The sequence below is a fragment of the Seohaeicola nanhaiensis genome (assembly GCF_042654245.1).
Classification (GTDB): domain Bacteria; phylum Pseudomonadota; class Alphaproteobacteria; order Rhodobacterales; family Rhodobacteraceae; genus Seohaeicola_A; species Seohaeicola_A nanhaiensis.
The window spans coordinates 1023533-1078545 of record NZ_JBHSGI010000002.1 but is presented as its reverse complement, the minus strand read 5'-3'; the positions used below and the strand labels follow the sequence as shown (position 1 = coordinate 1078545).

Annotated in this window: 55 protein-coding genes and 1 riboswitch (2 of these 56 running past the window's edge); of the genes, 24 read left to right on the top strand and 31 right to left on the bottom strand. The window is 65.7% G+C overall.

Going from position 1 to position 55013, the window contains the following annotated elements; translation table 11 throughout:
- The 13 genes from ACFO5X_RS05430 to atpD all read right to left on the bottom strand — a co-directional run.
- On the bottom strand, nt 1–839 hold the beginning of the coding sequence (locus tag ACFO5X_RS05430; RefSeq protein WP_380716222.1) for a hydantoinase B/oxoprolinase family protein. 1174 nt of this gene lie to the left of the window's left edge; only the first 839 of its 2013 coding nucleotides appear in the window; it begins with the start codon at nt 837–839; the stop codon falls past the left edge of the window.
- A complete protein-coding gene (locus tag ACFO5X_RS05425) occupies nt 829–2886 on the bottom strand; it encodes a hydantoinase/oxoprolinase family protein (protein ID WP_380716221.1) in 2058 nt (685 codons plus the stop codon). Before ACFO5X_RS05425 ends, ACFO5X_RS05430 begins: the two co-directional genes overlap by 11 nt.
- The gene (locus ACFO5X_RS05420; RefSeq protein WP_380716220.1) at nt 2886–3689 is read right to left on the bottom strand and encodes an IclR family transcriptional regulator; all 804 of its coding nucleotides are present in this window, start codon (nt 3687–3689) and stop codon (nt 2886–2888) included. The genes ACFO5X_RS05425 and ACFO5X_RS05420 overlap by 1 nt, the downstream gene beginning before the upstream one ends.
- Nucleotides 3690–4114: 425 nt before the next feature.
- Nucleotides 4115–5854, bottom strand: coding sequence for a PHA/PHB synthase family protein (locus tag ACFO5X_RS05415; RefSeq protein WP_417765075.1), 1740 nt, complete (start codon nt 5852–5854; stop codon nt 4115–4117).
- A 77-nt stretch (nt 5855–5931) separates the two neighbouring features.
- Nucleotides 5932–6765, bottom strand: a complete 834-nt coding sequence (locus ACFO5X_RS05410; RefSeq protein WP_380716218.1) for a F0F1 ATP synthase subunit gamma — start codon at nt 6763–6765, stop codon at nt 5932–5934.
- Complete coding sequence (locus ACFO5X_RS05405) at nt 6762–8270, bottom strand: F0F1 ATP synthase subunit alpha (RefSeq protein WP_380716217.1); 1509 nt, start codon at nt 8268–8270, stop codon at nt 6762–6764. The genes ACFO5X_RS05410 and ACFO5X_RS05405 overlap by 4 nt, the downstream gene beginning before the upstream one ends.
- On the bottom strand, nt 8260–8994 hold the full coding sequence (locus ACFO5X_RS05400) for a F0F1 ATP synthase subunit delta (protein ID WP_380716216.1): 735 nt from the start codon (nt 8992–8994) through the stop codon (nt 8260–8262). Before ACFO5X_RS05400 ends, ACFO5X_RS05405 begins: the two co-directional genes overlap by 11 nt.
- 4 nt (nt 8995–8998) lie before the next feature.
- On the bottom strand, nt 8999–9244 hold the full coding sequence (locus tag ACFO5X_RS05395) for a F0F1 ATP synthase subunit C (RefSeq protein ID WP_380716215.1): 246 nt from the start codon (nt 9242–9244) through the stop codon (nt 8999–9001).
- Between the two features lie 11 nt (nt 9245–9255).
- On the bottom strand, nt 9256–9951 hold the full coding sequence (locus ACFO5X_RS05390) for a F0F1 ATP synthase subunit A (RefSeq protein WP_380716214.1): 696 nt from the start codon (nt 9949–9951) through the stop codon (nt 9256–9258).
- Nucleotides 9948–10238, bottom strand: a complete 291-nt coding sequence (locus ACFO5X_RS05385) for an N-ATPase subunit AtpR (RefSeq protein ID WP_380716213.1) — start codon at nt 10236–10238, stop codon at nt 9948–9950. Before ACFO5X_RS05385 ends, ACFO5X_RS05390 begins: the two co-directional genes overlap by 4 nt.
- The gene (locus ACFO5X_RS05380; RefSeq protein WP_380716212.1) at nt 10235–10528 is read right to left on the bottom strand and encodes an AtpZ/AtpI family protein; all 294 of its coding nucleotides are present in this window, start codon (nt 10526–10528) and stop codon (nt 10235–10237) included. The genes ACFO5X_RS05385 and ACFO5X_RS05380 overlap by 4 nt, the downstream gene beginning before the upstream one ends.
- On the bottom strand, nt 10522–10941 hold the full coding sequence (locus ACFO5X_RS05375) for a F0F1 ATP synthase subunit epsilon (RefSeq protein WP_380716211.1): 420 nt from the start codon (nt 10939–10941) through the stop codon (nt 10522–10524). Before ACFO5X_RS05375 ends, ACFO5X_RS05380 begins: the two co-directional genes overlap by 7 nt.
- On the bottom strand, nt 10938–12317 hold the full coding sequence (gene atpD / locus ACFO5X_RS05370) for a F0F1 ATP synthase subunit beta (RefSeq protein WP_380716210.1): 1380 nt from the start codon (nt 12315–12317) through the stop codon (nt 10938–10940). Before atpD ends, ACFO5X_RS05375 begins: the two co-directional genes overlap by 4 nt.
- A gap of 289 nt (nt 12318–12606) precedes the next feature.
- On the opposite strand from atpD, the gene ACFO5X_RS05365 reads away from it, so the two are divergent.
- The 8 genes from ACFO5X_RS05365 (at nt 12607) to ACFO5X_RS05330 (ending at nt 20388) form a co-directional block, all read left to right on the top strand.
- Nucleotides 12607–13548: a DnaJ C-terminal domain-containing protein gene (locus ACFO5X_RS05365; protein ID WP_380716209.1), complete on the top strand. Its 942-nt coding sequence runs from the start codon at nt 12607–12609 to the stop codon at nt 13546–13548.
- Complete coding sequence (locus ACFO5X_RS05360) at nt 13545–13874, top strand: chaperone modulator CbpM (protein WP_380716208.1); 330 nt, start codon at nt 13545–13547, stop codon at nt 13872–13874. The genes ACFO5X_RS05365 and ACFO5X_RS05360 overlap by 4 nt, the downstream gene beginning before the upstream one ends.
- A 217-nt stretch (nt 13875–14091) precedes the next feature.
- On the top strand, nt 14092–14661 hold the full coding sequence (locus ACFO5X_RS05355) for a class I SAM-dependent methyltransferase (RefSeq protein WP_380716207.1): 570 nt from the start codon (nt 14092–14094) through the stop codon (nt 14659–14661).
- 109 nt (nt 14662–14770) lie between these two features.
- Nucleotides 14771–14961: riboswitch (cobalamin riboswitch) on the top strand.
- 102 nt (nt 14962–15063) lie between these two features.
- A complete protein-coding gene (nrdH, locus tag ACFO5X_RS05350) occupies nt 15064–15285 on the top strand; it encodes a glutaredoxin-like protein NrdH (RefSeq protein ID WP_380716206.1) in 222 nt (73 codons plus the stop codon).
- 5 nt (nt 15286–15290) lie between these two features.
- Nucleotides 15291–15707 (top strand): class Ib ribonucleoside-diphosphate reductase assembly flavoprotein NrdI, encoded by a 417-nt coding sequence (nrdI, locus tag ACFO5X_RS05345; RefSeq protein ID WP_380716205.1) that lies wholly within the window; start codon nt 15291–15293, stop codon nt 15705–15707.
- 68 nt (nt 15708–15775) lie between these two features.
- Complete coding sequence (nrdE, locus tag ACFO5X_RS05340; RefSeq protein WP_417765074.1) at nt 15776–17857, top strand: class 1b ribonucleoside-diphosphate reductase subunit alpha; 2082 nt, start codon at nt 15776–15778, stop codon at nt 17855–17857.
- 11 nt (nt 17858–17868) lie between these two features.
- Nucleotides 17869–18846 (top strand): class 1b ribonucleoside-diphosphate reductase subunit beta, encoded by a 978-nt coding sequence (nrdF, locus tag ACFO5X_RS05335; protein WP_380716204.1) that lies wholly within the window; start codon nt 17869–17871, stop codon nt 18844–18846.
- A gap of 108 nt (nt 18847–18954) precedes the next feature.
- Nucleotides 18955–20388, top strand: coding sequence for an MFS transporter (locus tag ACFO5X_RS05330; protein WP_380716203.1), 1434 nt, complete (start codon nt 18955–18957; stop codon nt 20386–20388).
- A 6-nt stretch (nt 20389–20394) separates the two neighbouring features.
- On the opposite strand, the gene ACFO5X_RS05325 is transcribed toward ACFO5X_RS05330, so the two are convergent.
- The 5 genes from ACFO5X_RS05325 to ACFO5X_RS05305 all read right to left on the bottom strand — a co-directional run bounded on the left by ACFO5X_RS05325 (nt 20395) and on the right by ACFO5X_RS05305 (nt 26079).
- Nucleotides 20395–21372, bottom strand: a complete 978-nt coding sequence (locus ACFO5X_RS05325) for an ABC transporter permease (RefSeq protein ID WP_380716201.1) — start codon at nt 21370–21372, stop codon at nt 20395–20397.
- Nucleotides 21373–21384: 12 nt separating this feature from the next.
- Nucleotides 21385–22887, bottom strand: coding sequence for a sugar ABC transporter ATP-binding protein (locus ACFO5X_RS05320; protein WP_380716200.1), 1503 nt, complete (start codon nt 22885–22887; stop codon nt 21385–21387).
- 90 nt (nt 22888–22977) lie between these two features.
- Nucleotides 22978–23922, bottom strand: coding sequence for a sugar-binding protein (locus ACFO5X_RS05315; RefSeq protein ID WP_380716199.1), 945 nt, complete (start codon nt 23920–23922; stop codon nt 22978–22980).
- A gap of 144 nt (nt 23923–24066) precedes the next feature.
- Nucleotides 24067–25053 (bottom strand): substrate-binding domain-containing protein, encoded by a 987-nt coding sequence (locus ACFO5X_RS05310; protein ID WP_380716198.1) that lies wholly within the window; start codon nt 25051–25053, stop codon nt 24067–24069.
- A 48-nt stretch (nt 25054–25101) separates the two neighbouring features.
- Complete coding sequence (locus tag ACFO5X_RS05305; RefSeq protein ID WP_380716197.1) at nt 25102–26079, bottom strand: NAD-dependent epimerase/dehydratase family protein; 978 nt, start codon at nt 26077–26079, stop codon at nt 25102–25104.
- A 144-nt stretch (nt 26080–26223) separates the two neighbouring features.
- Here ACFO5X_RS05305 and ACFO5X_RS05300 point away from each other — a divergent pair, with 144 nt between their 5' ends.
- The 3 genes from ACFO5X_RS05300 to ACFO5X_RS05290 are packed head-to-tail and all read left to right on the top strand — an operon-like array spanning nt 26224 to nt 29064.
- A complete protein-coding gene (locus tag ACFO5X_RS05300; protein WP_380716196.1) occupies nt 26224–26964 on the top strand; it encodes an ATP-binding cassette domain-containing protein in 741 nt (246 codons plus the stop codon).
- A gap of 12 nt (nt 26965–26976) precedes the next feature.
- Entirely contained in the window at nt 26977–27966 is a 990-nt protein-coding gene (locus ACFO5X_RS05295; protein WP_380716195.1) for an ABC transporter permease, read from the top strand.
- A 36-nt stretch (nt 27967–28002) separates the two neighbouring features.
- Complete coding sequence (locus tag ACFO5X_RS05290) at nt 28003–29064, top strand: LacI family DNA-binding transcriptional regulator (protein ID WP_380716194.1); 1062 nt, start codon at nt 28003–28005, stop codon at nt 29062–29064.
- Between the two features lie 326 nt (nt 29065–29390).
- On the opposite strand, the gene ACFO5X_RS05285 is transcribed toward ACFO5X_RS05290, so the two are convergent.
- Nucleotides 29391–30383 carry a PRC-barrel domain-containing protein gene (locus ACFO5X_RS05285; RefSeq protein ID WP_380716193.1) on the bottom strand — a complete coding sequence of 331 codons (993 nt, stop codon included), beginning with the start codon at nt 30381–30383 and terminating at the stop codon, nt 29391–29393.
- Between the two features lie 249 nt (nt 30384–30632).
- Nucleotides 30633–30806, bottom strand: coding sequence for a DUF1328 domain-containing protein (locus ACFO5X_RS05280; RefSeq protein ID WP_189680745.1), 174 nt, complete (start codon nt 30804–30806; stop codon nt 30633–30635).
- A 219-nt stretch (nt 30807–31025) separates the two neighbouring features.
- Here ACFO5X_RS05280 and ACFO5X_RS05275 point away from each other — a divergent pair, with 219 nt between their 5' ends.
- From ACFO5X_RS05275 to ACFO5X_RS05260, 4 genes are all read left to right on the top strand, one after another.
- Complete coding sequence (locus ACFO5X_RS05275; RefSeq protein ID WP_380716192.1) at nt 31026–31229, top strand: PLD nuclease N-terminal domain-containing protein; 204 nt, start codon at nt 31026–31028, stop codon at nt 31227–31229.
- 115 nt (nt 31230–31344) lie between these two features.
- Nucleotides 31345–31788, top strand: a complete 444-nt coding sequence (locus ACFO5X_RS05270) for a hypothetical protein (protein WP_380716191.1) — start codon at nt 31345–31347, stop codon at nt 31786–31788.
- On the top strand, nt 31788–32195 hold the full coding sequence (locus ACFO5X_RS05265; RefSeq protein ID WP_380716190.1) for a phage holin family protein: 408 nt from the start codon (nt 31788–31790) through the stop codon (nt 32193–32195). Before ACFO5X_RS05270 ends, ACFO5X_RS05265 begins: the two co-directional genes overlap by 1 nt.
- Complete coding sequence (locus ACFO5X_RS05260; RefSeq protein WP_380716189.1) at nt 32179–33150, top strand: DUF3618 domain-containing protein; 972 nt, start codon at nt 32179–32181, stop codon at nt 33148–33150. Before ACFO5X_RS05265 ends, ACFO5X_RS05260 begins: the two co-directional genes overlap by 17 nt.
- Nucleotides 33151–33330: 180 nt before the next feature.
- Here ACFO5X_RS05260 and ACFO5X_RS05255 read toward each other — a convergent pair whose 3' ends face one another.
- On the bottom strand, nt 33331–33528 hold the full coding sequence (locus ACFO5X_RS05255; protein WP_380716188.1) for a CsbD family protein: 198 nt from the start codon (nt 33526–33528) through the stop codon (nt 33331–33333).
- A gap of 175 nt (nt 33529–33703) precedes the next feature.
- On the opposite strand from ACFO5X_RS05255, the gene ACFO5X_RS05250 reads away from it, so the two are divergent.
- Nucleotides 33704–34756 (top strand): AI-2E family transporter, encoded by a 1053-nt coding sequence (locus tag ACFO5X_RS05250; RefSeq protein WP_380716187.1) that lies wholly within the window; start codon nt 33704–33706, stop codon nt 34754–34756.
- A gap of 18 nt (nt 34757–34774) precedes the next feature.
- Here the strand turns inward: ACFO5X_RS05250 and ACFO5X_RS05245 are convergent, their stop codons facing one another.
- The 4 genes from ACFO5X_RS05245 to ACFO5X_RS05230 form a co-directional block, all read right to left on the bottom strand.
- Entirely contained in the window at nt 34775–36295 is a 1521-nt protein-coding gene (locus ACFO5X_RS05245) for a phospholipase D-like domain-containing protein (protein WP_380716186.1), read from the bottom strand.
- A gap of 115 nt (nt 36296–36410) precedes the next feature.
- Nucleotides 36411–38201, bottom strand: coding sequence for a sensor histidine kinase (locus ACFO5X_RS05240; protein WP_380716185.1), 1791 nt, complete (start codon nt 38199–38201; stop codon nt 36411–36413).
- Nucleotides 38198–38761: an RNA polymerase sigma factor gene (locus ACFO5X_RS05235; RefSeq protein ID WP_380716184.1), complete on the bottom strand. Its 564-nt coding sequence runs from the start codon at nt 38759–38761 to the stop codon at nt 38198–38200. The genes ACFO5X_RS05240 and ACFO5X_RS05235 overlap by 4 nt, the downstream gene beginning before the upstream one ends.
- Nucleotides 38758–38904, bottom strand: coding sequence for a NepR family anti-sigma factor (locus tag ACFO5X_RS05230; RefSeq protein WP_380716183.1), 147 nt, complete (start codon nt 38902–38904; stop codon nt 38758–38760). The genes ACFO5X_RS05235 and ACFO5X_RS05230 overlap by 4 nt, the downstream gene beginning before the upstream one ends.
- Before the next feature lie 97 nt (nt 38905–39001).
- Here ACFO5X_RS05230 and ACFO5X_RS05225 point away from each other — a divergent pair, with 97 nt between their 5' ends.
- Nucleotides 39002–39811 (top strand): response regulator, encoded by an 810-nt coding sequence (locus tag ACFO5X_RS05225; protein ID WP_380716182.1) that lies wholly within the window; start codon nt 39002–39004, stop codon nt 39809–39811.
- A 56-nt stretch (nt 39812–39867) separates the two neighbouring features.
- Here the strand turns inward: ACFO5X_RS05225 and ACFO5X_RS05220 are convergent, their stop codons facing one another.
- Nucleotides 39868–40362: a Dps family protein gene (locus tag ACFO5X_RS05220; protein WP_380716181.1), complete on the bottom strand. Its 495-nt coding sequence runs from the start codon at nt 40360–40362 to the stop codon at nt 39868–39870.
- A gap of 323 nt (nt 40363–40685) precedes the next feature.
- Between ACFO5X_RS05220 and ACFO5X_RS05215 the strand changes: the two genes are divergently transcribed.
- From ACFO5X_RS05215 to ACFO5X_RS05205, 3 genes are read left to right on the top strand one after another with little or no spacing between them, the layout of a single operon-like run.
- The gene (locus ACFO5X_RS05215; protein WP_380716180.1) at nt 40686–41795 is read left to right on the top strand and encodes an efflux RND transporter periplasmic adaptor subunit; all 1110 of its coding nucleotides are present in this window, start codon (nt 40686–40688) and stop codon (nt 41793–41795) included.
- 2 nt (nt 41796–41797) lie between these two features.
- Nucleotides 41798–44950 (top strand): efflux RND transporter permease subunit, encoded by a 3153-nt coding sequence (locus tag ACFO5X_RS05210; protein ID WP_380716179.1) that lies wholly within the window; start codon nt 41798–41800, stop codon nt 44948–44950.
- A gap of 6 nt (nt 44951–44956) precedes the next feature.
- Entirely contained in the window at nt 44957–45430 is a 474-nt protein-coding gene (locus ACFO5X_RS05205; RefSeq protein ID WP_380716178.1) for a GNAT family N-acetyltransferase, read from the top strand.
- Between the two features lie 3 nt (nt 45431–45433).
- On the opposite strand, the gene ACFO5X_RS05200 is transcribed toward ACFO5X_RS05205, so the two are convergent.
- On the bottom strand, nt 45434–46585 hold the full coding sequence (locus tag ACFO5X_RS05200; protein WP_380716177.1) for a patatin-like phospholipase family protein: 1152 nt from the start codon (nt 46583–46585) through the stop codon (nt 45434–45436).
- 303 nt (nt 46586–46888) lie between these two features.
- Here ACFO5X_RS05200 and argE point away from each other — a divergent pair, with 303 nt between their 5' ends.
- Both argE and ACFO5X_RS05190 read left to right on the top strand, forming a co-directional pair.
- On the top strand, nt 46889–48016 hold the full coding sequence (argE, locus tag ACFO5X_RS05195; RefSeq protein WP_380716176.1) for an acetylornithine deacetylase: 1128 nt from the start codon (nt 46889–46891) through the stop codon (nt 48014–48016).
- Between the two features lie 87 nt (nt 48017–48103).
- On the top strand, nt 48104–49144 hold the full coding sequence (locus ACFO5X_RS05190) for a cation diffusion facilitator family transporter (protein ID WP_380716175.1): 1041 nt from the start codon (nt 48104–48106) through the stop codon (nt 49142–49144).
- Between the two features lie 15 nt (nt 49145–49159).
- Here the strand turns inward: ACFO5X_RS05190 and ACFO5X_RS05185 are convergent, their stop codons facing one another.
- Nucleotides 49160–49354 (bottom strand): heavy-metal-associated domain-containing protein, encoded by a 195-nt coding sequence (locus ACFO5X_RS05185; RefSeq protein ID WP_380716174.1) that lies wholly within the window; start codon nt 49352–49354, stop codon nt 49160–49162.
- Nucleotides 49355–49601: 247 nt separating this feature from the next.
- Here ACFO5X_RS05185 and ACFO5X_RS05180 point away from each other — a divergent pair, with 247 nt between their 5' ends.
- Nucleotides 49602–51146: an acetolactate synthase large subunit gene (locus ACFO5X_RS05180; protein WP_380716173.1), complete on the top strand. Its 1545-nt coding sequence runs from the start codon at nt 49602–49604 to the stop codon at nt 51144–51146.
- Nucleotides 51147–51195: 49 nt separating this feature from the next.
- Nucleotides 51196–51957 carry a RadC family protein gene (radC, locus tag ACFO5X_RS05175; protein WP_380716172.1) on the top strand — a complete coding sequence of 254 codons (762 nt, stop codon included), beginning with the start codon at nt 51196–51198 and terminating at the stop codon, nt 51955–51957.
- Between the two features lies 1 nt (nt 51958).
- Here the strand turns inward: radC and ACFO5X_RS05170 are convergent, their stop codons facing one another.
- The 3 genes in view from ACFO5X_RS05170 to pcaF are tightly spaced (at most 1 nt apart) and all read right to left on the bottom strand, a layout consistent with a single transcriptional unit that may run on beyond the window.
- Nucleotides 51959–52540 (bottom strand): TetR/AcrR family transcriptional regulator, encoded by a 582-nt coding sequence (locus tag ACFO5X_RS05170; RefSeq protein ID WP_380716171.1) that lies wholly within the window; start codon nt 52538–52540, stop codon nt 51959–51961.
- Entirely contained in the window at nt 52540–53850 is a 1311-nt protein-coding gene (gene paaK, locus ACFO5X_RS05165; RefSeq protein ID WP_380716170.1) for a phenylacetate--CoA ligase PaaK, read from the bottom strand. The genes ACFO5X_RS05170 and paaK overlap by 1 nt, the downstream gene beginning before the upstream one ends.
- 1 nt (nt 53851) lies before the next feature.
- Nucleotides 53852–55013, bottom strand: the 3' portion of a protein-coding gene (pcaF, locus tag ACFO5X_RS05160; protein WP_380716169.1) for a 3-oxoadipyl-CoA thiolase. It continues 32 nt past the right edge of the window; only the last 1162 of its 1194 coding nucleotides appear in the window; the start codon falls outside the window, past its right edge; it ends in the stop codon at nt 53852–53854.

Here is a 55013-nt window from a genome sequence, read left to right as displayed (position 1 = left end):
TTCAGCGCCGACTTCAGCTGCGGGTCCGAACCGGTGAAATCCAGGATTACCTCGTCGCCGCGCACCTTCAGCGTCAGGTCCAGCCGCACCGGCACCCCGTTCGGACCGTCCTCGTCGAGATAGTCGACAAAGCGGAAATCGCCATCCGGCAGCCCCGAGATCACCGCGCGGGCGCGGGCCTCGGCCACGTCGAGCAGATCCTCGATGCCGTTCTTCACCACCTCGACGCCGAACTTGCGGATCATTTCGTGCATCTTCGCCTCGCCAGTGTTCACGGCGGCGATCTGGGCGTTGAGGTCGCCCCGGTTCTGCTCGGGCATCCGGACGTTCAGCATCATCGTGTCGATCAGCTGCTCGTTCGTCACGCCCCGGCTGACCAGCTTGGTCGGACGGAATCGGATGCCTTCCTGATGCACTTCCGTATTGGCCCGAGACAGCGACGCCGGCACGGCGCCGCCCATGTCGGTGTTGTGGATATGGCCGACGGCAAAGGCGATGATCTCGCCCTCCCAGAAGATCGGCTTCCATATGTGCATGTCGGGCGTATGGGTGCAAACGAACCCCGAATAGGGGTCGTTGGTAACGCAGATGTCGCCCTCTTCGTAGTGGTCGATCATCTCGAGCGCGCCCTTGTAGTCGAGCCCGATGAACCAGGTGGCGCCCAGGTCGCGCGGGCTGGCGAAGGTCATGCCCGAGGGCGTGACGAGACCGGTGGTGAAATCCTCGGTCTCCTTCACGAAGGTCGAATGCGCGGTGCGGAACAGGGTGAAGGCCATGCTTTCGGCCACCGCCTGCGCGTGGTTCTCAAGCACCTTCAGGGTGACGGGATCAGTGCGCATGCGGGGCGTCCTCGATGGTCAGGATAAGATTGCCGTGGGCGTCCACGGTTCCGGCAAAGCCCGCGGGCACGATGGTCGTCGTGTCGTCCTGCGCGATCACACAGGGGCTGGTAAAATGCGCGCCCGGTGTCAGATCGCGGCGCGCGAACAGCGCCAGCTCGCGCCGCCCGCCGTCGATCCAGGCGGTCATCGTCTTCTGCGCAACTGCATCATGCGGGCGCGGCTCGCTGCGGGGCAGGGTCGGCTTGGCCGAATGGCCGGTGACCACCAGGTTGACGGCGATGATCTGGATCGGTGCCGCGGGGTCGGCGTGGCCATACAGGCGCCGGTGCTCGGCGTGGAACGCCCTCACGATCGGGCCGACATCGTTTGCCGCCAGCGCGGCCGGGTCGATCGGCACCTCGATCTCGAAGCTCTGGCCACGATAGCGCATCTCGCCCGAGGCGTGGAAGACCGGCGTGCCCTCGTAGTGCTGTTCCTCGACCATCCAGCGCCGTGCCTTCTCGGTCAGCCGCGTGACGGTCGCGGCCATCCGGCCGGTGTTCTCGGCCGCGAGGTCGTAATAGGCGGTTTCGGTGAAATCGTTGCGTACGTCTGCGGTCAGTCCGCCCAGGGCCGACAGCACACCGGGCGACGGCGGCACGATCACGCGCTTCATGCCCAGGTCGCGCGCCAGGAAACAGGCCATCATCGGCCCGCCACCGCCGAAGGCCAGCAGGCTGAATTCGCCCACGTCGATCCCCCGGCGCGAGCAGAGCTTGGACACTTCGCGGAACATGCCCGAAACGGCGACGCCGACGATGCCCTCGGCAGTTTCCTCAAGGCTGGTGCCCAGCTTCTCGGCCAGCGGTGCAATCACCTCCACGGCCTTGTCGCGGTCGACCGAGACCATGCCATAGCCCAGCGCCGACAGGTCGAGCAGGCCCAGAGTCACGAAGGCGTCGGTGATCGTCGCCTGGGTGCCGCCCCGGCCATAGGCGGCCGGACCGGGGGTTGATCCGGCGCTGTCGGGGCCGACGGTCAGCAGCCCCGCCGCGTCGATCCGGGCGATCGAGCCGCCGCCTTCGCCGATGGACGTCACCGAAACGGTCGGCACGAAGATCGGGAACTCGCCGACCACTTCGTTCATGCCATAGCCGGGCTGCCCGCCCTGGATGATCGCCACATCCGCAGAGGTGCCGCCGATGTCGAGGCTCAGCACCTTGTCCTCGCCGGCCTCGCGCGCCACGAAGGCCGCGCCCATCACGCCGGCGGCGGTGCCCGAGAGCAGCATCTCGACACAGGCGGTCTTGCCGACCTCCACCGACATGACCCCGCCGTTCGACTTGGTGATCATCGGCTCGGGCGTGACGCCGATATCGCTCAGCGCGCCCTGCAGCGCGCCCAGATACTGCGAGACGCGCGGCTGGACATAGCCATGGATCACGGCGGTCGAAGAACGTTCGTATTCCCGGATGATCGGGCGCACCTCATGCGAGGTGAAGACATGCAGCTCGGGCGCGATCTCGGCAATCAGGCGCTTGGCCTCCAGCTCGTGGGCCGGGTTGCGGTAGGAATGCAGGAAGCAGATCACGACCCCCTCGGCCCCGCGCGCCTGGGCGGCGGCGACGGCGGCTTTCAGGCTCTCTGGGTCCAGCGGGCTGTCAACGCTGCCATCGGCCAGGATGCGCTCGGCCACGCCAAAGACCAGATCGCGCGTCACCAGCGGCTCGGGCCGGGCGGACAGCAGGTGATAGGGGTCGGGCATCTTCAGCCGCGCGAGTTCCAGCACGTCGCAGAAGTTCTCGGTGGTGAACATGGCCAGGCGGATGCCCTTGCGCATGATGATCGAATTCACGCCAACCGTCGTGCCGTGGGTGAAATACGAGATGTCGCCCGGGGCGATCCCGAACCTGTCTTCCAGGGCCTTCAGACCGTCGATGACCTCCTGCCCCGGCCGGTCGGGGGTGGTCAGAACCTTGACGGTGCCGATCCGGCCCTCCGCCTCGTCAAATGCGCAGAAATCGGCAAAGGTGCCGCCGATGTCCACGCCCACTCGATATCCCATCAAGCGTCTCCCTGAACTGTCAATCTGGTGTCGGCCCGGCCCTCGGGCCGGTAGCCTAGGCGCGTGCTGATCCGCGCGGCGCTGTCGAGCACGGCGGCCAGCATCTCGTCGCGGCGCTGTTCATAACGCGCGGTCACGGTGGCGACGTCGATGGCGGCCACCACGCGGCCCTCGGCGTTGCGGATCGGCGCGGCGATACCCGCGCCGCCGGTGGCGTATTCGTCGACGATGGTCCCGTATCCATCGGTGCGGATCTTCTCCAGCGCCGCACGGATCTCGGCTTCGGAGGTCGGCGTCTTGTCGTTGAAGGCGCGCAGCTCGGTGCGGGCGAAATAGGCGTCGATCACCTCGGGCGGCTGAAACGCCAGCAGAACGCGGCCCATGACCGTGCCATAGCCCGGCATCGAATGCTGATCAGAGGAATCGTAGCGGATCGGCTGACGGCTCACCGCCTTGGTCAGCAGCCGCGCGTTCTGCTGTTCGGTGCGCACGCACAGAAACACGGTTTCGTCCAGCAGGTCGCGGACCTCCTCGACGATGGGCGTGGCGACCGCACGCAGGAAGCTCTCGAAACCGCCGACCCAGCCGAACCCCTGCCGGAAAGTCTCGACGATGGCATAGCGGTCGGCGCTGTCCTTCGCCACATAGCCGCGCGCCACCAGGGTGGAGAGCAATCCGAAGGCCGAGGATTTGGGAAAGCCCAGTTTGGCGACCAGCTCGTTCAGACGCAGCGGCTGCGTCTGGCTGGACAGCAATTCCAGGACATCGAGGACACGCGCGGCGGACTTGACTTGGTTGTTCATGTATGTGAACCTTGGTCGGGATTTCATCAGTTGACGAAAGGGCAGCCCCTTTTGTCAACCGCCGTTTGGCTTGCGGCAGTGCAGCAAGACTGGCCCGGGTCTGATGGCTGAGGCGCATCAGCGGCGAGACGCGTCGCGGCGTAAAAATCGAAAATTCTCAATGAATTTAATTGATTGCCAGGTGCGTCATGCGCTCGCCCCAGGCCGACGGTGACGGCGGGAACCGACGGAAAACCGGTCGAGAAAAAACTTCGGCCATGCTTTGAAAACGGGCATCACCGCTGCGCTGCGGCGCACTTCGGGTGAGTCACGGAGGCTTGCGGGGCCAAAAAATTCCCTCTCCGAGGCTCTGTCGCCGTCCAGCCTATGGGCGGCCCTCCGCGCCAAGGCTTCGAATCACGTCATCAGATTGGCCCGCCGACCGGCTATTTCTGACGCACATAGGAGCCCGGCGCGTCGCAGAGCGCCACGAAGCGCCCCGACCGCGCCCCGAGCGGCGGCGGTTCGACCGCATCGCCCGAATGCGCGTCGAGCCAGGCCGCGAAGGCGGTCCACCACGACCCGTCCGCCGGCTCTGTCTCGGCCAGCCAGTCGCCCGGATCGCGATAGGCCGCGTCGGCGCGGTGGTCGGCGATGCGGAAATGCCGGTTCTCCCGGCCCGGTTCGGACACGATTCCAGCGTTGTGTCCGCCGCTGGTCAGCACGAAGGTCACATCGGAATTGGCAAAGAGATGCAGTTTGTAGACTGACTTCCAGGGGGCGACATGATCGTCCTCGGTCCCGACGGCGAAGATCGGCGTGCGGATGTCCGACACCGCAATGGCGCGGTCGCCCACGTGATAATGCCCCTCGGCCAGATCGTTGTTCAGGAACAGCTGGCGCAGGTATTCCGAGTGCATCCGCGCCGGCATCCGCGTGGCATCGGCGTTCCAGGCCATCAGATCGAAAGCCTGACCGCGCTGCCCCAGAAGATAATCGCGTATCGCCGGCGCCCAGATCAGATCGCGTGCGCGCAACAGGGCGAAGGCCCCGGCCATCTGGTCGGAAGACAGATAGCCCGTCTCGGCCATCATGTCCTCGATCAGCGTCACTTCGCTGTCGTTGATGAACAGCCGCAGCGGTCCGGCCTCGGTGAAATCGACCTGCGCGGCCAACAAAGTGACCGAGGCAAGACGGTCGTCGCCATCCCGCCCCATCGCGGCGGCGGCGATAGAGAGCAGCGTGCCGCCCAGGCAATAGCCGACCGCATGCAGCTTCTGCGCCTTGGTGATCGCCTGCGCCGCCTCCAGCGCGGCCATCACGCCAAGCCTGCGGTAGTCGTCCATCCCGAACGCGCGGTCCCCAGCGTCGGGGTTCTTCCACGAGATCATGAAGACGGTATAGCCCTGCGCGACCAGGAACCGGACCAGCGAATTCTGCGCCGAGAGGTCCAGGATGTAATATTTCATGATCCAGGCCGGCACGATCAGGATCGGCTCGGGGCGCACGGTGGGGGTTGTCGGGGCGTATTGGATCAACTCGATCAGGTCGTTGCGCAGCACCACCTTGCCCGGCGTGATCGCCAGATTGTGCCCCACCTCGAAGGGGTGTGGCCCATCGGGTTCCGCACCCATCCGGCGCAGGACGTCCTCCGAAAGGTTCTGCGCGCCCCGCAGCAGATTTCGCCCGCGCTCTTCCAGCGTTGCGGCGATCACATCGGGATTTGTGGCGGGGAAATTGGAGGGCGCCAGGCTGTCCGAGGCGAGACCCGTGACGAAGGCCAGCAGATTCTCGTGCTCGGGCGTCGTGCCATGCACGCCGGTGACGGCATCCTGCCACCATTGCCAGGACAGCCGGTGCGCCTGCGACATCACGTTGAACGGATATTTCTGCCAGTGCTCGCTGGCAAAGCGGCGGTCGGGCGCTGGGTCGGTCTCGGACTGGTACAGTCCGAGACCCGCGCTCCAGACGGCCTGGGCATTCCGCAACGCCTGCTCGGCCAGTTTCAGCTGTTTGCCGGGCGATGTGGCAAGATGCACCGCCCAATCCATCCAGGCCTCGGCCAGAACGGACGGCGACAGGCCCGACACCGCCCGGGCAAAGCCGGCATGGGCCACCCGGTCGAGCGCCTCATAGGGGCTTTCGGCGACCGGGGTGGCGGTCTTTGCGGCATCCGGCTCCGACATGGTCTGTCCTTTCATCACAGGCGCGTCTCATATGGGGCCGATATAGGCATTGCGGGGCAAGCTGCCATTGATCTGGGTCAGCCTGTCGCGGCGGTGGCGCCGGACCCGAGTTCGATGATTTCGGCGGTGATGGCCTCCTGCCGGACGCGCCGCAGCGTGGCTTCCAGGCTGTCGAGTTCGCGCGCGATCTGGCTTCCCGCCGAGGACATCGCCTGCATGCGCGCCTCGTTCTCGGCAGCAAAGGCATGCAGCGCGGCCTTGCAGACCTGCGCGTTGAAATACTCCTGCCCCAGCGCCGCCAGAAGGGTGGCGTCGGGCAGATGCGTCAGCGGGGGTTGACCCGACGTTCCGGGGGCTAGTGTGAGGGCGATGGGAAACAGGTGTTCCCGCACCACGGCAGGACGGCCGCCCTTCCACGTGGTGAAGACAACGTCCAGACAGTCGATGCGCGCCTCGGACAGGGCGCGATAGATCTCGGTTGTGATCCGGTCGGCCAGCCGGGGCAGGCCGGGCGTATGCGAAGGCAGGGCCGCGCCCCACCCCGCCGTCACGCCGCGCAGCGCGGCAACCGACTGACCCCTGGTGCCGATCAGGAACAGCGCCTCGGCGGGCGGCATCCGGTCGATGCTATCCAGAACCCGCTCGCTGAAGGCGCCGGCAAAGCCCTGCTCGGCGCAGAAGACCAGCAGGCCGGGGCGGCGCCCTGGGCCACTGGCCTCCCCCGGCGACCCGCCCCCCAGCAGGCACGTCATCGCAGTGGTGATGATCCCGGCATAGTCGTCCACCGCCGCCAGTTGCGCCTGCGCGCCATGGGCGCGGGCGGCGGCGACGCCCTTCATTGCATTCACCACGGCGCCCAGTTCGCGGATGCGCTCGATCCGGGCGCTGATATCGGCCAGGCGCTCGGTCATGGCGCGGGTGCCTCGGCAAGACGTTTCAGCGCGGCCATCAGCGCCCCGCGCGCCGCCTCGTCCAGCGCGCCGGTTTCGGCCAGGGCCTGGACGACCTGCGGCACTTCGGTATCGAGATGGCCTGGCAGCGCCTGGCGGAACGCGCTCACCGCGCGCACCGGCAGCGGATCCAGCAGTCCGGCCTGAAGCGCCAGAAGCAGCGCCACCTCGTCGGCCAGCCGGTAGGGTGCATGTTGCGGCTGACGCAGCACCTCGCGGATACGTGCGCCCCGCGTCAGCTGATCGCGCACCCGGCCTTCGGGCATGGCCCCGAAGCGGGTGAAGACCTCCAGCTCGAGGAACTGCGCATAGTCCAGCCGCAGCGGACCCGCCGCCTTGCGCAGGACCGGCGCCTGCGTCTTGCCGCCAACCCGGCTGACCGACAGGCCCACGTCCACGGCGGGTTTCTGGCCCTGATGGAACAGGCCGGCGTTCAGCACGATCTGCCCGTCGGTGATCGAAATCAGATTGGTCGGGATATAGGCCGACAGGTTGCCGGCATCGGTTTCGGCGATGGGCAGGGCGGTCAGCGATCCGCCCCCGCGCGCCTCCGACAGCCTGGCCGCGCGTTCCAGCAGGCGGGCATGGGCATAGAAGACGTCGCCGGGATAGGCCTCGCGCCCCGGCGACTGCCGCGTCAGCAGCGCCAGCTCGCGGTGGGTGGCGGCGTGTTTGGACAGGTCGTCGATCACCACCAGCGCATGCTGGCCCCGGTCGCGGAAATATTCGGCCATCGTCATGCCCGCATAAGGCGCGATCCACTGTAGGCCCGGCGCATCGGCCGAACCGGCGACAACCACGATACAGCGCGCGAAGTTGCCGCCGTTCTGCAGCGCGTCGATGGCGCGGCGCACGCTCGACGTCTTCTGGCCGACCGCCACATAGACACAGATCATGTCGCTGTCGCGCTGGGCAATCATCGCATCGACCGCCAAAGTTGTCTTGCCGGTCGAATGGTCGCCGACGATCAGCTCGCGCTGCCCCCGCCCCAGCGCGAACAGCGTGTCGAGCACAAGGACCCCCGTCTGGACCGGTTCGACCACCAGATCGCGCTCGATGATCGCCGGGGCGGGACGGTCGATCGGCAGCTGTGCCTCTGCTGCGATCGGCTCTCCGCCGTCCAGCGGCCGGCCCAGCGGGTCGATGACCCGACCCAGCAGCGCCTCGCCCACCGGCACGCTGACAACCCTGCCGGTGCCGGCCACCGCGTCCCCGGCGGCGACGCCGGTCGCGGCATCGAGCAACACGCATCCGATCCGATCGGGGTCGAGCACGCGGGCAAAGCCGACCTGCCCGCCGGCAAACTGCAGCACCTCGTCCAGCCGCACGTCGCGCAGGCCCGAGACCAGGGCCACCCCGTCGCCGATCTCTTCCACCCGGCCGCGATGCTCGGCACGCGGGCCGAGTTCTGCGGTATCCAGGGCCGCGCGGGTGGCGGCGATCCAGGCGGGGCTGTCAGGCAGCATCCTGCACCGCCTTGCGCACCTGGGCGAGATCCGCCCGCCAGCTGTTGTGCAGGACGAAATGCGGGCTGCGCAGTTCGAGACCACCAATCAGTTCGGGATCGACCACAAACCGCAACTCGACCGCGCCGCCAAGGGCGTTCAGGACGGCCTGTCGAATGGTCTCTTCCTGCGCGACCGATTTCCTGGAGGTGACGATCTCGATCCCCTCCGGCGCCGCCGTCAGCGCGGCGCGCTCGGCGGCAGGCAGCGCCGCGATGGCCTCGGTCAGCTGGGCGAGGAAAGCGGCCTGCACCTCCGGCCCATCCATCCGGCCAAGCAGCCGCCCGGCAATGTCGAGCGCGAGGTCGCGGGCCTGACGGTCGTTGGCCACGCGCGCGGCCTCGCGTTCCTTTTCGGCAGCGGCTCGGGCAGCGGCAAGGATCGCCTCGGCCCGGCCCTGCGCCTCGTCCCGAGTGGCTTTCGCCGTCGCCTCCGCCTCGCTCCGCGCCTGGTCTAGCATCGCGCTGCGCTCGGCAGCGATGCCGTCGCGCGCGCGGCTCGCCTCGGCCAGTGCCGCATCGGCGCGGGCCTGCGTTTCACCCGCGTTGTCGATCAGTGCCATGGCCGCCTGCTGCCGGCTGGCGATGGCCGCCGCGATCGGGCGCCAGAACACGTGGAACAAGAGCCAGATCAGGATCAGGACGTTGATCGCCTGCAGCCCGATCCCCCAGAGGTCGATTGACATGGGGCTAACCTATGAAGGGATTGGCGAACAGCAGAAGCAGGGCGATCACCAGGCAATAGATCGCCGTCGTCTCGATCATCGCCAGTCCAACGAAGAGCGTGCGCGAAATCGTGTTCGCCGCTTCCGGTTGCCGCGCGATGGCGTCCATCGCCGCGGCCACGGCGCGGCCTTCGGCAAGCGCCGGGCCAAGGGCGCCAAAGGCCACGGCGAATGCGGCGCAAACGATGCTGATGATGGGCGCGTATTCCATTAGGGTTCCTTTCACTTCTTGAATTCAGGCAAAGAGGCGCCGTCCGGCCTCCCCCCGGCGACGGTGGAGGCGATGAAGACCATGGCGAGAACGGCGAAGATATAGGCCTGCACCAGACCGGTCAGCAGATCGAGCGCCATCAGTGGGATCGGCACCAGCAGCCCCGCAAGCGAGGCGACGATGCCAATAACGAAAACACCGCTCATCACATTGCCGAACAGGCGCACGAACATCGAAAAGACGCGGGTGACGCTGCCCAGCAGGTTCAGCGGGATCATCACGACGTTGGGCGAGGCAAATGATCGGAGATACCCCGCCAGCCCGTTGCCCCGCACCCCGAACCAGATCACCGAAAGGAAGACGAGCAGCGCCAGGGCGGCATCCGTTTCCATTGTGGCCGTGGGCGGCTCGACCCCCGGCACCAACGAAGCCCAGTTCGCAACGAGGATGAAAAGGAACAAGGTGCCGATGAATGCGCGATAGGGCGCGGGCCGCGTGCCCGAGGTCTCGGCGATCTGGGTGTCGAGCAGATCCACCATCATCTCCAGAGCCGCCTGCCGCTTGCCCGGCCGCAGGTCGAGCCGGCGGGTCAGCGCAAAGCCGCCCAGCACCAGAACCGCCATGATGGTCCAGGTCGTGACGATGGCCTCGCTGATCGGCACCGGACCCAGATGAAACAGGATGACAGGATCGAGGGGCGAGGTCATGCGACCGCCTTTCCGGTCCGGAGAACTGCGAACCTCTTTGCCACAAGAACCCCGGCCAGCGCGGCCAGCAAGGACCATGCACCGCCCAGCACGGCCAGGAAAAGCCCGCCGCCCAGCATGGCAACGCGAACGAGCGTCAGGGCCAGACCCAGCAGCGGCGCGCGGCCGCCGACCACGAGATCGACCGTCAGGCGCAAGGCGCGGAAATAGGCATATCCCAGCAGCAGCCCGCCCAGAAAGCTCAGGGCAGGCAGCAGGGCCGGGGAGAGGGTCGCAAAATCGGTCATTGGCTGTTCATCCATTTCCAGGCCGTCCAGCCGCCAAGGCAGAGGCCCAGCAGCAGGAACGGCGCGCTCCAGAAGATGCCGGACCCCAACCGCGCGTCGAGCCAGCGCCCGAAGAACAGCCCGCCCAAGGTCGGCAGCACGAAGATCCAGCCCAGCACGCCGATCTGCGCCAGACGACGGCCGACCGACATGTCCCCCTCGCGGAGCCAGCGCTCGCGCCGGCGGCTGCGCCGGCGGGTCTCGCTCACCATCGGATCGGTCTCGGCGGGATCGGGCGGAGCGGTCACCATCGGCGCTCCATCCTGTCGGCGCTCAGGCGGCTCACCAGATGGCGGATGGCGTTGAATTGCAGGCGCATCGCCTCGACGTGTTCGGTGCGCTCGGCGTCGGCGTCGGACCGGAAACGCGCCAGCACATCGGCGTCGAGCGTGGCAAGGTGGTCGCCCGTCACCGCCTCGCGCGTGGCAATGGCGATCGAGGTCGCCGCCACTGTGCGACCCTCGACCGACAGCACCCCGCCCCGGATGGCGCAGAAATGCTCCCGCTCCGCCGCGCGCCAGCTCACGATGGAGACCGACAGCGCGGTCACGAAGGGGGCATGGCCCGGCAGGATGCCAAAGCTGCCGGTTGCATCCTCGGCGCGCAGCGCGTCGATGGTCTGATCCACGACAACCTCCAGCGGCGTGACGATCCTCAGCCTCATGGCCCGGCCTCCTTGCGGCGGGCATCCTCCAGCGTGCCCACCATGTAGAGCGCGCTTTCCGCCCAGTCGTCGGTCTCGCCCTCCAGGATCGCGCGGCAGCCCGCCAGCGTTTCGGCCAGCGGAACCCGCGCGCCCGGTGTGCCGGTAAAGGCCTCGGTCACCATGAACGGCTGGGACAGGAAGCGTTGCAGCCGCCGCGCGCGTTTGACGATCAGCCGGTCGGCAACTCCCAGTTCTTCCACCCCGAGCAGCGAGATGATGTCCGAAAGCTCGCGGAACCGCGCCAGCGTCTGTCGCACTGCTTCGGCGGTCTGGTAATGCGCCTCGCCCACAACCAGCGGGTCCAGCAGCATCGAGGACGAGGCCAGCGGGTCGATGGCCGGATAGAACCCTTCGGCCGCCTGTGCCCGGCTCAGCACGATCACACAGTCCATGTGACTTGAAATCGTAGTCACCGCCGGATCGGTGAAATCGTCGGCCGGCACATAGACCGCCTGAATCGCCGTCACCGCCGACCCCGCGACCGAGGCAATGCGCTCCTGCAGTTCCGCCACCTCGGTGGCCAGCGTCGGCTGGTATCCCACGCGCGAGGGCAGGCGGCCCAGAAGGCTCGACACCTCGGCTCCGGCCTGAACAAAGCGAAACACGTTGTCCATCAGCAGAAGGACGTTCTGGTGTTTCTGGTCGCGGAAATGCTCTGAAATCGTCAGCGCGGTCATTGGCGCCCGCCAGCGCGCGCCCGGCGGTTCGTTCATCTGGCCATAGACCAGCACCGTTCGCTCCAGTACGCCCGACGCCCGCATCTCGGTCAGCAGCTCGTGCCCCTCGCGTGAGCGTTCGCCCACCCCGGCGAAGACCGAGATGCCTTCGTATTTTTCGACCATCGCGCGGATCAGCTCCATCACCAGCACGGTCTTGCCGACCCCCGCGCCGCCGAACATCGCGGCCTTGCCGCCCTGTGCCAGCGGGGTCAGCAGGTCGATCACCTTGATCCCGGTCTCGAACATATCGGTCGTGCGCGTCTGCGCCGCGATCTGCGGGGGGCGCGCGTGGATGGAGGCGCGCGGCGTATCGGCGGGCAGCGGCGGGCCGTCGTCCCGAGTCTCGCCGACCACATCCAGCAGCCGGCCCAGCACCGCCGTACCGACCGGCACGGTCAACGGGCCGCCGGTCGAATGCACCGCCGTTCCGCGGGCCAGCCCGGCAGTCGACTGAAAGGCGACAGCCCGCGCCGTGGTCGTGTCGGGATGGCTGTGCACTTCGAGGATCAGCGGCTCGGGCCGGTCCCAGGCGACCGTCAGCGCAGTATTCACCGGCGGCAACGCGCCCTCGGGAAAGACGACATCGACCACCGCACCGCGCACTGCATGAACCACACCTGCGCCTGCCGACGCGGCGGGCGCCCTGACAGCTTGCGCCTTCGCCCCTGCTGTCTGTTGGCGGATGGATGCAGCCAATGGAATCCTCTTTCAGTTGGGTGGGCACGGGACAGCCCATCATTCCGACTCCGCGTCGCAACCAGTTGACAATAGCAGGAGTTGCCATCCCAATTGCTGACATGGATCAATGACGAGGCATCCGGCGACATGACATTCAGGTGGAACGCAAACGCCTGGCGCGCCAACGGCGCGGCATCTGCGATGTGGCGAAGAAGAAGGAGCCGGGATGCCAACCGATCCCTATGAGGCCCTCGGGCTGACCAAGGCGGCCACGGCGGACGAGATCAAGAAGGCCTACCGCAAGCTGGTCCGCACCAGCCACCCCGACCTGCACCCGGACGACCCGCAGGCCGAGTCGCGGTTCAAGGCGATCTCCTCGGCCTATGACCTGCTGAAAGACCCGGAAACCCGCGCCCGGTTCGACGCGGGCGAAATCGACGCCTCTGGCGCCGAGCGTCCTCAGCGCCAGTATTACCGCGACTTCACCGATGCGCCGCGCAACGCCTATCAGCAGCGGCAGGGCTTTGGCCCCGACGTCGACCCGGCCGATATCTTCGCCGAGATCCTGCGCAACCGCGGGCGCCAGGGCGGAGGTTACACCGATCAGGGCTTCACCGCGGCGGGACCGGATGCGCGGTATACGCTCGAAGTGCCCTTCCTCGATGCCGCGCGTGGCGCCGAGACGCGGATCACCCTGCCGGACGGCCATAGCCTCGCGGTCAAGATCCCGCGCGGCACCGAAGACGGCCAGACCCTGCGCCTGCGCGGAAAGGGCGGGCCGGGCTTTGGCGGCGGGCCGGCGGGCGATGCCCTGATCACGGTGATGGTGCGCCCGCATCCGGTGTTCCGCCGCGAGGGCGACGACATCCTGATGACGCTGCCGATCACAATCGACGAGGCGCTTCTGGGCGGCAAGGTCACGACACCGACCATTGACGGGCCGGTCGGCCTGACGATTCCGCCAGGCGCCAGTTCGGGCCAGATCCTGCGCCTGCGGGGCCGCGGCATCGAGCGGCCAAGGCAGAAGACCAAGGGCGACCAGCGGGTCGAACTGCAGATTGTCGTGCAGGGTCCTCCGGACTCGGACCTGCGCGATTTCCTGACCTCGTGGCGCAAGAAACAGACCTTCGATCCACGGGCCGATCTGATGAAGAGCGCAGGGACATGACTGAGCGATTTTCCGAAGACGAGGTTGTCACCACGGTCACCCGGCTGACCCGCAGCCAGCTTGTGCGCTATATCGAGGGCAGATTCGTGCGCCCGGAGCGCGAGGCCGGCGGATATGTCTTCCGCCGGATCGACATTGCCCGGCTTGAGCTGCTGTGCGATCTTTCGGTCGATCTGGACCTCGATGAACCGGCACTGGAAATCGTGCTGTCGCTGATCGACCAGCTGCACGCCGCCCGTCAGGATCTGGCGACCATAGCCCAGGCTATGAACCGGTTGCCTGCCGAACGCCAGGCCGAGATTCTCTCGGCCCTGAAGCGGCGCTGACGCAAGGCTGCGGCAGACCGCCGCTTTCGGCGGCGGTTGCCCTTGCGGCAAGCGCTCCGGCATCCTATTCACTGCGCAGGTGAAACGGCCAGAGGCCCCGGCGATGCAATTTCCCCAACGCAGGACGCCTCCCAAGACCGGCACGCCCGGGCGGGACACGAAATCCAGGCTGTTCTGCGGTTCCGGCAGGGAAAAGCCGGGCGCAGGAGAAAGGCCGGTGAGCGATGCGTTCGCCTTCTTCCGCTCCTGGCTCAACGATCCCAAGCGGGTGTCTTCCGTGGTGCCCTCCAGCCCGCGTCTGGCCGAGATGATCACCTCGCAGGTCGATCCCCGGATGGGCCCGGTGATCGAGCTCGGGCCCGGCACCGGCGTCTTCACCCGCGCGCTGGTGAACCGCGGTGTCGCCCCCGCCGATCTTACATTGATCGAGCTTGGCGAAGAATTCCTGCCGATGCTGCGCAAGCGCTATCCCGAGGCCACGATTCTCTCCGAGGATGCCGCGCGGCTGGAGCGGCTCGCGCCCGGCAACCGCCGCCTGCACGGCGCGGCGGTCAGCGGACTGCCGCTGCTGGCAATGCCGCCCGCCACGGTGCTGCGAATCCTGTCGGGCACGTTCCGCCTGCTTGCCCCCGGTGGTCAGTTCTTCCAGTTCACCTATGGCTGGCGCTGTCCGGTGCCCGCCCCGATGCTGCAACGGCTGGGGCTTGAGGCGCATCGCGTGGGCGTGACGCTCGAAAATATTCCGCCGGCGACGGTCTATCGAATTTCACGGATGCCCTTGCACTAGGCGCCGGCAAGGCCGAAAAGGACAGTCCGGATGCCTGCGCCGCAGGCACGGTCGTGAGAATTTCCAGATCGCCCTCACACAACATGTTGACAGTGCAGCGGCGTTGATATCTACATCCTGTTGTCTTGGTGCCCATTACGGACTTTGGGTGAAAAGGGAAGCCGGTGCAAAGCCGGCACTGCCCCCGCAACTGTAAGCGACCAGCCAAGGCCCGTTGATCCACTGGCGACTCTCGCCGGGAAGGAGGGCCGAAGCGACCGAACCGCGAGTCAGGAGACCTGCCAGGACAACGAGAACGAGCCGGTCGGTGGGCCCGGAGGCGTTGAGCAGTTGTGGCGAGCCACCGCTGCCCGCGTCCCTGTGCCCGGCGCCGGAACCTAGGCAGAGAAAAAGGGACACCTGATGAGCATCACCGTCTATTCCAAGCCCGCCTGCGTGCAGTGCACCGCCACCACCCGCGCGCTTTCGGCGAAGGGAATCGCCTTCGACCTGGTCGATCTGACCGAGGATGCCGCCGCAATGGCGCGGGTGACCGAGCTGGGCTATCGCCAGGCGCCGGTGGTCATGGCCGGCGACGATCACTGGGCCGGCTTCCGTCCCGACAAGATCGCCGCCCTGTCCTGACGGACATGGGGGGGCTGGTCTATTTCTCGTCGCGCTCGGGCAATACCGAACGCTTCGTGTGCGCCCTGGGGCTGGCGGCCGACCGCATCCCCATCGCGCCCGAACTGGCGATGCCCGCCCCCCGCGCCCCTTTCGTCCTGATCACGCCGACCTACGCCGACGGCCAGGGACGGGGCGCCGTGCACAGGCAGGTGATCCGGTTTCTCAACGATCCGGACACCCGCCGCCACCTCCGCGGCGTCATCGCCGGGGGCAACCGCAATTTCGGGGCGCTGTTCGCGTCCGCCGGGGATGTGATCTCGCGCAAATGCGGGGTGCCGGTGCTCTACCGGTTCGAACTGGCCGGAACGGCCACCGACATCGCCCGCGTCACAGAAGGACTGGACAGGTTTTGGAAAACGCAATTCTCGACCGCGATCTGAGCGACGCCGCCCCCGCCAAGGCGGTCCCCGCCGAATGGCAGGGCCTCGACTATCACGCGCTGAACGCGATGCTGAACCTCTACGACGACAAGGGACGGATCCGCTTTGACGCCGACCGCATGGCGGCGCGGCAGTATTTCCTGCAGCACGTCAACCAGAACACCGTCTTCTTCCACTCGCTGGAGGAGAAGCTGCGCTATCTGGTCGAGGAAGGCTATTACGAAGCTGCGGTCATCGAACAGTACGACGCTGCCTTCATCGCCCGCATCTGGGACGCGGCCTACCGGGTCAAGTTCCGCTTTCCGACCTTCCTGGGCGCGTTCAAATACTACACCAGCTACACGCTGAAAACCCGCGATGGGAAACGGTATCTCGAACGCTTTGAGGACCGTGTCGTCATGGTCGCCCTGACGCTCGCCCGCGGGGACGAAACGCAGGCGATGGCGCTGATGCAGGAAATCCTCGCCGGCCGCTTCCAGCCCGCGACGCCCACCTTCCTCAACGCCGGCAAAGCCCAGCGGGGCGAGCTGATCTCGTGTTTCCTGCTGCGGGTCGAGGACAACATGGAAAGCATCGGCCGGGCGATCAATTCGTCGCTCCAGCTGTCCAAGCGCGGCGGCGGCGTGGCGCTGATGCTGACCAACATCCGAGAGCATGGCGCGGCCATCAAGGGCATCGAGAACCAGTCGTCGGGCGTGATCCCGGTGATGAAACTGCTGGAAGACAGCTTCTCCTACGCCAACCAGCTCGGCGCGCGGCAGGGCGCGGGCGCGGTCTATCTCAACGCCCATCACCCCGACATCCTGCGCTTTCTCGACACCAAGCGCGAGAACGCCGACGAGAAGATCCGTATCAAGACGCTGAGCCTTGGCGTCGTGGTGCCCGACATCACCTTCGAACTCGCCAAGAAGAACGAGGACATGTACCTCTTCTCGCCCCATGATGTCGAAAAAGTCTATGGCAAGCCCTTCTCGGAAATCTCGGTCACCGAGAAATACCGCGAGATGGTCGGCAATCCGAAGATCCGAAAGAAGAAGATCAACGCACGGCAGTTCTTCCAGACCATCGCCGAGATCCAGTTCGAATCGGGCTATCCCTACATCATGTTCGAAGACACCGTGAACCGGGCGAACCCGATCGCCGGACGCATCGCCATGTCGAACCTCTGTTCCGAGATCCTGCAGGTCAACGAAGCGTCGCAGTTCAACGACGATCTCAGCTACAAGCACCTCGGCACTGATATCTCCTGCAACCTCGGATCGCTCAACATCGCTAAGGCGATGGACGGCGGCGATCTGGGCGCCACTGTCGAGACGGCGGTGCGCGCCCTCAGCGCGGTCAGCGAAATGTCGGCCATCGACTCGGTGCCCTCGGTGCGGCGCGGCAACGACGAAAGCCACGCCATCGGCCTTGGCCAGATGAACCTGCACGGCTTCCTCGCCCGCGAACGCATCCACTATGGCTCGGCCGAGGGGATCGACTTCACCAACATCTATTTCGCCACCGTGCTCTACCACTGCCTGCGCGCCTCCAACGCATTGGCGCGCGAGCGGGGCGAGACCTTCCGCGGCTTCCGCGACTCGACCTATGCCGACGGGTCGTTCTTCGACAAATACGTCGAACGGGACTGGCTGCCCGAAACGGAAGCGGTGAAGGCGGTGTTTGAGAAATTCGGCATCGCCGTGCCCAGCCGCGCCGACTGGGGCGCGCTGAAAGAGGCGGTGATGAAGGACGGCCTCTACAACCGCAACCTTCAGGCGGTGCCGCCAACCGGCTCGATCAGCTATATCAACAATTCTACCTCCTCGATCCACCCGATCACCTCCAAGATCGAGATCCGCAAGGAAGGCAAGATCGGCCGCGTCTATTACCCGGCCGCCTTCATGACCAACGACAACCTGGAATACTACAGGGACGCCTACGAGATCGGTGCCGAGGCGATCATCGACACCTATGCCGCGGCGACCCAGCACGTCGATCAGGGCCTGTCGCTGACGCTGTTCTTCAAGGACACGGCCACCACGCGCGACATCAACCGGGCGCAGATCCATGCCTGGAAGAAGGGGATCAAGACGATCTACTACATCCGTCTGCGCCAGATGGCCCTTGAAGGGACCGAGGTGCAGGGCTGCGTGTCCTGCTCGCTCTGAGGATTCACATCATGAAAGACATGACCCACACCCGCCCGATCCCCCGCGCGATCAACTGGAACCGGCTTCAGGACGACAAGGACCTGGAGATCTGGAACCGCCTCACGGTCAATTTCTGGCTGCCGGAAAAGGTGCCGCTGTCCAACGACATTCCCAGCTGGTCGCAGCTGACCGAAGAAGAACAGCGGCTGACCATCCGCGTCTTCACCGGGCTGACGCTGCTCGACACCATCCAGAACTCGGTCGGCGCGCCCTCGCTGATGCCCGATGCGGTCACCCCGCATGAAGAGGCGGTGCTGACCAACATTGCCTTCATGGAGGCGGTGCACGCGCGCTCCTACTCCTCGATCTTCTCGACCCTCTGCTCGACCGCCGAGGTCGACGAGGCGTTTCGCTGGTCGGAAGAGAATGCGCAGCTGCAGCAGAAGTCGCGCCTGATCCTCAGCGAATACGACGCCACGGCCAACCCGCTACGCAAGAAGGTGGCAAGCGTCTTCCTGGAAAGCTTCCTGTTCTACTCCGGCTTCTACCTGCCGATGCACTGGTCCAGCCGCGCGCGGCTGACCAATACCGCCGACCTGATCCGCCTGATAATCCGAGACGAGGCGGTCCACGGTTACTACATCGGCTACAAGTTCCAGCGCGGCATGGAGCGCCTGTCCGAAGCCGAGCGCGCCGAGATCAAGGACTTTGCCTTCGCCCTGATGTTCGACCTCTACGAGATCGAATGCCGCTATACCGAAACGCTCTACGATCCGCTGGGGCTGACCGAGGACGTGAAGGCCTTCCTGCACTACAACGCCAACAAGGCGCTGCAGAACCTCGGGTTTGAATCGCTCTTCCCGGATGAACTCTGCAAGGTGAACCCGGCGATCATGGCGGCGCTCAGCCCCAATGCGGATGAAAACCACGATTTCTTCTCCGGCTCCGGCTCGTCCTATGTGATCGGCAAGGCGGTGGCGACAGAGGACGATGACTGGGATTTCTGATCCCGGCTCGGGTGGTCGGTCCTAAGTCTCTGAAACCAGAACTATAAATCCGCTTGACCTGAAGCACGCTTGAGATCCTAGAACCGGGTTCGTCACAAGGAGACCGACATGACGAACCCGAACCTGACCGCCGCCGAAACGGATAGCTTCGTCTCCTGGCGCGAGTTTCTGACCAGCTCTTATGTGCCCGCCCTGGTGCTGGTCTGCCTCGCCGTCTGGCTGCATGCGGCGGACAGCCTGATCGTCGCGACAATGCTGCCCTCGGTGGTCGAGGAGGTCGGCGGCGCGGCGCTGGTCGGCTGGGCCGTCGCCCTCTATGAAATCGGCTCCATCGTGGCCGGCGCGGCCAGCGCGCTCCTGACCCTGCGATATGGCCTTCGCCTGCCGATGAGCCTGGCCGCCGCGCTGTTCGGCATCGGCTGCCTGCTGAGCGCGATCAGCCCCACGATGCCCCTCGTGCTTTGCGGGCGCGCTCTTCAGGGTCTGGGCGGCGGCGGTCTCGTCGGGATGGGCTTCGTGGCGGTCGGCGCGCTGTTCCCCGCGCGCTACATGGCCCGCGCCCTGGCCGCGGTCTCGGCGCTCTGGGGTGTCTCGGCCTTCCTCGGGCCGCTGATCGGCGGGCTCTTTGTCGAATACGCGACCTGGCGCTGGGGCTTTGCCTTCTTCGGGGCGCAGGCCTTCGTCCTGGCGCTCTGGATCGCCCGGCGGCCGGACGAAGAGAGTGCCGCCCTGTCCGGCGAAACACCCTCCTTGCCGATCCGGCGGCTGGCCCTGCTCTGTCTGGCAGTGGTCCTGATCGCCGCCGCCGGCATCCGGATCGACCCGCTCCGCACCGGCGGGCTGGTGCTGGGCGGGCTGCTCTGCCTCTTCCTCTTCCTGCGCCTCGACGGGCGGGCAGGGGCCGGGCGTCTGCTGCCGGCGCGTCCCTTCGATGCGCGCCACAGCACCGGGGCGGCGCTGCTGATGATCCTGTCGCTCTCCATCGCCACCATCGCCATCACCGCCTTCGGGCCGCTGCTGGTCACCACCATTCACGCGGCCTCGGCCCTGACCGCCGGCTATATCGTCGCCTGTTCCTCGATCGGCTGGACCGTGGCGGCGGTGCTGGTCAGCGGCTCGCCCGAACGCTTCGACCGGCATCTGATCGCCGCCGGCATGTCGCTTGTCACCCTCAGCATCCTCGGCTTCCTTTATGCCGTTCCCGCCGGGCCGATCTGGCTGATTGCGGTCTGCGCCGGGGTCGAAGGCGCCGGCTTCGGCCTGTCCTGGACCTTCATCCTGCGCCGCACCACCGCGCTGGCCGACGCGGGCGAGGTGCAGCGCATCTCGGGCGCGATCCCGACGGTGCAGCGGCTGGGCTACGCGCTGGGCGCGGCCTATGTGGGGATTGTCGCCAATGCCTCGGGCCTGCTGACGATGACCGGCCCCGCCGAGGCCGGCGCCGTGGCGCGCTGGATCTTCGCGGCCTGCCTGCCCTTCGCCGCTCTGGGTCTGGTCGCGATGATCGGGCTTGTGCGCCGGCAGGGGGGCGAGGGGGCATAACCGCCCTCAGCCCTTCGCCGCCGCCCGCGTCGCCGCCTGCCGCCGGGCCTGCCGATAGCGGTCGAACTGGGTATCGGCGATCACCCCGATCAGGATCACGCTGCCCATCACCGCAAAGTTCAGCGAAGATGGGATACCCAGCAGGTTCACCAGGTTCTGCAATTCCTGCAACAGGATCACCCCCAGACAGACGCCGATGATCGACCCTTCGCCGCCGCGCAGGGAAAACCCGCCCAGTACCGCCGCCGCGATTCCATAGAGCTCGTAGAAATTGCCATGCGACGAGGGCTGCACCGACCGCGTGTACATCGCGAAGAAGATCGCCGAGAGCGCCGTCAGCACCGCGCAGATCACATAGGCCGAAACGATCACCCGCCGCGTGTCGATCCCGGAATACCGCGCCGCCTCTTCGTTCTTGCCGACGGCAAACAGGTGGCGGCCAAACACCGTGCGGTGCAGCACATACCAGGACAGCAGCGCCACGATGAGGAAGGCGATGAAGGAATGCGGCACGCCTGCCGTGCGCCCGACAGTCAGCCACTCCAGTGTCGGAAAACTGCTGCCAAAGGGAAAACCCGCCGTGCCATCCGCCGTGTAGAACCTCGCCACACCGCGATAGATCAGCAGACCGCACAGGGTGACGACGAAGGGCTGCAACCGCAGGCGCGTGATCAGAAACCCATGCATGACTCCGATCACCGCGCCCAGCACCAGAACCACCGCCATCGCCACCGGCCAGGGGACGCCGCTGGCGATCAGGTCGATGAAGACCACGCCCAGAATGGCGATGACCGAACCCACCGACAGCTCGATGCCCCCGGTCACGATGACAAAGGCTTCGGCAATCGAGAACAGCCCGAACAGCCCGATCAGGTTGGCCGTATTGGCCAGGTTCACCGGCGAGATGAATCGCGGATTGATCAGCGCCACCACGATGCCGACGGTTATCACCAGGCTCAACAGCCCCAGATCCTTGCGCAACATGGTCCTGCCTCCCTATGCCACCGCCAACCTCAGGATCGCCTCTTCCGTCATCCGGTCCTGTTCCAGGATGCCCGCGATCCGTCCGCGCGCCATCACCGCCACGCGGTTCGACACGCCGATCACCTCTTCCATGTCCGACGAGATCATGATGACGGCTACACCCTTGTCGGCCAGCGCCTGCATCATCGCATAGACCTCGGCCTTGGCGCCCACGTCGATGCCGCGCGTCGGTTCGTCGAAGATCATCACCGCCGGATCCATCGCCAGCCATTTGGCCAGCACCACCTTCTGCTGGTTGCCGCCCGACAGTTCCGCAACCGCGCGGCGCAGGTGCGCCACCTTGATCGCCAGACGGTCCCGGCTCTCCTCGGCCAGCGCCAGTTCCGCGCGGTCGTTCAGCCGCCCGCCCCGGCATAGCCGCCCGAGGCTGGGCAGGCTGGTGTTCTCCGCCACCCCGAAATCCAGCAGCAGCCCCTGCACCTTGCGGTCCTCAGGGACCAGGCATAACCCCGCGCCGATGGCCGCCGCGACCGATCCCGGCGCCAGCGTCCGCCCGTTCAGCCGCACGCTCCCGCCCGCCACAGGGTCGATCCCGAAAAGCGCGCGGGCCAGTTCGGTGCGCCCGGCCCCGACCAGACCGGCCAGACCCAGAATCTCGCCACGCCGCACCGTCAGACTGACCGGACTATCCGCATAGGCCAGCGTGCGCAGCCCGTCGATTTCAAGCAGCGGCGTCCCCGCATCGTGCCGGCCGCGCGGATAGAACCGTTTCACATCGCGCCCGACCATAATCCGGACCATCCGGTCGCGTCCGATCTCGTCACGGGCAAGTTCTCCGGCCAGCCGGCCATCGCGCAGGCCGACAACCCGGTCGGCGATCTGCTCGATCTCGGTCAGGCGATGGGTGATGAACAATAGCGCCACGCCATCGCGGCGCAGATCCCGCATAACCTCCAGCAGGCGCTGCGTCTCGCCCAGGGTCAGGCTCGACGTCGGCTCGTCCAGGATCACCAGCCGCGCCTTCGCGGCCAGCGCCCTCGCGATCTCCAGCAACTGCTGATCGGCGAGCGACAGACCCAGAACCGCATCGCGCGGCCCGAACCGCGTGCCGAGCCGCTCCAGGATCGGCTGCACCACCGCCTCCATCGCCGCGCGGTCCATCCGGCCCAGCCGCCCGGTGCGGATTTCGCGGCCCAACAGCACGTTGCCGGTCACGTCCAGATTGGTGAAGGGGTTCAGCTCCTGATGCACAAAGGCGATGCCCATCGCCATCGCCTGCGGCGGGGTCAGCGCGTCGAACCGTCTCCCGTCAACCGTGATCGTCCCGGCGTCGGGCGTGATCGTGCCGCCCAGCACCTTCATCAGCGTCGACTTGCCGGCGCCGTTCTCGCCGATCAGCCCGACCACCTCGCCGCCTGTCACCGACAGCGACACATCCGCCAGCGCCACCGCGCCCGGATAGATCTTGGTGACGCCGTCCAGCGCCAGCGTGATCGGGTCTGAAATCCTGCTCATCCGGCGCCCCTTATGGTGTCAGACAAGAAAGAGGCTGCGCCGCAGTGGAGGGTTGCGGCGCAGCCAGTCAAACGGCGGGGAGTGCCACCGTCAACCTCCGAGACGCTCCCGGAGCTCTTTCTCGAACGCATCCACGTTGGTCTTGTCGATCACCTTGGTCGGCACGATGATCAGACCATCGGCGGGCACGCCCGATTTGTCGCCGGACAGGTAACTCGCCATCAGCTTCATGCCCTGATAGCCCCACTGATACGGATCCTGCACCACGGTCCCGGCAAAGCTGCCCTCGCGCACCGCGCCCAGGGTCACCGGATCCTCGTCAAACGCGATCACCGTCACCTCGCCCAGTTTCCCGGCGGCCTGCAGGGCCTCGTAGATCTTGGGCGGGTTGTAAGAATAGAAGCCCACCATGCAGTTGATGTCCGGGTTTGCCGCCAGCACGTCATCGACGTTCGACCGCGCCCGCGCAAAATCCACGTCATCGCCGCGCACATCGACCAGTTCGATCCCCGACCCCTCGACCGCCTGGCGGAAGCCCGCGATGCGCTCCACCGCGTTGTCCGCGCCCAGGAAGCCGACAAAGCCCATGCACTTGCCTCCACCCGGCAGTGCGCCCTTGGCGATCTCGCCCGCCTGCACCCCGGCCGCGGTGTTGGATGAGCCGAGATAGGCGATCCGGTCGCTCTGCGGAGCGTCGCTGTCTGTGGTGAACAGCGGCACCTGCGCGGCGATCCGGTTGAAGGCGTCGATCGAATTCTTTGGATCGGCCGAGGAAATCATGATTGCGTCCGTTCCGGCGGCCACCAGATCGTCCATCAGCTGGTTCTGCGCCGCCGCCGTACCCTGAGCGGGATAGCGGAACTGCAAGTCGTAGTCCGACAACTCCGCCTGCGCGGCCTTCACCCCGGCCTCGGCCAGCTTCCAGAAGTCGGATGCGGCGTTGACCACGAAGGCCATCGCCGGTTTCTCCTGCGCCATGGCCGCGCTCGCGGCCAGCGCCAGTCCTGCCATCGCGGCAGCGGTCTGTTTCAGCATGTCGTCCTCCCTGGGCCGTTACGGCCCGTTTCGATCTGCGCCGCTCTCCCGGCGGCTGATAATATTACCAACGATCTGGGGCGCGCGGGTATCGCGCGTGCAATCCCTGCGGGAAAAGGGCCGGGGCGTTGCCCGGCCCCGCTCTCAGTTGTCCTTGCAGAAACCGGGATCGTCCTGGTTGCAGACGTCCAGCCCGGTATAAAGCGGATCCTCGACCGTCTCGCCCTTCAGCAGCTGCAGCATCACATCCGGCGCGCGCAGCCCCATTTCGAACGGCCGCTGTCCGACCTGCGCATGGCTGCGCCCGTCGCGGAAGGCCTGGGTCTGCGGCGGCAGCGTGTCGCCCGCGATGATGATCAGGTCCTTGCTCTTCAGCTTGTCCATCACCTGATCGGTCACCTGCGCATAGGCCTGCGGCGCGAATTGTGCCCAGCCGCCGATCAGGATGAAGGCGTCCAGATCCGGGTTCGCGGTGAACACGTCCGACATCTGCTGGTTGGCCAGATCGGCCTGGTCGTTGGTGAAGACCGGGCAGCCCTCGACCTCGGTCCAGCCCTTCTGGCCGGTCAGACGCTCGATACCCTTCTCTCCGCTCGCCGTATCGCGGAACCCCTGCGCGCGGGCGTTGATGTTGTCCGCGGCCACGTTGCCGAGTTGCAGGCAGACCGAGCCGCCCTCGGGCTTCAGCTTGGCGGCCTCTTCCGCCATCTTGACGCCCATCAGGTAGTTGTCGGTGCCAAGGTAGGTCTTGCGCAGGTCGCGGTCGGCCTCCAGGAAATCGGCGTCGATGGTCATGATCGGCAGCGACGGCGCCATCTGCCGGATCCGGTTCGCCATCGCCGGCGCGTTCGAGGGCGAAATCGCAATCGCCGCCACCCCGGCCGAGATCAGGTCATCGACGATCTGCACCTCGCCCGCCTCGTCCGCCGAGGATGCGGGACCGGTGTAGAGGCACTCGTATTCGCTGCCCGGATTGTCGGCGAGCCACTTCTGGCAGCCAAGGTTGATCTGTTCGAAAAACGGGTTGTCCAGCCCCTTGACCACGATGGCCAGGGTCTTGGCGTCCTGCGCCAGGGCCGGTGCTGCCGCGACAGTCGCCGCGAGCGCGTAAAGTCCAAGCTTCCAAGTCATTGATTTTTCCTCCCTAATGACTTTTCTTCGCCGCGGGTTTCTCTCCAGTCACCCCGGATACCAGACCCTGCGCACGTCTTTTTCGGCGCGCTGATAGGTCCATGCCCGCTCGATCATCTCCTCAAGATCGACGTCGGGCGCCCAGCCCAGCCGCTGGCGCGCCTTGCTGTTGTCCAGCCAGTTGCCGTGGAACGGCGTGCGGATTTCGATGGCCTCCGTCCCGTTGCGCCGCTTCAGCAGGGCGGCCAGCCGGCCGTAATCCACCGGCTCGTTCATCGTGATGTTGAAGGTCTCGCCCGCCGCCGCCGGATGCACCAGCGCCGTCAGCGCGGCCGAGACCACGTCGTCCACATGTACAAAACTCCGCCGCAGCGGCTCGCCATTCGCGGCGATCATCAGCGGCACAAGCCCCTCCTGCCAGGCCCGCTCCAGATCGGCCTGCGGCATCAGGTCGGCCCAGGCCGGACCGCCGAACTGGTCGGGGCCGAAAACCATCGCAAAACGGAAATCGTCCTTTTCCATGATCCAGGGCGCCCGGATACAGCAGGTGTCGATCCCGTACTGGATGCGATACTGCTCCAGCATCACCTCCTCGATCACCTTGGTCAGCGCATAACAGCCCGGATAGGCGCGGCGCGGCGACTCCTCGGTGATCGGCGAATCGTAGGGCTGGAAGATGTGGCCGACCGCGCAATCGCCGCCCAACAGGACGAAGCGCTCGGCCGTCTCCGACTGGCGGAACGCCTCCAGCAGCAGGAACATGCCCTTCACCGCCACGTCGATGGCCAAATCCGGGCTCTCCTTCACCGCCGCCAGATGCAGCACATGCGTGACGCCCGCCATGGCCCGCGCAACATCCTCGCGGCTGGCGATCGATCCGTTCACCACCTCCACCCCGTCCAGCGAAAGCCCGCGGTTGTGGCACAGCGCCACCACCTGCGCCTCGGCGAAACGCGCATCCCGTGGCGGCGCCGCAAGCACGTTCTGTCCGACCTTTCCAGTCGCGCCGGTCACAAGCAGCCGCATCACTCCCCCCGAAATAATACGCAAACGATATTTACTAATATCAATAAGTCAAGTAGCGGATAATATGAGGAGGCGCGTTTTCGGGACGGGACAACACGGACCAGAAAGCGCAGACTGACATCATCGCGGGACGAGGGGGGAGCCATGTCTCGATTGAAACTGTCGGGGGTCGCCAAGCACTTTGGCGCGATCCAGGCCTTGCAGGGCGTCTCGCTCGACGTGGCGCCGGGCGAGGTGCTCGGGCTGATGGGCGACAACGGCGCAGGCAAGTCCACGCTGGTCAAGATCATCGCCGGCAACTTCCTGCCCTCGGCAGGCACGATCCGGATCGACGACAAGCCGGTCCAGTTTCACCGCCCCGTCGATGCGCAGGACGAGGGGATCGAGGTCGTCTATCAGGACCTCGCGCTCTGCGACAATCTCACAGCGGCCTCGAACGTGTTCCTGGGACGCGAGGCGATGCGGCGGGTCGGGCCGCTTCGCATCATCGACTATCCCGCGATGAACCGGCGCGCGGGCGAGCTGTTCCGCCAGCTGAAATCGGAAACCCGACCCCGCGATCTGGTGCGCAAGATGTCGGGCGGGCAGCGCCAGGCGGTCGCCATCGCCCGCACCCTGCTGTCCGAACCCAAGATCGTCCTGATGGACGAACCCACCGCCGCGATCTCGGTGCGGCAGGTGGCCGAGGTGCTGGACCTGATCCGCCGCCTGCGCGACCGGGGCATCAGCGTGATCCTGATCAGCCACCGGATGCCCGACGTCTTCGGCGTGTCCGACCGCATCGCCGTCCTGCGCCGCGGCGAATTGGTGGCGAACAAGGCGACCGCCGCCTCCTCACCCGAAGAGGTAACGGGCCTGATCACCGGCGCCATCGAAATGGCCTGAGCGGAGAAAGACATGACCACGATCGACGACGTCATCGGCCGCAGCGAGCACCGCAACCTTCTGTCCCGCATCACCGGACTGCCGGTCTTCTGGGTCTTCCTCGCCGCCGTGCTGGCCTGTCTGTCGCTGACCCTGCTCACCGACACCTTCGCCACCTCGCGCAACTTGTTCAACGTGACCCGCAACTTCGCCTTTGTCGCGATCATCGCCATCGGCATGACCGCCGTCATCGCCTCGGGCGGCATCGATCTGTCGGTCGGCTCAACGGTGGTGCTGACGGCGATGGTGATCTCGGTCCTGATGTCGGGTGGCATGTCCTTCGCGTTCGCCGCAGCTCTCGCGATATGCGCGGCACTCGCGGTCGGCTTCGTCAACGGCATCCTGATCGCCTATGTCGGGATGCCGCCCTTTGTCGTCACGTTGGGGATGCTCTCGGCCGCGCGCAGCCTCGCCATGGTGTTGTCCAACAACAAGATGATCTGGGAATTCGGCCCCGACCACCAGCTGCTGCTGTGGATCGGCGGCGGCTCCACTTTCGGCCTGCCCCACCCGCTTTTCGCACTCCTTGCGCTTGGCATCGTCACGTCGCTGGTCTTCCGCTGGACGCGCTGGGGCCAATACGTCTTCGCCATCGGCGGGAACGAACAGGCCGCCACGCTGACCGGCATCGCGGTCAAGCGGCAGAAGGTGACGATCTACATGTTCTCGGCCTTCACCGCCGGGATCGTCGGGATTCTGATGACCGGCTGGCTCGGCTCGGTCACCACCAACCTCGGCCAGTCGATGGAGCTTGCGGTGATCGCCGCTGCCGTGATCGGCGGTGCCAATCTGGCAGGCGGTGAAGGCACGGCTTTGGGCGCCGTGGTCGGCGCCCTGCTGATCGAGGTCATCCGCAACTCGCTGATACTTCTTGGCATCTCGACATTTTGGCAGGGCATGTTCATAGGGACGTTCATTATCGTTGCTGTCGCATTCGACAGGCTCCGCAGTCAGCGGGCCTGAGAAGGAGTTGCGATACGCGCAGGAAGGGCCAGTGAGATGACGTCGAAGCCGACCATGATGGATGTGGCGACCCGGGCCGGGGTGTCGCAGGCGACGGTTTCGCTGGTCCTCAACGGCAGTCCCGGCACCCGCTTCAGCGACGCCACCCGCGCGAAGGTGCATCAGGCGGCCGAAGAGCTGGGCTACCGGCTGGTCCGCCGAGCCCAGTCGCCCGCACCGGCGGAAACCAAGGTCATCGCCTTCATCGCCGACGAACTGACCGCCGACCCGTGGATGGCGCTCGCCTTCGAAGGCGCGCGCGAAAAGGCGCTGGCGCAGGGCGTATCGGTGACGCTTGCGATCAGCCGGGGCGGCGACATGCCGGACGAGACGGTGTTCAACCAGTTCATGCAGGGGCCGCTGCTGGGCTTCATCTACGGCACCATCCTGACGCGCGAGGTCGAGCCTCCCGCGCCGCTGTTCCAGGTGCCTTCGGTCTTGCTCAACTGCTATGACCGCAAGCGCCGCCTGCCGTCCGTCCTTCCAGGCGATCTGGAAGGCGGGCGCGCGGCGACCGAACGGCTGATCCGCGCAGGGCGTCGCCGCATCGCCATCATCAACGGCCAGGACGGCCTCGACGCCTCGCGCGACCGGTTGCGCGGCTATCGCCAGGCGCTGGCCAGCAACGACATGAGCTTCGACCCCGAGCTGGTCGAATGGGGCAACTGGGAGCCGCAGGCAGGTTACGACGGCACACGACGCTTCCTGTCGCTGAAACAGCCGCCCGACGCGATATTCTGCGCCAACGACCTGATGGCCGTCGGCTGCTACGAGGCGCTGAAAGAGGCGGGGCTGCGCATTCCGCAGGACATGGCGGTGATCGGTTTCGACAATCGGGAAATTGCCCAGTTCATGCGCCCGCCGCTCACGACGCTGGTGCTCCCGCATTACGATATCGGCGAGGCCGCGACCGAGTTGCTGTTCGACCTCGCGGGCCGGCTCCAGCCACGCCACGATCAGATCAAGGTCGAATGCCAGCTGCTCGAACGCGGATCGGTCGAAGTTCAGGACGATGGCGCCGCCGGCGCAACCGAGGCCGGCTCGCGGATCGCAGGCTGACCGCGTTCTCGCACGTTTGGAAAAAAAGGGCGCAAGGCGTTCCGGCTGCTCCGAACGCCGGTCCGTAAAGTTACAGATATTGGCCGCCCGATTTCGACAGATATGCCTCGGCAGCAAATGTAGTCCTATAGAATGAGCGCAGGGGACTATTCAGTCTTTTCCATCCCATGGAATTGATGCGTCGACCAAATGGAAAATGCCATTTCCAGAGAAACCAATCACGAGTTTCACTCTGCAGGGCATTCTTTAAAAAAAACGGCCCGCCGTAAAGGCGGGCCGCTTGGAAAGAACGCTCACTCTACCTTAATGAGAGTGCCGATCTGAGATTACTTGTCGTAGGTCGGAAGAGCTTCCATCTGCTCTTTCGTCATCGAGATATAAACACGCACGTCGTCGCCGCCGTCTTTACGCAGGATCTGGAGATCGTCCATCGAAAGCTGGACGGGCTTTTCGCCGATCCCGAGAAACCCACCGACATCAACGATGCTGCTGGTGATCTTGCCGTCGTCGCTGAGAATCAGTTCCGACACTTCGCCGATCCACTCGTTGTTCGAGTCATAGGCAGCAGCACCGGTCAGCATTTCGGTGGTCAGGTCTTCCTTGGCGGCAGTGGTGTAACCATCGTACTGCACGGCTGCAGTGTTGTTCGCCATGCCGTTGTTGGTGTCCTTCACCGTATCGTTGACAGCCGCTTCGGTCTTGGTTGCGGCGTTGTCAACGGCAGCGGCCGTTTTGTCGGCAGCATTGTCCACGGCAGCAGCGGTCTTGTCGGCAGCGTTATCGACGGCTGCTGCGGTCTTGTCTGCAGCTTTGTCGATGGCGGCGCCGGCATTCTCAGCAGCCTTTTCGGTCTTCATTTCAGCCGTTGCGGCCTTGGTTTCAACCGAAGCTTCGGCCTTTTCCCAGGTGTATTCCGGGGCTTCTTCGAAGTTTGCGCGCGATGCGTTCATCACCAGGAAGAAATCGCTTTCGTCTTCCGGGGTCGCAGTGTCGGCCACGAAGCGGATGGCGCTCATGTCCACGGCGACCTGACGCTCGCCAATCCCAAGGAAGCCGCCGATGTCGACCAGAACGGCCTCGACTTCGCCATTGCGCGACAGGATCACGTCGTTGATCTCGCCGATGTCTTCCCAGTCCTTCTGGACGCCTTCATAAGCTTCGTTGTCCAGCTGGGCTTCCGAGCTGTAAACGCGCTTGCCGATGAAATTCGACGCGTGAATTTCCATCGGGTCAGCCGAGGGGCGGAAAATTTCGCCATCCGCTGCATATGCGGTACCGGCGAGGGCGATAAGTGCTGTCGAAATCATAAGATTTTTCATGATTTGGATCTCCTTTGGTTGATCTTTCATGGCGCGGTGGCGCTTGCATACCCAACGTGCTCGTGCGAGGCGGGTTCCAAAAAATTGTGTGCGTCGTGCATTTCGTTTCATGCCCAGCGTCGCGCGAATACCGGTGTGCCTAAAAGAAGAACCGGACCGGGTTTCCCCGATCCGGCTCTGACCACCGCTGATCCTGAAACTTAGGATCGCGAACAAGGTGCGGTGGCGTTCTATATGGTCGATGCCGGATCAGACCGGCGGCTTGCCCTGAACCGCGCGCGCCACCATGGCGACGACGAAGAGGATCAGGAAGACCACGAAGATAATTTGCGCAATGCCAGCCGACGCGCCGGCGATGCCGCCGAAACCGAGAGCAGCTGCGATCAGTGCGACGACGAGAAAGGTAAGTGCCCAACCAAGCATGTTGTTTACTCCTGTTACTGTTGCAATTCCGAATTTCCGATGCCTTTCAAACGCCCGGGCTCTGAAATCGGTTCCCTGCGACGACAACAACCACTCCCTGCGACGACAACAACCACGGCCTCGCGCGCGGGCGCGAGACGGATACATAGAGGTCTCTATAGGGAACCGGCCCAGCCTGATGGCGTTTGACCTTCAGAAATCAATCGAAAGGACAACATCATGGAAATGAGCATGCTCAATCTTTCGGGTCTCGGCGGCCTTCTTCTTCTCGCGCTCGACATCTGGGCGCTGGTGTCGATTTTCGGCTCTTCGGCCTCCACCGGCCGCAAGGTGCTGTGGTCGCTTCTCGTATTCCTCCTGCCGCTGGTCGGCTTCCTGATCTGGCTGGTCGCCGGGCCGCGCGCGGAACCGCGCCACGTGTAACGAAGTCGCTCAGAGGCGCCGGAACCCGCGCGCCTCTGAGCACGTTGTCATGACAGCGAGACGGACGCGCCGCAGGGGCGGCAGCGCCGGCAAACGCAGCCTTATGGAGGGTGACGTGACTCAGGAAACACTCAGCAAAACCGTCAAAGATACCGTCAAGGAAACCGCGCAGGTCGCGAAGGACGAACTGTCCCAGGCCGCCGACCGCGCGAAGGATGTCCTGCGCGCCGAAGCTCAGGCCCGCGCCGAAACCGGTAAAGACATGGTGTCCGATCAGGGCCTGCGCCTGGCCGACAGCCTGCGCAGCGACGCCGACGACCTACAAAGCAGGATACAGAACGTGGTGGCCAGCAGCGTCGCCGACCTGTCGGAAGAACTGCGCCACACCAGCCTGACGACGCTCATCGAAGGAACCGAGCGGTTTGCACGCCGCAACCCGGGTGCCTTTGTTGCAGGCGCTGCGCTGGCAGGCTTTGCGCTCGCACGCTTTCTGCGGGCCAGCAGCGTGAACGACGACGAAGACACCGTCCTGATCGCGGGGCCGGAGGCGCATTCCTGATGGAGGAACTGCCGCCCAGACCTGCAAGCGCGCTGTTGTCCGACGCGATCCAGGCCCTCTCCGACCTTGTGCGGGGCGAAATCGCTCTGGCAAAGGCCGAGATGACCGACAAGTTCCGTCAGGCTGGCGCGGGCGTGGGCCTCGTGGTCGCTGGTGCGGTGGTGGGCCTTGTTGCTCTGAACACGCTCGCCGGAGCCGCTGTGGCGGGGCTGGTGGCGCAGGGTATCGCGCCGGGCTGGGCCGGATTGATCGTTGCGGCCGGCGCGGCGGTGCTCGCCCTTGTCCTGATCGGTCTGGGTCGCAAGGCGCTGTCGCCCGGGAATCTCATGCCACGCCGAACGGCAAAGAACGTCCGGCGTGACGCAACCACTGTCAAGGAGACACTCAATCATGACACACCACACTGACACTCAGAAGATCGAAGCCGATCTGGAACGCAGCCGCTCGAAGCTCGGCTCGACTCTCGATGAACTGCAAGAGCGGGTCTCGGTCGAGAACCTCGCCAAGGAAGCGCTGGGCATGGTGCGCAACAACGCTGCAGCTTATGCCAGCTCGATAGACAGCGCCGTCCGCGCCAACCCTCTCGCCCTGACTCTGACGGGCATCGGTCTGGCATGGCTGGTCTTCGGCAATCGCAAGCCCACTCCAAGCCCACGCAAAACCGTGATCAACCGGTGGGAAGACGAGGGCGGCCGCCCGGCGCCGGCCTATGCGGACCGTGCCGACGATGTGGAAGACGCTCACCCCTGGGCCGACAAGATCGATGCCCTGCGCGCCAAGGCCTCCAAGCGCCTGCGCGAGATCGAGCGCGAAGCACGCTCGCAGGCCGGCGATCTGCGCGACTATGCCGCCGACCGGGCCGCGGTGCTGAGCAAGTTCACCGAGGACATGCGGTCGAGCCTGATGGAAGAGCTCGACGGGCTGTCGGATGCCGCCAAGGTGCGGATCGTCAAGGCACGCGAAGCGGCCTATGCAGCCCGTCTGCGGGTCGGACAGACTGCCCGTGCCGGAACGGTCGAGGCAGAGCGCATGGTGAACGAGCATCCGATGGTAGCCGGCGGTATCGCCCTGGCACTTGGCGCGGCCTTTGCTGCGGCTCTGCCGCGGACGCGGGTCGAGGATCGCACCTTCGGCGCAGAAAGCGACCGTCTGATGTCGGCAGCCGCCGCCGAATTGCGGACCGAGCGTGCCCGTCTCAAGAAGATCGCCGCCGGTGTGGCAGACGAACTGGAAACCGCTGCGAAGAAAACGGCTGACGACGCTGCCGACAAGGCCTCGGAAATCGCCGGAAACCTGCGTGACCGGGCCGAATCGGAAGCCAAGAACCCGTCGACCCCCCGCAAGCCCGAAAAGATCAGCTGACGGGCCTGACATCGCTCTCGCCCGGTAGGCTCGTCCTTTCGATTGCCGCGCGCGGGACGATAGACCGGCAGCCGCACCATTCTGCGGCTGCCGGTTTTCTTTTGTCCGATCGTGAAACACGTCAGCGCAAAAAAACGCCGCCCCGAGGGACGGCGTTTTTCGTAAATCGGGTATCTCGGCTCAGAGGCCGTTCATCCAGCTGTCAACTTCGCGCTCGGCCTCATCCTTGGCCTTACCGTATTTCTCCTGGACGATGCCCACGAGCTCTTCCCGACGGCCTTCGGCGCTGTGCCATTCGTCGTCGGTGATGTCGCCCCACTTGGCCTGAGCCTTGCCTTTGAGCTGCTTCCAGTTACCTTCGACTTGATCCCAGTTCATCATACACTCCTTCGCATTGGTGAAGTTCGTTATGTCAATTCAACGTCTGGCCGATGCATAAGGTTCCTTGAGGAATGCCGACACAGGAGCTGGCGCAACCGACTTCGGGCGGCAGTCACGGAACCTTCACACATCCTTGAGCGTTCACAATTCGGATCTTGGGGAGTCATCCAACTTGGAAACAACCGAACGGCTCGCACGGCTTTCGCTGATTGCGATTGGCATCGTCGTGGTTCTGGCCGCATTGGACGAAGCTGAAGGCATCTTTGCACCGTTGTGCCTGGCCCTGGTAACAGGTGTGGTCCTGTCGCCGCTTTCCGATTTCTGGGAAAAACGCGGCTTCTCCCCCGCCTGGGGCGCGATGATCGGTCTGATCGTCGCGCTGCTGGCCGTGGGCGCCATCGTGCTGACGTTTCAGCCCGTTATCGCGCGTCTGGTCGCCCAGGCACCCAAGGTCTGGGCCGACATGCAGGACGTGGTGCGTGACCTACGCGGCCTGATGCGCGGGCTTTCCGATGTCAGCGACGGGGTGGCCAAGGCGATTGCACCGGATTCCGGCAACGGACCGCCCGCGGCGAGCAGCGAGGAAGCGATGGCCATGCCCTCGGTCGCAACTGCCCTGATGTATGCGCCCGCCATTCTTTCCCAGATTCTCATCTTTGCCGGCGCGTTGTTCTTCTTCCTGCTGACGCGCAGCGAAATCTATTCCTGGGTCGCTGTCCGGTTGACGGACACGGGCAGCCGCGTGGCGCTTGGCCAGCGACTGCGCCGTGCCGAGCGCAACGTCGCCCGCTATTTCCTTACCATCACCCTGATCAACGCCGGTCTCGGAACCCTGACGGCCCTGGTGTTCGAAACGCTGGGCGTGCGCGATGCCGTTGTGTGGGGCGTTCTGGCCTTCCTGATGAATTTCGTGGTTTATCTCGGCCCGGTCATATTCATGGTCGTACTGCTCTTTGTGGGCGTCGCCGAATTTGACGGAGCAATGTCTGTCGCGCCGGCCTTTTCCTACATGATCCTGAATGGCATCGAGGGGCAATTCGTCACGCCCAGCCTGATCGGCCGCAACATGTCGGTGAACCCGTTGCTCGTCTTCCTCTCGCTGATCTTCGGGTTGTGGCTGTGGGGTCCGATCGGCGGTATCGTCGCCATTCCGCTGCTGCTCTGGGTGCTCGTCCTCAACGACGAGATCAAGGAAAACATCCCGCCGCCTCCACGGCCCGACTGAGTTCGGATCGGACGTAGCTCAGACCATTTCTTCCGGGATCAGCGGGACCTCTGCAGCGTCAGCGTCGGCGGCCTCGGCATCATAGGGCAACACGAACCCCAGCCGGTCGCCCGGCTGTTTGCGCATGTTCTCGATCGCGAGACGGCGCCATGCCGTCACGGCGCGCGCGCTGTCGAAGAAGGCGTCGCCAGCGTCCTCGGGCAGCCAATGGCTGAAGATCGCGCGACGCAGAGATTGCACGGCGCGCCGTTCAGAGATCAGCACACCAGCCTCGGTATCCCAGCGCAGGCTGCGCCCGTTCAGGTTGGCCGATGATACGATGGCAGCGGTTTCGTCGAAGATCGAGACCTTGGCGTGAATATAGACCAGCGGCGCGCCATGCAGCCTGTCGCGGCCATCGCCTTGGGCCGGACGCGGCTGGGCCGCGCCGGCGACGAACAGACGCCGCCCGAAAGCTTCGTGCAGGATCTTCAGCGCGCGTCCCTGCAGGAACTCGCCAAACCGCGCGTCCAGTCCCGTGCGACGCTGAAACGCGATTTCTTCCGGTGCGCCAGGAAGGATCAGGATCATGCAGAGGTTCGGATTGTCGTGCGCCAGATTAGCAAAATAGCGGGCGAGCTTCAGATCCCGGAAATACTGGGTTTCCAGATAGATCAGTCGGCGCGACCGTCGCGCGCAATGCTCGTGCGCGGTCGAGATCTCCTGAACGACCGTCGAGGGACCGAAATGCAGCGACGAGCGGCGCCGGGGGACCGACATGGTGCGCAGCAGGCGGCGGCAGCGCTTGGGCTCGGCCCGGCCCGCCGTCACGTCCAGGAAGGTCTCCAGATGGGTCTGCGCCTCGGCCACGGCCGGTCCCTCCAGCAGCAGCTGCACATCGTGCCAGGTCTGGTCGGCCTCCTGCTCGTGACGGGGCGTGTCATAACGGCGCTCGTTCAGGTCCAGCCCTCCGATGTACAGTCGGCTGCGGTCGAAGACGGCCAGTTTCTGATGGTGTGTCGCCGGATAGAGGCAGGGCAGGGGCCAGCAGCGCGGGCGATACTTGCCGTTTCGCCGCCGCACCAGGCGGTCGGCGAGGCCCGGCATATCCCGCACGTCGGTCTCGCGGACCTCCGGCGCGCGGCGGTTCAGCCAGCCTGCGGCACGGAACTGGCGGGACAGGATCAGAGGCCAGAAGGCCAGCCGCGGCAAAACGCCGGTGCGCGCCGGGTGCATCGCCGGCACCACGCGCAGCTTTGCCTTCGGGCCTGCCACTTCGGCCGCCGCGATCAGATGGCGATACGACCGCCAGGTCATCTGATGCAGGGCGGGCCGGACCACCGGATCGAAGTCTGTGATGACAATGTTCAGCGCGACGCCGCGTTTCAAAGTGTTGACGATAAGGTCGAACCAGGTCTCGCCGACCGCACGGGCCTGGGACGAACGCAGGCGCGTCGTCAGGTCGAAGATCCGAAAACTTGCCCAGATTTCCGTATGCGCACGCAGGAATTCCCGCTCGAAAGCGGGGTAAGCCTGTTCGGCCGTGAGCAGAGTCTGCATACTTGCCCGCATCGAGTTGAACTCAAACTTTTGTTGCATGGAAACGAAATCTGGATCTGGCTTGCCGCACGTGCATTGACAATTAACGCGACGCTTCGCGCGCCGGTTCCGTGGCTTACGCAGACTCAGCCGCAGCGTTGCGTTCTTCGCCGTCCGAAAGTGGCCGTAATTCGAAATTTACTTTCAGTTCAAATGTATCTTCGTTTTCCGTCCGTTCGACCGTGCCACCCAGTTGCATGGCAAAGGCCGAGAGAAGCTGAGTGCCAAGGCCACTTTCCTGACCGGCCTTGACTGCCGCATCGTGGTCGCCCTCCGGAGAGGCGCGCCTGTGGCCCGAAATCGTGTTGCCGACGGTCAATTCGGCGCGGGTGTCGCTCGGGCGGGTCAGGCGAACCCACAGCTCGGCCGGTTTGGTGGCCTCGGCGTTCTGGGAATACTTGATCGCATTGGTCACCGCCTCGGAGACCAGCAGCGCCATCGGCACCGCCTGATCCGGGGTCATGCGGATATCGGCAAAGTCGCTGTGCACGGTCAGGCGACGGTCGGGGCGATCCGCCATCGACGTGATCTGGCGCACGATGCTGGCCAGCAGCTCGTCCGTATGGATGTCCGACAACCCGGCCGTCTGATACAGTTCGCGGTGAATTGTCGCCAGGCTCATCACGCGGTCCTGCAGACCTTTCATGATGCTTTTGGCTTCGGCGGAATGCGTGCGCCGCATCTGCATGTTCATGATCGAGGCGATCAGCTGCAGGTTGTTCTTCACTCGGTGGTGGACTTCGCGCAGCAGGACTTCCTTCTGATGGACAATATCCTCCATCTCGGCTTCGTCGTGCAGGATCGTCTCGGTCATCCGCTCGTAGGCACCGGCCATCTCGCGGATCTCGATCGGCGCCATGCGGACGTCAATGTCGCCCACCATGCGGTTGCCGCTGGCAAAGAGCTTGATCGACCGGCTGAGCTTGCGGATGTGACGGTTCACGAGCCGTTCAGCGGCCAGCCAGGCCACGATCAGGCTGACGATCCACATCAGCACCGGGAACAGGATCGGCGCTGCGCCCAGCAGACCGCTGGTGGCGTAATCGTCCTCGGGCGGCCAGGATCCCAGAGCATAGAGCTCGTTCGGCACCAGCGGAACAACCGAAAATATCCGCTGCTCTCCGGACACGGACTCGGCCGAGAACGAGAAGGCATCGTCCCCCACCAGAGCGGCCAGTGCGCGGTCGCGCGGAAGCGCCCGTTCGATTTCCTCTATACTCCGTGACGACGTCAGTACGCTGCCGGTCGCATCGTAGGTGATCATGGTCAGCGGCCGCACCTCGTCGGGGGCAGAGGTGGCCGAAGCGATGCGCAACCCCGAGTGCGGCAGCGACAGGCTGACCAACCCCCGGTACGACCCGGCCTCGTCAAACACCGGGTGCGAGATCACCAGAACAGATGAACGCGACACCAGTCCCACAGCCTTGACCGCGAAGGAGGTGCGCTTCTCTGTCGAGGCGCGCTGAAAGAGGGGGTCCGCCGCAAAGTCGAAGGTCGTGCCGGCCGAGTTGCAGGTGCTTATGCCGTTTTCCGGAACGTAGGCGATCAGCGAATACTGGCTGTCTTCCGAAACCAGCCGCTCCATAAGCTGCGCGCACCCGTCCGGGTGGTGCACCATTGGCCAGACCGCATTGGCGAGCACGGTTGCCGACCCACGTGCCTGCTGGATCAGCCGCAATTCTGCGCTCGCCGCGCGCATGGTTTCGCCCATGAGCGCTGCTTCCGAGCGTGCGAGAGATTCCTCTCGCACTGCAAGAGATTTCATCACCGAAATGAGGGTCAAAGGCAGAAGAACGATCGCCAGAATGAACGCCACGCGATAGCCAAGGCGTTCCTGCAATCGGCGCCACGGGGGCGCCTTCTTCATGCTGCCTGAATCCCCGACGTTCCAAGAACCGCGATGGTCGCGCCGTCCGCCCCGGAAATAGGATCTTCGCCATCTGCCAGACCCAGCAATTCGCACAGGCGCGATCGGGCGCGGCTCACCCGGCTCTTCACGGTGCCGACCGCAACACCGGTCATGTCGGCAACTTCCTCGTAGGAAAACCCGGAAGCGCCGGCCAGAATCAGCACTTCACGGTGTTCGGGAGAAAGCTCGGCAAAGGCGCGGCGGAAATCGGTCATGGCAAGGCGGCCATCGTGCGCGGGTTTTTCATAGAGTTTGGCGGCATGAACGCCATCGCTGTCGGACACCTCCCGCTTGCGCTTGCGCTTGAGCGAATAGAAGGTGTTGCGCAGAATTGTAAACAGCCAGGCGCGCATGTTTGTCCCGGCCTGAAACTTGTCAATGTTGGTCCAGGCCTTGACGATCGTTTCCTGCACGAGATCGTCGGCAGCAGAGGCGCTGCCGCTCAAACTGATCGCAAAGGCCCGCAGAGCCGGCAAGTGTTCCGGGAGATCGTCTCGCGGATCGCCAGAAGCTGTCATTGCTTGGCTTCCTTTTGACGCAATTTCTCGAGCAGATCCTTGAAACGGTCGGGAACCTGTTCCTGCAGCGCTTCCTGATAGACCCGTTTCAGGTTCTCATCGATCTGCGCTTGCAATTTTGACGTCTCTTCGCTCTTTGTCATCGCGTGCATATGCCTGGCTTTTTTTTACGATCGTGCAGGAACCTAACGCAGGTATTGGGAGTTGGTTCCATAGAAAATGACGATGGGAGACGAAAATATGACGTCGAAGGAACCCGGGGATTTCGCTGCTTCCGTTGCCGCGAACGTCCCTTTCCTGCGCCGCTACGCGCGCGCGCTGACCGGTAGCCAGGACAGCGGCGACCGTTACGCCGCCGCGACCCTCGAAGCGATCCTGCTCGATGACACCCCTGCAAGAGACAGGATTGATGCGAAACTCGGCTTGTTCCGGGCGTTCCATATGGTTTGGGGCAGCGCCGGTGCCCCGGTGGGTGAAGCGGACAGCCGTCTTTCGGCGCGCGCCCAGACGCATATGGCGTCGCTCACTCCGAACACGCGCGAGGCGCTGCTTCTCCACGTCATCGAAGGCTTCTCCGCCGAGGAGATCGCGGTCGTCATGGATACCGACGCCGATGAAGCCGGCGAATTCATCAATATTGCGCGCCGCGAGATGGAAACCTCTGTCACCGGCAAGGTGATGGTGATCGAAGACGAAGCGATCATCGCGATGGATATCGTTTCGATCGTCCAGGATATCGGCCATTCGGTTACGGGAATCGCGCGCACCCGCACCGAAGCGGTGAAACTGGCTGCGTCTCAGCGGCCCGATCTCATTCTCGCGGATATCCAATTGGCCGACAACTCCTCTGGCATCGATGCTGTGAACGATATTCTCGGTGGATTCAACGATATCCCCGTGATCTTCATCACCGCCTTCCCCGAGCGTCTGCTGACCGGCGAGCGGCCTGAACCGGCCTTCCTGATCACCAAGCCGTTTTCGGAAGATCAAGTTCGCTCCGCCGTCAGCCAGGCGATGTTCTTCTCGTCCACGGAAACGCTGGCGGCCTGAACCTTCGTCCTTTGCGACTTGGGAAATGCCGGGCATTGCTGCCCGGCATTTTTTTGTCACTTCGCCGTGGCGCGCAGCATCCAGGCGGCCTTTTCGTGGAAGGCCGAACGCGCGGTGATAAGATCGGCGGTCACCGGATCGTTGTGCTCGTCTGCGAGTTCGATCAGAGAATGCATCCGATTTGCGACCTTTTCGTGATCGCTGGCCAGATCTTCCACCATGGCCTGAGCCGACGGCAGCTTCGCCGCATCCTTGACGATCGAGGCGTCCGTCACCTCCGACAGACGTGCCGGTGCCAGCTGGCCCAGAGCACGCATCCGCTCGGCGACTTCGTCGGCGGCCTGGAACAGGTTGTTGTATTGCTCTTCGGTCAGCTTGTGGATCGGGAAGAACAACGGGCCTTCCACATTCCAGTGATAGGCATGTGTTTTGAAGACCAGACGGTAGGTGTCGGCCAGGGCGTCGGACAGGCCCTTGGCGATGGCCTTTGCGCCTTCGACACCGGTTTCAACCTTTTCGGCGGCGGGAACGACTTTCATTGCGTCTTTCATCTGATTTCCTTCCTCGTGATTGCCCTGCGGGGCAGGGCGCAATTCGGACTGGCCGGATAACTGGATCCGGCCTCTGGAAAACAACGCAGTCCCGGCTGGCCGGTTCCACTCGGCGCGCAGGCAGCCGCCGCACGACGCCTGCAAATGCGGCGGCCAAAGGCTATGATGACGAAATTGTAGGTTGGCGTGCCTGCCGCCGCTGTTGCTCTGTTCCTGCAGCGGGCCTAAGACTCGTCAAGCGAGATCGGGGTCACAATCGGATGCTAGCTGTCTTTCGACAATTGTTATTGTCGTGCGTCGTGATTGCGGGCGCGGTCTGGCTGTTGGCCAAATACGTACCTGCCGCCGCGCCGTGGCTGCAGAAGGCTGGTGTCTACAAGGTCCTTTCGATGGAACCGCCGGGAAAGACCACGTCTGGCGGCGGCCCTGCGGGTGGCGGCACCCCCCGCGCGGCGGTTGCCGTGGTTGCCGTGCGCGTGGAACTGGAACAGCTCACCGATCAAGTGGCAGCCATAGGTGACGGGCGCGCCTATCGCTCGGTCTCGGTGCGCTCGGACGTGGCCGGGCGCGTGGCCGAGGTTCTCATCACCTCGGGCGAAGCCGTCAGCGAAGGCGACGTTCTGGTCCGCCTCGACGATGCGGCCGAACGCATCGCGCTCGAAAAGGCGCGCCTCACCCTTGCCGACGCCGAAGACGAGCTGACGCGCGTCCGCACCCTGTCGCAGACGGGCGCCGCCACCGGCGTGCGCCGTCAGAGTGCGGAACTGGCCGAAAAGGCGGCCCTGCTGGGCGTCGATCAGGCGGAATTCGAATTGAGCCAGAAGGTCATTCGCGCGCCGATCGGCGGCTGGGTCGGCCTGCTCGACATCGAGGTGGGCGACCGGATCAGCAATCAGGACGTGCTGGCCGTGCTGGCCGACCGCTCGCGCATTCTGGTGGATTTCCGTGTGCCCGAACGGCTGACCAGCCAGGTCCGCCCCGGCGTCGCCTTCGAGGCCGAGCCTCTGGCGATGCGGGGCCACACCCTCACTGGCCAGATCGTCGCCGTTGACAACGTGATCGACCGGGCCTCGCGCACGCTGCGGGTGCAGGGCGAGATCGCCAACGCCGACGATACGCTGCGTTCGGGCATGGCCTTTTCGGTGCGCATGGCCTTTGACGGGCCGGTGCTGCCTTCGGTGCCCGCGCTGGCGGTGCAATGGACATCCGAAGGTGCCTTCGTCTGGGCGGTCCGCGAGGACAAGGTGCGGCGGGTGCCGGTCTCGATCCTGCGCCGCACCGCCGACCGGGCGCTAGTCGACGGCGCTCTGAGCGAAGGCGACCTGATCGTGGTCGAGGGCGTGCAGAACCTGCGGCCCGGCATAGAGGTGGTGACGCAGCAGGCCCAGTCGACCGCGACGGCCGACCCGCTCCGCCCCGAGGCAAGCCTGTAGCCATGAGCGAGGATGCCGACACCCTCAGGGCCGGAGAGGCCGAGGTTGAAAAAGGCGGCTCGACGGCCCTCTTCGTGCGGCGGCCCATTCTCGCCTTCGTCATCAACGCCCTGATCCTCGTCGCCGGCCTGGCCGCGCTGCTCGGGGTCGAGGTGCGCGAACTGCCTGACGTGGACCGGCCCGTGATCAGCGTCACGACCAGCTTCCCCGGCGCCTCGCCCGAGACAGTGGACCAGGAACTGACCGGCCGGATCGAAGGCGCCGTCGCGCGGGTGTCCGGGGTTCAGTCGATCTCGTCCAACTCGCGTTATGGGCGCAGCCGGGTTACGATGGATTTCTCGGACAACGTCGACATCGACACGACGGCCACCGACACCCGCGACGCGATCTCGCGGATCGCCAATGACCTGCCCGACGACGCCGATGCGCCAGTGATCGTCAAGGCCGACGCCAACGCCGATCCGGTGATGCGCCTGGCGCTGACCTCGACGGGGCGGCGCGCGGACGAACTGACGCGCATCCTGCGCGACAACATCGAGGATTCGCTGATCTCGATCCCCGGAGTCGCCGATCTGCAGATCTACGGCGATGCCGACGGAATCTTCCGCGTCGACATCGACATGCTGGAGCTGGCAAGCCGGGGCCTGTCACTTGCCGACATACGCCGGGCGCTGGAAACCGTGGCCTTCGACGTTCCCGCCGGCGACATGCGCAGCAACCGCCAGTCGATCAACGTGCGCACCACCGCGACGGTGAACACGCCCGAGGCCTTCGAAGCGATCCAGATCGGCGACGACGTCTGGCTGCGCGATGTCGCGAAGGTCAGCCTGGGACCAGCCCCGAACCAGACCGCGCTGCGCGCCAATGGCCAGTCGGGCATCGGCATCGGTATCGTGCGGCAGGCCACGTCCAATACGCTCGACATTTCGCGCCAGGTGCGCGAGGTGGTGGATGGCCTGAACCAGACGCTGCCCTCGGATATCAAGCTGTTCGTGACCTCGGACGACGCGCTGTTCATCAACGGCGCCATCGACGAGGTGCTCTACACGCTGGTTCTGTCCGTGATCATCGTGGTCGCCATCATCTTCCTGTTCCTGCGCGACGTGCGGGCCACGCTCATCCCGGCGCTGACGCTTCCGGTGGCGCTGATCGGCACGGTGGCCACGGTCTATATCGTCGGCTTCTCGATCAACATCCTGACCCTGCTGGCGCTGGTTCTGGCCACCGGCATGGTGGTGGATGATGCCATCGTCGTGCTGGAAAACATCGTGCGCCGCCGCTCCGAAGGCATGGGACCGCGCGCCGCGGCGGTTCTGGGCACCCAGCAGGTGCTCTTCGCCGTGATCACCACGACCGCGACCCTCGCGGCGGTCTTCGTGCCGCTCAGCTTCCTGCCCGGTCAGGCGGGCGGCCTGTTCCGCGAATTCGGCTTTACCCTCGCCATGTCGGTGCTTCTCTCCTCCGTCGTCGCGCTGACACTCGCGCCGGTTCTGGCCAGCCGCTTCCTCGGCTCCAGCCGGATCGGAGCGGAGGCGCGCGGCCCGATGGTCTGGCTCGGCAACCGCCTCGTCGCGCTCTACGCCTGGACCTTGCGCGGCGCTCTGGCCAATCCCATCGTGGTCATCGTGGCCGCCTCTCTGTTTGCGATTACCTCGATCCTGGTCGCCGGCGGCATCCGCCAGGAACTGACCCCGCGCGAGGATCGCGCGCTGGTTCTGGCCCGGGTCACCGCGCCAACCGGGGTCTCGCTGGACTATACGATCGACAAACTGCACCTGCTGGAGGATCGGGTGCGCCCGCTGCAGGACACCGGCGAGGTGCGCAACATCTATTCCATCATCGGCTTCGGCGCCGATAACGTCGGTTTCATGGTCCTTACGCTCGCCCCGTGGGAGGAACGCTCGCGCTCGCAGCAGGACATCGTGACCGACATGAACAAGCGGATCGCCGACGTGGTCGGCGTGCGCGCCTTCATCATCCAGCCCAACTCCCTGCGCATCCGCGGCGCCGGGCGCGGCCTGTCCTTCGCCATCACCGGCGAGGACTACGCCCAATTGGCCGAGGCCGGCGAAAAACTGGTGGACCGGATGCAGCAGGATCCGCGCTTTGGCCAGGTCAAGCTGGAATACGAGACCACCCTTCCGCAGCTCTTCGTCGAGGTCGACCGCGTGCGCGCCTCGGACCTCGGGGTCGATATCACCGGCCTTGGCGACGCGCTGCGCGCCGTGCTCGACGGCCGCTCGATCGGATCCGTCTTCATCGGCGACACCAGCTTTGACGTTCAGATGCTCTCCACATCTGATCCGGTGGACGATCCGGGCGACCTGCAACGCATCTTCGTGCGCTCCAGCGATGGCAAGATGGTGCCCATGTCCACCTTCGTGACGCTCGAGGAACGCCCTGTCGCGCCCGAGCTGAACCGCGAGGGCAAGAAGCGCTCGGTCGAGATCACCGCGACGCTCGGTCCCGAGATGTCGCTCGGCATGGCGATGGACGAGATCAACCGCATCGCCCCCGAGGTGCTGGCGCCCGAAAACGCGGTGCTGCCGCTGGCCGAGGCGGCGGCGCTGGAACAGACCGCCTCGGGGCTGGTCTACACCTTCGGATTTGCGATCCTTGTCGTCCTTCTGGTGCTGGCTGCCCAGTTCGAGAGCTTCGTCTCGGCCTTCGTTGTCATGGCCACGGTGCCGCTGGGCCTTGCCTGTGCGATCTTCGCGCTCTCCTTCACCGGGCTTTCGCTCAACGTCTATTCGCAGATCGGTCTGGTCATGCTGGTCGGGATCATGGCCAAGAACGGGATTTTGATTGTCGAATTCGCCAACCAGTTACGTGAAGAGGGGGCCAGCACCTGGCAGGCAATCTACGACGCCTCCACCATCCGCCTCCGCCCGGTGATGATGACGATGACCTCGACTGTGCTGGGCGGCGTGCCGCTGATCCTGTCGGCCGGCGCCGGGGCCGAGGCGCGCGAGGCGCTGGGCTGGGTGATCGTCGGCGGGCTGGGTCTCGCGACGCTGGCAACGCTCTACCTTACGCCGGTCGCCTACCTGCTGCTCGCCGGCTTCTCGCCGCCCCGGTCAAAGGAATACGACCGCCTGCGCCGCGAGCTGGGCGAGGCCGTCCAGTCCAGGCCCGCGCCCAAGGCAACCACCTGACGAATCATGCCGCCCGAGATCGCCTTTGCCCGCCTGCCGGACATCCCCCTCGACATTCTGGTAGCGCATATGTCCGATCCGCGTGTGGCCGAACACATGCCCTTGCTGAAAGAAGCGTGGGACGCTGCGGCGGCCCGAGCCTTCGTCGCGGCGAAAGAGGCCTGCTGGCACCGCGACGGGCTGGGCCACTGGGCCATCCTGGCCGACGGCCGTTATGTGGGTTGGGGCGGGTTCCAGAAAGAGGGCGATGACTGGGACTTTGGCCTGGTCCTAAAACCCGGGGATTTCGGACTCGGCCTGCCGATCACCCGGGCCGCGCTGGCCTTCGCGCGCAGCGACCCGCGCATCCCCTATGTCACCTTCCTGCTGCCTCCGTCACGTCGCAACCTCGGCGCGCTGCGCCGGCTGGGCGCGCGTTTCGTGGAGGAGGTCACCCATGACGGCGCAGCGTTCCTGAAATACCGCCTCGATACCGCCTGAAACCTACGCCAAGACACTGTCGTGCAGGATGAAGCCTTCCAGCGGGTCGAAAGGATCCTCCCAGGGCTTTCGCGTCAGCACGCGGACGGTATCCTCATAGCCCGCCGCGCTGCGCCTGCGGATGCCGGCGGCGCTGAAGTCGATATCCTTCATGTTGTCCTGCCCGCCCAGATTGGGGGCCAGCAGGCGCACCAGATGCATATGCGTCAGGCAGCCTTGCGCCTCCAGCTCCTTCACAGCGTCCTTGCCGCGCTCGTCCTCGGGCAGCTTCATCGCCAGTTCCTTGATGATATGGCGCAGGTAATGCAGCTGGCGCTGGCGCTCGATCTGGTTCATCGCACGGCTGGAATACTGGATATCCTTCTGGCGGGTCATGACCTGCCACAGCGTATCCGGCTCTGCCCCGTCCGGGCTCCACAGGTTCACCATGAAGATCACGCTGTTCTTGCGCGGGCTGTCGTCGAACACCGCTTCGACTGGCGTATTCGACAGCACGCCACCGTCCCAATACAGCTCCTCGCCGATGCGCACGGCCGGAAAGGCGGGTGGCAGCGCGCCCGAAGCCAGCACGTGCCGAAGGTCGAGATCCTCGTCCCGGCTGTCGAAATAGCGCATCTGCGCGGTCTGCACATTGGCCGCCCCGACCGTCAGCCGCGTGGGGCCGGTGTTCAGATGGTCGAAATCGACCAGTTCGCTCAGCAACTCGCGCAGCGGAGCAACCGAATAATACCCCGCCTTCTCCGGTCCGAGCGGCGCATAGGGTCCCAGAAGGGCCATCGGGTTCGGCGCAAAGAACGACTCGACCCCTGTCGCCAGCGTCATCAGGTTGGCAACCGCCATACCACCGAAGGGCGAGGCGGCCAGCAGGTCTTTGGCCGGAGTATGGCCGACGCGCGACCAGAACTCCTCCATGCGATCCAGTCGATCCTCATGCTTATTGCCCGCGATCAGGCTGGCATTGATCGCGCCGATCGAGGTGCCGATGACCCAATCGGGCTCGATGCCCGACTCGTGCAGGGCGCGGAACACGCCCATCTGATAGGCGCCCAGCGCGCCGCCGCCCTGCAGCACCAGCACCACCTGACCGGGAAGGGGGTGCGTCCTGACATGGCTCGCCACCGCGTCGGAGGTCTTGGGAGGGTTCGACAGGTTCATCTGCAACAGCCTTTGGTCGGGATCCAGCCGGGGCACGCCGGCCGGACGGTGATGTCGAGCCCCGCCCCTTGAGACAGGGCGCGGCTTCGGTCATGGACCGACATAAGGCATGACGCACCCTCCTCCCAGAGACGGTCAATCGCCTTTTCGTGATCATGGCGCCCTGCGCCGCGAATTCGGGCAGCCTCGGGCCTCTCTCCCCGATCGCCGGGCAGTTGCGCAAGAACTTCCCGGCTGGCGGACTTGAACCCCGACCCCCGCCCGGTCCATTGAAGGCACAGCCAATTGCACAAGGACAGACCCATGCTTCGCCTCGACGCGCCCGAGATGCTGGCCCGGCTGGTCGGATTTCCGACCGTGGTCGGACAGCCGAACGGCGATCTGATCGCCTTCATCGCCGAGTATCTCGAAGGTCACGGCGCGCGGGTCCACGTGTTGGTGGGGCCGGAAGGCGACCGCTCGAACCTCTTCGCGACGCTGGGTGATCCCGATATGCCGGGTCACATCCTCTCGGGTCACGTCGACGTGGTTCCCGCCGCGGAACCCGGATGGCTGGCCGATCCCTTCACCCTGCGCCGCGACGGCGACAGGCTGATCGGGCGCGGCGCCGTCGACATGAAAGGCTTTGTCGCCGCCGTGCTGTCCTCGGTGCCCGACCTTGCCCGGATGCCGCTGCAATCGCCGATCCACATCGCGATCTCCTATGACGAAGAATCCGGCTGCCGGGGCGTCGTCCACCTGCTGAAACACCTGCCCGATCTCTGCGCCCCGCCGCAGGGGTGTTTCGTGGGCGAGCCGACCGGCCTTGTCCCGGTGCTGCGCCACAAGGGCAAGGCGGCGCTGCGTCTGGTGGCGCAGGGCAGCCCCGGCCACAGCTCGCGCCCCGATCTGGGGCGCAACGCGATCCACGCGCTGGTGCCCGCGCTGGCCGCCGCGCGCCACCTGGCCGAAGACCTGGCCGAGACCGGCGTGCGGGATACAACCTTCGCGCCGCCCTATCACACCGTGCAGATCGGCAAGATGGGCGGCGGCGAGGCATTGAACATCATCCCCGAATCCGCCTGGGCCGAGATCGAGGCCCGCGTCCTGCCCGGCAGCGACCCCGAAGAGGTGCTGGCCCCGGTCATCGCGGCCGCGCAGGCGGAAACCGGCGTCACCGCCGAAATCCTCGCCGCCTATCCGGCCCTCGGGCAGGAGGCCGATCACCCGCTGGCCGACCTTGCGCAGGCGCTCTCGGGCAACGCCCCCGGCGCGCCGGTCAGCTTCGGCACCGAAGCCGGCCGCTTCCAGGCCGCCGGCGTGCCCTCGGTCGTCTGCGGCCCCGGCGACATCGCCCGCGCGCACAAGCCCGAGGAATACATTACCCTGTCCGAACTGGCCGCAGGCTGCGACATGGTGATGGCGCTCGGCCGGCATCTGTCGACCGGTTAAAGGTCGGGCTATCCGGTTGCCGTTGCCACGGCCCGGAACTACCTTTCCCCTGCCCGCACGACAGGGACGCGGGCGGAAGGACTGAAGATGGCACACGAGCACGACCACGATCACCGGCACGACCACGATCACTCCGACGGGATGCACAGCCACGCCCCCGAGGTCGGCGCCAATAACGAAAAGGTGGTTCTGGCCGGTCTGGTCCTGACCTTCGGCTTCATGCTCGCTGAGCTGGTCGGCGGCATCCTGTCCGGCTCGCTGGCGCTGATCGCCGACGCCGGGCACATGTTCACCGACGCCGCCGCGCTGGCGCTGGCCTGGGCCGGCTTCCGCTTTGGCCGTCGCAAACGCGACGACAAACGCACCTTCGGCTACATGCGCTTCGAAATCCTCGCCGGCCTGGTCAATGCGGTCACCCTGATCGCGCTGGTCGGCTGGATCGCCTGGGAGGCGGTGCACCGCCTGCTCAGCCCGGCGCACGTGCTCGCGGGGCCGATGATGATCGTCGCGGTGCTCGGCCTCGTGGTCAACCTCGGGGTCTACTGGCTGCTGACGCGCGGCGATACCGAACATCTGAACATCAAGGGCGCGATGGTCCATGTTCTGGGCGACCTGCTGGGTTCCGTCGCGGCCATCGTGGCGGCGATCACGATCTGGTTCACCGGCTGGACGCCCATCGACCCGATCCTGTCGGTCCTGCTCTCGGCGCTGGTGCTGCGCTCGGCCTGGCTGCTGCTCAAGGCCTCGCTGAATGTGCTGATGGAGGGCGCGCCGGGCAATGTCGTCCTGTCCGACATGAAGGAAGCCCTGCTCGACAAGGTGCCGGGCCTGACCGGGGTCGACCATGTGCACGTCTGGTCGATCACCTCGGGCCAGCCCGCCGCGACCATGGAAATACAACTCTCCGAAGGCGCCGATCCGGCCGGAACGGTGCGCGCGGTGAAAGAGCTGCTCGGCCAAGACTTCGGCATCGCCCATTCCACCATCGAAATCGACTGGGGGCAGGGCGATGCGGTCTGCGTGCTGGATCCGGGCGCGACCCCGCCCGATCCCCATGCGGGACATGATCACGATCATGCAGCAGGCGAGGGCCACGCCCACCGGATGGGGCTGCCCCATCCGGCTTGAAGCGGCCCTTGGGCGTCAGCCCTCGACCGGCGTGTATCCCGCCTCTACCAGCGCCGCGCGCGCGGTGGCGGCGTCGCCGTCCACCTTGACGGTATGCGCGGCCAGATCGACCTCGACCCCTGCGCCGGGCAGGGCGGCGCCCAGGGCGCCGCGCACCGCCTTTTCGCAATGGCCGCAGGTCATGTCGGGAACGTGGAAGGTGGTGGTCATGGCAGGTATCCCGCTGAAAAGAGTCGGGCCTGAGTGCCCGATGTTACGCAATCTAGGGATTCCAGCAGCTGGAAGGTCAAGTCCGCTTGTCGAATTTGTGCCAGCGCGCCCAATCCGGCGGCCGATTGCTTGACGTCCCCTGCGGGTTGGGCGACGATCCGCGCGCCGGCCGGGGGGCCGGCGTGAATGCAACTCACGACAGAACGGTTTTCCCGGCGGTAAACGGTTCCGCGACAGGAGATATACGATGAATGGTGCCGAAAGTCTGGTAAAGAGTCTGATCGCCAGCGGGGTGGATACTTGCTTTACCAATCCGGGCACATCCGAGATGCATTTCGTCGCCGCGCTCGACCATGTCCCGGGTATGCGGTCGGTCCTCGCGCTGTTCGAAGGCGTGGCGACCGGTGCGGCCGACGGCTATTGGCGCATGGCGGGCAAACCCGCCTGCACGCTGCTGCACCTCGGCCCCGGTCTCGCCAACGGCATCGCCAACCTGCACAACGCCAAGAAGGCGCATTCGGGTGTCGTCAACATCGTCGGCGAACATGCCGAGACACACCGCAAGCTCGACGCGCCGCTGATGTCGGATATCGAAGGCCTGGCGCGCCCGGTCTCGCATTGGGTCCACTCCTCGCTGACCGCGGCGGATGTCGGCGCCGACGGCGCCCGCGCCGTGGCGGCGGCGCAAGAGGCGCCGGGCCGGATCGCCACGCTGATCCTGCCGTCGGACACCGCCTGGACCGAAGGCGCCAGCGTGCACACCGCCCCCGCACCCGCCGCCCGCCCCGCCGTCGATCCCGCCATGCTGAACCGCGCCGCCGAGGCGCTGCACGGATCGGAAACGCTGCTGTTGCTGGGCGGCGCCGCCCTGACTGCCGAGAACCTTGAAAAGGCCGGACGGATCGCCGCCAAGACGGGCTGTTCGCTGCTCTCGGAATGGTCGAACGCCCGTCTCGACCGTGGCGCGGGCCGGGTCATCGTCAACCGCGTGCCTTATCCCATCGACATGGCGCTTCAGGCCCTTCGCTCGTTCAAGCAGGTCGTGCTGCTGGGCGCCCGCGCGCCCATCGGTTTCTTTGCCTATCCGGGCAAGCCGGCGGTGCTGACGCGCGAGGATGCCGAAATCATCGAACTCGCCGGGGCAGGCGACGACCTCTCCGGCGCGCTCGACGGGCTGGTCGCGGCGCTCGACGCCGGCGATGCCTCGCCCAAGGGCATGGCCGACCGCAAGCTGGTGCCGCCGCCCACCGGCAAGACCGATGCCAACACCATCGCCCAGGCGCTTGCCGCGACGATCCCGGCCAACGCCATCGTGGTCGATGAATCGATCACCACCGGGCGGGCGTTCTTCCCGGCCACCGCCGGGGCCGAGCCGCATACCTGGCTCAACAACTGCGGCGGGTCCATCGGCTATGGCCTGCCGCTGGCCATCGGCTGCGCCGTGGCCTGCCCCGACCGCAAGGTCCTGGCGCTGGTGGGCGACGGTTCGGCGATGTACACGATTCAGTCGCTCTGGACGATGGCGCGCGAGAATCTCGACATCACGATCCTGATCCTCGCCAACCAGACCTATCAGATCCTGCGGGGCGAACTGACCAACGTGGGTGTGCAGAACCCCGGCCCGCGCGCCATCGACATGCTCTCACTCGACCGCCCGGCGCTGGATTTCGTGGCGATGGCGCGTGGCATGGGCGTGCCCGCCGTCCGCGTAGACGAGGCCGGCGCGCTGACGCAGGCGATCGAGGATGCGCTGGCCGCAGGCGGGACAAATCTGATCGAGGTCGTGGTCTGACCGCTGACCTGCTAACGCCTTGTTAACCGATCCGGGCGAGGCTTCTGCCATGCCCGGATCGCGCGCCTTCTCCGAATCGATGCCCTCGCTGTTTGACGCGGACGAGGCGCCGGTCCTGCCGGTCGCGGCGGGCAGGCTGCCCTCCTATATCGCCGACCACCGGTCGCGCCTGCGCGCCCGCTTCATGACGGGCGGCGCGGCGGCGATGCCGGATTACGAATTGCTGGAACTCGTGCTGTTCCGCGCGCTGCCCCGCAAGGACACCAAGCCGCTGGCCCGCGCCCTGCTCGACCGCTTCGGCGATTTCAACCGCGTGCTCTCCGCCCCGCCCGACCAGCTGGCTGAGGTCGACGGCGTGGGCGAGGCGGTGATCACCGACCTCAAGGTGATCGAGGCCGCGGCGCATCGCATGGCGCGGTCGCGCGTGTTGCAACGCCACGTGATCTCCAGCTGGGACGCGGTGCTCGACTATTGCCACACCACCATGGCCCACCGCGAAACCGAACAGTTCCGCGTCTTCTACCTCGACCGCAAGAACATCCTTATCGCTGATGAGGAGCAGGCCCGCGGCACCGTCGATCATGTCCCGGTCTATCCGCGCGAGGTGGCCAAGCGTGCGCTGGAACTGAACGCCTCGGCGCTGATCCTGGTGCACAACCACCCTTCGGGCGATCCGACGCCCTCACAGGCCGATATTGCGATGACGCAGCAGATCAAGGCCGCCTGCGACGCCCTGGGGTTGACGCTGCACGACCATCTGATCATCGGCAAGTCGCAGGAGCTTAGCTTTCGCGGACAGGGATTGCTGTAGCTCAGTCTGCCGCCGACAGCCCGGCCAGCCCGCCCAGCACGAATTCGGCGGCCAGCTCGGCATATTGGTCGCGGCTCAGCCCCTTGCCGGGGCGGTGCCACATGTAGAACCAGTTCAGCAGGCCAAAGACCGACATGGTCGCCGCGCGCAGCCGGTCGGCGCTCAGATCGCCGCGCCGCGCGCGCACCGCCTCGCCCATCAGGCTGACCAACTCGCGCTGCAGGGCGATCAGCGGCGCCTGCATCTCGGGCGGCAGGGTCGCAAGGGCGTCGATCTGCAGCTTGTGCTCGGCGTCCGCATCGGCATAGGCGGCCAGGATCTCACGGATCAGCCCGGTGATACCCTCATCCCGCGCGGTTTCGGCGCGGTCCACCAGACCGGCCAGATGATCTTCGAGAATGTCGAAGAGCAGCGCCTCCTTGCTGGCGTAGTAGTGATAGAGCAGCGCCTTGGACACGCCGCAGGTCTTCGCCGCGCCGGTCATCGAGGCGCGGTCATAGCCCATCTGCGCGAAATACTGCGCCGCCCCCTTGCGCAGGGCGGCGCGTTTCTCGTCGTGGTCGCGTGCGACGCCGCGCGGCATCAGCTCTTGGGGCGGGTGTCGACGATCCGCACCGCCTTGCCCTGGCTGCGCTCGACCCCGCCTGGGTCGGCCACCTCGACCCTGATGCTGATCCCCACCGTCGCCTTGACGCGATGGGCCAGATCCTTCGCCGCCGCCTTGCGCGCATCGTCCGAAGTATGGCCCTCCACCGCCTCGCAGCGCACGGTCAGCTCGTCCATCCGTCCGGGCCGCGCCAGGTGGATCTGGAAATGCGCCGCCAGCCCTTCGACCGCGATCAGCTGTTCCTCGATCTGGGTCGGGAAGACATTGACGCCGCGCAGGATGATCATGTCGTCCGACCGTCCGGTGATCTTCTCCATCCGCCGCATCGACCGCGCCGTTCCCGGCAGCAGCCGCGTCAGATCGCGCGTGCGGTAGCGGATGATCGGGAAGGCCTCCTTCGACAGCGAGGTGAACACCAGCTCGCCCTGCTCGCCATCCGGCAGCACCGCGCCGGTCACCGGGTCGATCACCTCGGGATAGAAGTGATCCTCCCAGATGTGCAGCCCGTCCTTGGTTTCCACGCATTCGTTGGCAACGCCGGGGCCCATGACTTCCGAAAGCCCGTAGATATCGACCGCGTGCATGTCGAAGGCGGCCTCGATCTCCTTGCGCATCGCATTCGTCCAGGGCTCGGCCCCGAAGATGCCCACCTCCAGCGAGCTGTCCCGCGGGTCCAGCCCCTGCGCCGCGTATTCGTCGAGGATCGACAGCGCATAGGACGGGGTCACCGTGATCCCCTTGGGCTGGAAATCCTCGATCAGCCGCACCTGCCGCTGGGTCATCCCGCCCGAGACCGGCACCGTGGTCAGCCCCAGGGCATCCGCGCCCAGGTGGATGCCAAGCCCGCCGGTGAACAGCCCATAGCCATAGGCGTTGTGCAGGATGTCGCCGGGGCACAGACCCGAGGCGCGCAATGACCGCGCCACCACCTCGCCCCAGACCTTCAGGTCATTGTCGGAATAGCCGACAACCGTCGGCTGCCCCGTCGTCCCCGACGACGCATGGATCCGCCGCACCTTCTCCCGAGGGATCGCGAACATGCCAAAGGGGTAGTTCGCGCGCAGATCCTGCTTCACCGTGAAGGGGAACCTGGCCAGATCGGCCAGGCTCTTCAGATCGTCCGGATGGACCCCCGCCGCGTCGAAGCTGGCCCTGTAGTGGGGCACGTTCTCATAGGCATGAGACAGCGACCACTTCATCCGCTCCAGCTGCAGCGCCGCGATCTCGTCGCGGCTGGCAATCTCGATCGGGTTCAGGTCTTCGCGACGCGGCGTGAGGTCCTTCATGTTACACCTTTTCCAGCAGAACGGCGATGCCCTGACCGACGCCGATGCACATGGTGCAGATGGCGCGGTTGAGCCCCTCGTTGACCATCTGCTGCGAGGCGGTCAGCGCCAGCCGGGTGCCCGACATGCCCAGCGGGTGGCCCAGCGCGATCGCGCCGCCGTTCGGGTTCACATGCTCGGCGTCGTCGGCCAGGCCCAGCTGGCGCATCACTGCCAGCCCCTGCGCGGCAAAGGCCTCGTTCAGCTCGATCAGGTCGATGTCACCGATGCTCAGCCCGTGCTGCGCCATCAGACGTTCGACCGCCGGCGCCGGGCCGATGCCCATGATCCGTGGCGGCACGCCGACCGTCGCCATGCCCGTGATTCGCGCGCGCGGCGTCAGGCCGTATTTCTTCACCGCCGATTCCGAGGCGACAATCACCGCCGCCGCACCGTCGTTGACGCCGCTCGCGTTGCCCGCCGTCACCGTACCGCCCTCGCGGAAGGGCGTCGGCAGCGCCGCGAGTTTCTCCAGCGTGGTGTCGCGCGGGTGCTCGTCGGTGTCGACGATCACCGGATCGCCCTTGCGCTGGCGGATCGAGACCGGCGCGATCTCCTGCGCCATCCGGCCCGAGGCAATCGCCTTCAGCGCCTTCTGCTGCGACCGCAGGGCAAAGGCATCCTGCGCGGAGCGGTCGATGTTGTAGTCGGCGGCAACGTTCTCGGCCGTCTCGGGCATCGAGTCGGTGCCGTAATGCTTGTGCATCGCCTTGTTGACGAACCGCCAGCCGATGGTCGTGTCATAGATCTCGGCCCGGCGCGAAAAGGCGCTGTCGGCCTTGGGCATGACCAGCGGCGCGCGGCTCATGCTCTCGACGCCACAGGCAATGACCACGTCCGCCTCGCCCGTGCGCACGGCGCGCGCGGCAGACCCGACGGCATCCAGCCCCGATCCGCACAGCCGGTTGATCGTCGCGCCCGGCACCGTGTCGGGCAGCCCGGCCAACAGCGCCGACATGCGCGCGACGTTGCGGTTGTCCTCGCCTGCCTGGTTGGCGCAGCCGGCCAGCACCTCGTCCACCACCAGCCCGGCGTTGCGGTCCATCACCGCCTTGATCACCCCGGCCAGCAGGTCGTCGGGGCGCACAGAAGAAAGCGAGCCGGCGTAGCGGCCGATGGGCGTG

What these genes read in the sequence shown, in the direction of transcription:
- ACFO5X_RS05425 (WP_380716221.1), bottom strand. Translation starts at nt 2,886, where the DNA reads ATGGGATATCGAGTGGGCGTGGACATCGGCGGCACCTTTGCCGATTTC.
- ACFO5X_RS05420 (WP_380716220.1), bottom strand. Translation starts at nt 3,689, where the DNA reads ATGAACAACCAAGTCAAGTCCGCCGCGCGTGTCCTCGATGTCCTGGAA.
- ACFO5X_RS05415 (WP_417765075.1), bottom strand. Translation starts at nt 5,854, where the DNA reads ATGTCGGAGCCGGATGCCGCAAAGACCGCCACCCCGGTCGCCGAAAGC.
- ACFO5X_RS05410 (WP_380716218.1), bottom strand. Translation starts at nt 6,765, where the DNA reads ATGACCGAGCGCCTGGCCGATATCAGCGCCCGGATCGAGCGCATCCGC.
- ACFO5X_RS05405 (WP_380716217.1), bottom strand. Translation starts at nt 8,270, where the DNA reads ATGCTGCCTGACAGCCCCGCCTGGATCGCCGCCACCCGCGCGGCCCTG.
- ACFO5X_RS05400 (WP_380716216.1), bottom strand. Translation starts at nt 8,994, where the DNA reads ATGTCAATCGACCTCTGGGGGATCGGGCTGCAGGCGATCAACGTCCTG.
- ACFO5X_RS05395 (WP_380716215.1), bottom strand. Translation starts at nt 9,244, where the DNA reads ATGGAATACGCGCCCATCATCAGCATCGTTTGCGCCGCATTCGCCGTG.
- ACFO5X_RS05390 (WP_380716214.1), bottom strand. Translation starts at nt 9,951, where the DNA reads ATGACCTCGCCCCTCGATCCTGTCATCCTGTTTCATCTGGGTCCGGTG.
- ACFO5X_RS05385 (WP_380716213.1), bottom strand. Translation starts at nt 10,238, where the DNA reads ATGACCGATTTTGCGACCCTCTCCCCGGCCCTGCTGCCTGCCCTGAGC.
- ACFO5X_RS05380 (WP_380716212.1), bottom strand. Translation starts at nt 10,528, where the DNA reads ATGGTGACCGCTCCGCCCGATCCCGCCGAGACCGATCCGATGGTGAGC.
- ACFO5X_RS05375 (WP_380716211.1), bottom strand. Translation starts at nt 10,941, where the DNA reads ATGAGGCTGAGGATCGTCACGCCGCTGGAGGTTGTCGTGGATCAGACC.
- ACFO5X_RS05365 (WP_380716209.1), top strand. Translation starts at nt 12,607, where the DNA reads ATGCCAACCGATCCCTATGAGGCCCTCGGGCTGACCAAGGCGGCCACG.
- ACFO5X_RS05360 (WP_380716208.1), top strand. Translation starts at nt 13,545, where the DNA reads ATGACTGAGCGATTTTCCGAAGACGAGGTTGTCACCACGGTCACCCGG.
- nrdH (WP_380716206.1), top strand. Translation starts at nt 15,064, where the DNA reads ATGAGCATCACCGTCTATTCCAAGCCCGCCTGCGTGCAGTGCACCGCC.
- nrdI (WP_380716205.1), top strand. Translation starts at nt 15,291, where the DNA reads ATGGGGGGGCTGGTCTATTTCTCGTCGCGCTCGGGCAATACCGAACGC.
- nrdE (WP_417765074.1), top strand. Translation starts at nt 15,776, where the DNA reads ATGCTGAACCTCTACGACGACAAGGGACGGATCCGCTTTGACGCCGAC.
- nrdF (WP_380716204.1), top strand. Translation starts at nt 17,869, where the DNA reads ATGAAAGACATGACCCACACCCGCCCGATCCCCCGCGCGATCAACTGG.
- ACFO5X_RS05330 (WP_380716203.1), top strand. Translation starts at nt 18,955, where the DNA reads ATGACGAACCCGAACCTGACCGCCGCCGAAACGGATAGCTTCGTCTCC.
- ACFO5X_RS05325 (WP_380716201.1), bottom strand. Translation starts at nt 21,372, where the DNA reads ATGTTGCGCAAGGATCTGGGGCTGTTGAGCCTGGTGATAACCGTCGGC.
- ACFO5X_RS05320 (WP_380716200.1), bottom strand. Translation starts at nt 22,887, where the DNA reads ATGAGCAGGATTTCAGACCCGATCACGCTGGCGCTGGACGGCGTCACC.
- ACFO5X_RS05315 (WP_380716199.1), bottom strand. Translation starts at nt 23,922, where the DNA reads ATGCTGAAACAGACCGCTGCCGCGATGGCAGGACTGGCGCTGGCCGCG.
- ACFO5X_RS05310 (WP_380716198.1), bottom strand. Translation starts at nt 25,053, where the DNA reads ATGACTTGGAAGCTTGGACTTTACGCGCTCGCGGCGACTGTCGCGGCA.
- ACFO5X_RS05305 (WP_380716197.1), bottom strand. Translation starts at nt 26,079, where the DNA reads ATGCGGCTGCTTGTGACCGGCGCGACTGGAAAGGTCGGACAGAACGTG.
- ACFO5X_RS05300 (WP_380716196.1), top strand. Translation starts at nt 26,224, where the DNA reads ATGTCTCGATTGAAACTGTCGGGGGTCGCCAAGCACTTTGGCGCGATC.
- ACFO5X_RS05295 (WP_380716195.1), top strand. Translation starts at nt 26,977, where the DNA reads ATGACCACGATCGACGACGTCATCGGCCGCAGCGAGCACCGCAACCTT.
- ACFO5X_RS05290 (WP_380716194.1), top strand. Translation starts at nt 28,003, where the DNA reads ATGACGTCGAAGCCGACCATGATGGATGTGGCGACCCGGGCCGGGGTG.
- ACFO5X_RS05285 (WP_380716193.1), bottom strand. Translation starts at nt 30,383, where the DNA reads ATGAAAAATCTTATGATTTCGACAGCACTTATCGCCCTCGCCGGTACC.
- ACFO5X_RS05280 (WP_189680745.1), bottom strand. Translation starts at nt 30,806, where the DNA reads ATGCTTGGTTGGGCACTTACCTTTCTCGTCGTCGCACTGATCGCAGCT.
- ACFO5X_RS05275 (WP_380716192.1), top strand. Translation starts at nt 31,026, where the DNA reads ATGGAAATGAGCATGCTCAATCTTTCGGGTCTCGGCGGCCTTCTTCTT.
- ACFO5X_RS05265 (WP_380716190.1), top strand. Translation starts at nt 31,788, where the DNA reads ATGGAGGAACTGCCGCCCAGACCTGCAAGCGCGCTGTTGTCCGACGCG.
- ACFO5X_RS05260 (WP_380716189.1), top strand. Translation starts at nt 32,179, where the DNA reads ATGACACACCACACTGACACTCAGAAGATCGAAGCCGATCTGGAACGC.
- ACFO5X_RS05255 (WP_380716188.1), bottom strand. Translation starts at nt 33,528, where the DNA reads ATGAACTGGGATCAAGTCGAAGGTAACTGGAAGCAGCTCAAAGGCAAG.
- ACFO5X_RS05245 (WP_380716186.1), bottom strand. Translation starts at nt 36,295, where the DNA reads ATGCAGACTCTGCTCACGGCCGAACAGGCTTACCCCGCTTTCGAGCGG.
- ACFO5X_RS05240 (WP_380716185.1), bottom strand. Translation starts at nt 38,201, where the DNA reads ATGAAGAAGGCGCCCCCGTGGCGCCGATTGCAGGAACGCCTTGGCTAT.
- ACFO5X_RS05235 (WP_380716184.1), bottom strand. Translation starts at nt 38,761, where the DNA reads ATGACAGCTTCTGGCGATCCGCGAGACGATCTCCCGGAACACTTGCCG.
- ACFO5X_RS05230 (WP_380716183.1), bottom strand. Translation starts at nt 38,904, where the DNA reads ATGACAAAGAGCGAAGAGACGTCAAAATTGCAAGCGCAGATCGATGAG.
- ACFO5X_RS05225 (WP_380716182.1), top strand. Translation starts at nt 39,002, where the DNA reads ATGACGTCGAAGGAACCCGGGGATTTCGCTGCTTCCGTTGCCGCGAAC.
- ACFO5X_RS05220 (WP_380716181.1), bottom strand. Translation starts at nt 40,362, where the DNA reads ATGAAAGACGCAATGAAAGTCGTTCCCGCCGCCGAAAAGGTTGAAACC.
- ACFO5X_RS05210 (WP_380716179.1), top strand. Translation starts at nt 41,798, where the DNA reads ATGAGCGAGGATGCCGACACCCTCAGGGCCGGAGAGGCCGAGGTTGAA.
- ACFO5X_RS05205 (WP_380716178.1), top strand. Translation starts at nt 44,957, where the DNA reads ATGCCGCCCGAGATCGCCTTTGCCCGCCTGCCGGACATCCCCCTCGAC.
- ACFO5X_RS05200 (WP_380716177.1), bottom strand. Translation starts at nt 46,585, where the DNA reads ATGAACCTGTCGAACCCTCCCAAGACCTCCGACGCGGTGGCGAGCCAT.
- argE (WP_380716176.1), top strand. Translation starts at nt 46,889, where the DNA reads ATGCTTCGCCTCGACGCGCCCGAGATGCTGGCCCGGCTGGTCGGATTT.
- ACFO5X_RS05190 (WP_380716175.1), top strand. Translation starts at nt 48,104, where the DNA reads ATGGCACACGAGCACGACCACGATCACCGGCACGACCACGATCACTCC.
- ACFO5X_RS05185 (WP_380716174.1), bottom strand. Translation starts at nt 49,354, where the DNA reads ATGACCACCACCTTCCACGTTCCCGACATGACCTGCGGCCATTGCGAA.
- ACFO5X_RS05180 (WP_380716173.1), top strand. Translation starts at nt 49,602, where the DNA reads ATGAATGGTGCCGAAAGTCTGGTAAAGAGTCTGATCGCCAGCGGGGTG.
- radC (WP_380716172.1), top strand. Translation starts at nt 51,196, where the DNA reads ATGCCCGGATCGCGCGCCTTCTCCGAATCGATGCCCTCGCTGTTTGAC.
- ACFO5X_RS05170 (WP_380716171.1), bottom strand. Translation starts at nt 52,540, where the DNA reads ATGCCGCGCGGCGTCGCACGCGACCACGACGAGAAACGCGCCGCCCTG.
- paaK (WP_380716170.1), bottom strand. Translation starts at nt 53,850, where the DNA reads ATGAAGGACCTCACGCCGCGTCGCGAAGACCTGAACCCGATCGAGATT.